Annotated in this window: 52 protein-coding genes and 1 tRNA gene (2 of these 53 only partly in view); 30 read left to right on the plus strand and 23 right to left on the minus strand. The window is 59.2% G+C overall.

What is annotated here, in order from left to right; genetic code table 11:
• Positions 1-814, minus strand: partial view of a right-handed parallel beta-helix repeat-containing protein gene (locus ACK3SC_RS11500; RefSeq protein ID WP_416840326.1) — the 5' portion only. The gene continues 164 nt to the left of window position 1, outside the view; the window shows 814 of its 978 coding nt (coding positions 1-814); it begins with the start codon at positions 812-814; its stop codon lies off the left edge, out of view.
• Between the two features lie 114 nt (positions 815-928).
• Positions 929-2818 (minus strand): ABC transporter ATP-binding protein, encoded by a 1890-nt coding sequence (locus ACK3SC_RS11505; RefSeq protein ID WP_416840327.1) that lies wholly within the window; start codon positions 2816-2818, stop codon positions 929-931.
• A 192-nt stretch (positions 2819-3010) separates the two neighbouring features.
• Between ACK3SC_RS11505 and ACK3SC_RS11510 the strand changes: the two genes are divergently transcribed.
• From ACK3SC_RS11510 to ACK3SC_RS11525, 4 genes are all read left to right on the plus strand, one after another.
• Complete coding sequence (locus tag ACK3SC_RS11510) at positions 3011-3463, plus strand: SRPBCC family protein (RefSeq protein WP_416840328.1); 453 nt, start codon at positions 3011-3013, stop codon at positions 3461-3463.
• Positions 3464-3558: 95 nt separating this feature from the next.
• Positions 3559-4155 carry a tRNA (pseudouridine(54)-N(1))-methyltransferase TrmY gene (gene trmY, locus ACK3SC_RS11515; protein ID WP_416840329.1) on the plus strand — a complete coding sequence of 199 codons (597 nt, stop codon included), beginning with the start codon at positions 3559-3561 and terminating at the stop codon, positions 4153-4155.
• A gap of 83 nt (positions 4156-4238) precedes the next feature.
• Positions 4239-4311: transfer RNA gene (locus tag ACK3SC_RS11520), tRNA-Pro, on the plus strand.
• 385 nt (positions 4312-4696) lie between these two features.
• On the plus strand, positions 4697-6841 hold the full coding sequence (locus ACK3SC_RS11525; RefSeq protein ID WP_416840330.1) for a hypothetical protein: 2145 nt from the start codon (positions 4697-4699) through the stop codon (positions 6839-6841).
• A 130-nt stretch (positions 6842-6971) separates the two neighbouring features.
• Here ACK3SC_RS11525 and ACK3SC_RS11530 read toward each other — a convergent pair whose 3' ends face one another.
• Positions 6972-7166, minus strand: a complete 195-nt coding sequence (locus ACK3SC_RS11530; RefSeq protein WP_004041873.1) for a cold-shock protein — start codon at positions 7164-7166, stop codon at positions 6972-6974.
• 253 nt (positions 7167-7419) lie between these two features.
• Here ACK3SC_RS11530 and ACK3SC_RS11535 point away from each other — a divergent pair, with 253 nt between their 5' ends.
• Positions 7420-8040 carry a class I SAM-dependent methyltransferase gene (locus tag ACK3SC_RS11535; RefSeq protein WP_416840332.1) on the plus strand — a complete coding sequence of 207 codons (621 nt, stop codon included), beginning with the start codon at positions 7420-7422 and terminating at the stop codon, positions 8038-8040.
• 68 nt (positions 8041-8108) lie between these two features.
• Here the strand turns inward: ACK3SC_RS11535 and ACK3SC_RS11540 are convergent, their stop codons facing one another.
• Complete coding sequence (locus ACK3SC_RS11540; RefSeq protein WP_416841218.1) at positions 8109-8825, minus strand: hypothetical protein; 717 nt, start codon at positions 8823-8825, stop codon at positions 8109-8111.
• Positions 8826-8942: 117 nt separating this feature from the next.
• Between ACK3SC_RS11540 and ACK3SC_RS11545 the strand changes: the two genes are divergently transcribed.
• From ACK3SC_RS11545 to ACK3SC_RS11560, 4 genes are all read left to right on the plus strand, one after another.
• Entirely contained in the window at positions 8943-9674 is a 732-nt protein-coding gene (locus tag ACK3SC_RS11545; protein ID WP_416840333.1) for a hypothetical protein, read from the plus strand.
• A gap of 124 nt (positions 9675-9798) precedes the next feature.
• Positions 9799-11088: an arylsulfotransferase family protein gene (locus ACK3SC_RS11550; protein WP_416840334.1), complete on the plus strand. Its 1290-nt coding sequence runs from the start codon at positions 9799-9801 to the stop codon at positions 11086-11088.
• Between the two features lie 49 nt (positions 11089-11137).
• Entirely contained in the window at positions 11138-11686 is a 549-nt protein-coding gene (locus ACK3SC_RS11555; protein ID WP_416840335.1) for an NUDIX hydrolase, read from the plus strand.
• A gap of 85 nt (positions 11687-11771) precedes the next feature.
• Positions 11772-12542, plus strand: a complete 771-nt coding sequence (locus ACK3SC_RS11560) for a CPBP family intramembrane glutamic endopeptidase (RefSeq protein WP_416840336.1) — start codon at positions 11772-11774, stop codon at positions 12540-12542.
• An 81-nt stretch (positions 12543-12623) separates the two neighbouring features.
• Here ACK3SC_RS11560 and ACK3SC_RS11565 read toward each other — a convergent pair whose 3' ends face one another.
• Positions 12624-13091 carry a cupin domain-containing protein gene (locus ACK3SC_RS11565; protein ID WP_416840337.1) on the minus strand — a complete coding sequence of 156 codons (468 nt, stop codon included), beginning with the start codon at positions 13089-13091 and terminating at the stop codon, positions 12624-12626.
• A 99-nt stretch (positions 13092-13190) separates the two neighbouring features.
• On the opposite strand from ACK3SC_RS11565, the gene tgtA reads away from it, so the two are divergent.
• The 3 genes from tgtA (at position 13191) to ACK3SC_RS11580 (ending at position 15458) form a co-directional block, all read left to right on the plus strand.
• On the plus strand, positions 13191-14732 hold the full coding sequence (tgtA, locus tag ACK3SC_RS11570) for a tRNA guanosine(15) transglycosylase TgtA (RefSeq protein WP_416840339.1): 1542 nt from the start codon (positions 13191-13193) through the stop codon (positions 14730-14732).
• An 89-nt stretch (positions 14733-14821) separates the two neighbouring features.
• Complete coding sequence (locus ACK3SC_RS11575; RefSeq protein WP_416841219.1) at positions 14822-15097, plus strand: winged helix-turn-helix domain-containing protein; 276 nt, start codon at positions 14822-14824, stop codon at positions 15095-15097.
• A 55-nt stretch (positions 15098-15152) separates the two neighbouring features.
• Positions 15153-15458, plus strand: a complete 306-nt coding sequence (locus ACK3SC_RS11580; RefSeq protein WP_416840340.1) for a hypothetical protein — start codon at positions 15153-15155, stop codon at positions 15456-15458.
• 9 nt (positions 15459-15467) lie between these two features.
• On the opposite strand, the gene epsC is transcribed toward ACK3SC_RS11580, so the two are convergent.
• The 3 genes from epsC to ACK3SC_RS11595 form a co-directional block, all read right to left on the minus strand.
• Positions 15468-16337 carry a serine O-acetyltransferase EpsC gene (epsC, locus tag ACK3SC_RS11585; protein ID WP_416840341.1) on the minus strand — a complete coding sequence of 290 codons (870 nt, stop codon included), beginning with the start codon at positions 16335-16337 and terminating at the stop codon, positions 15468-15470.
• A gap of 380 nt (positions 16338-16717) precedes the next feature.
• Positions 16718-17179 (minus strand): pyridoxamine 5'-phosphate oxidase family protein, encoded by a 462-nt coding sequence (locus ACK3SC_RS11590; RefSeq protein WP_416840342.1) that lies wholly within the window; start codon positions 17177-17179, stop codon positions 16718-16720.
• Between the two features lie 82 nt (positions 17180-17261).
• Positions 17262-18257, minus strand: a complete 996-nt coding sequence (locus ACK3SC_RS11595) for a hypothetical protein (RefSeq protein WP_416840344.1) — start codon at positions 18255-18257, stop codon at positions 17262-17264.
• A gap of 77 nt (positions 18258-18334) precedes the next feature.
• Between ACK3SC_RS11595 and arcS the strand changes: the two genes are divergently transcribed.
• From arcS to ACK3SC_RS11620, 5 genes are all read left to right on the plus strand, one after another.
• Positions 18335-20092: an archaeosine synthase subunit alpha gene (gene arcS / locus ACK3SC_RS11600; protein ID WP_416840345.1), complete on the plus strand. Its 1758-nt coding sequence runs from the start codon at positions 18335-18337 to the stop codon at positions 20090-20092.
• A 91-nt stretch (positions 20093-20183) separates the two neighbouring features.
• Positions 20184-20453 (plus strand): hypothetical protein, encoded by a 270-nt coding sequence (locus ACK3SC_RS11605; protein ID WP_416840346.1) that lies wholly within the window; start codon positions 20184-20186, stop codon positions 20451-20453.
• A gap of 102 nt (positions 20454-20555) precedes the next feature.
• Positions 20556-20867, plus strand: a complete 312-nt coding sequence (locus tag ACK3SC_RS11610; protein WP_416840347.1) for an ArsR family transcriptional regulator — start codon at positions 20556-20558, stop codon at positions 20865-20867.
• A 230-nt stretch (positions 20868-21097) separates the two neighbouring features.
• Positions 21098-21490, plus strand: a complete 393-nt coding sequence (locus tag ACK3SC_RS11615) for a hypothetical protein (protein WP_416840348.1) — start codon at positions 21098-21100, stop codon at positions 21488-21490.
• Positions 21491-21977: 487 nt separating this feature from the next.
• Complete coding sequence (locus ACK3SC_RS11620) at positions 21978-22892, plus strand: hypothetical protein (RefSeq protein ID WP_416840349.1); 915 nt, start codon at positions 21978-21980, stop codon at positions 22890-22892.
• Positions 22893-22907: 15 nt separating this feature from the next.
• Here ACK3SC_RS11620 and ACK3SC_RS11625 read toward each other — a convergent pair whose 3' ends face one another.
• Positions 22908-23930, minus strand: coding sequence for a hypothetical protein (locus ACK3SC_RS11625; protein ID WP_416840350.1), 1023 nt, complete (start codon positions 23928-23930; stop codon positions 22908-22910).
• Positions 23931-24047: 117 nt separating this feature from the next.
• Here ACK3SC_RS11625 and ACK3SC_RS11630 point away from each other — a divergent pair, with 117 nt between their 5' ends.
• Positions 24048-25070 carry a DUF5305 domain-containing protein gene (locus ACK3SC_RS11630; protein WP_416840351.1) on the plus strand — a complete coding sequence of 341 codons (1023 nt, stop codon included), beginning with the start codon at positions 24048-24050 and terminating at the stop codon, positions 25068-25070.
• Positions 25071-25141: 71 nt separating this feature from the next.
• Here ACK3SC_RS11630 and ACK3SC_RS11635 read toward each other — a convergent pair whose 3' ends face one another.
• The 4 genes from ACK3SC_RS11635 to ACK3SC_RS11650 all read right to left on the minus strand — a co-directional run bounded on the left by ACK3SC_RS11635 (position 25142) and on the right by ACK3SC_RS11650 (position 27712).
• Positions 25142-25714 carry a hypothetical protein gene (locus ACK3SC_RS11635; protein ID WP_416840352.1) on the minus strand — a complete coding sequence of 191 codons (573 nt, stop codon included), beginning with the start codon at positions 25712-25714 and terminating at the stop codon, positions 25142-25144.
• 72 nt (positions 25715-25786) lie between these two features.
• Positions 25787-26410, minus strand: a complete 624-nt coding sequence (locus ACK3SC_RS11640; protein ID WP_416840353.1) for a hypothetical protein — start codon at positions 26408-26410, stop codon at positions 25787-25789.
• 30 nt (positions 26411-26440) lie between these two features.
• Positions 26441-27097: a hypothetical protein gene (locus ACK3SC_RS11645; RefSeq protein WP_416840354.1), complete on the minus strand. Its 657-nt coding sequence runs from the start codon at positions 27095-27097 to the stop codon at positions 26441-26443.
• 12 nt (positions 27098-27109) lie between these two features.
• Entirely contained in the window at positions 27110-27712 is a 603-nt protein-coding gene (locus tag ACK3SC_RS11650; RefSeq protein ID WP_416840355.1) for a hypothetical protein, read from the minus strand.
• A gap of 353 nt (positions 27713-28065) precedes the next feature.
• Here ACK3SC_RS11650 and ACK3SC_RS11655 point away from each other — a divergent pair, with 353 nt between their 5' ends.
• Complete coding sequence (locus ACK3SC_RS11655) at positions 28066-29226, plus strand: signal peptidase I (protein ID WP_416840356.1); 1161 nt, start codon at positions 28066-28068, stop codon at positions 29224-29226.
• A 22-nt stretch (positions 29227-29248) separates the two neighbouring features.
• On the opposite strand, the gene ACK3SC_RS11660 is transcribed toward ACK3SC_RS11655, so the two are convergent.
• From ACK3SC_RS11660 to ACK3SC_RS11670, 3 genes are all read right to left on the minus strand, one after another.
• The gene (locus ACK3SC_RS11660) at positions 29249-29836 is read right to left on the minus strand and encodes a hypothetical protein (protein WP_416840357.1); all 588 of its coding nucleotides are present in this window, start codon (positions 29834-29836) and stop codon (positions 29249-29251) included.
• A 261-nt stretch (positions 29837-30097) separates the two neighbouring features.
• Entirely contained in the window at positions 30098-30493 is a 396-nt protein-coding gene (locus ACK3SC_RS11665) for a histidine kinase (RefSeq protein WP_416840358.1), read from the minus strand.
• Positions 30494-30565: 72 nt separating this feature from the next.
• On the minus strand, positions 30566-31954 hold the full coding sequence (locus ACK3SC_RS11670) for a hypothetical protein (RefSeq protein WP_416840359.1): 1389 nt from the start codon (positions 31952-31954) through the stop codon (positions 30566-30568).
• A gap of 362 nt (positions 31955-32316) precedes the next feature.
• Between ACK3SC_RS11670 and glmM the strand changes: the two genes are divergently transcribed.
• A complete protein-coding gene (gene glmM / locus ACK3SC_RS11675; protein WP_416840360.1) occupies positions 32317-33636 on the plus strand; it encodes a phosphoglucosamine mutase in 1320 nt (439 codons plus the stop codon).
• 1441 nt (positions 33637-35077) lie between these two features.
• Positions 35078-37603 (plus strand): CARDB domain-containing protein, encoded by a 2526-nt coding sequence (locus ACK3SC_RS11680; protein WP_416840361.1) that lies wholly within the window; start codon positions 35078-35080, stop codon positions 37601-37603.
• Between the two features lie 635 nt (positions 37604-38238).
• Here ACK3SC_RS11680 and ACK3SC_RS11685 read toward each other — a convergent pair.
• From ACK3SC_RS11685 to yicI, 3 genes are all read right to left on the minus strand, one after another.
• Complete coding sequence (locus ACK3SC_RS11685; protein ID WP_416840362.1) at positions 38239-39015, minus strand: IclR family transcriptional regulator; 777 nt, start codon at positions 39013-39015, stop codon at positions 38239-38241.
• A gap of 213 nt (positions 39016-39228) precedes the next feature.
• Positions 39229-40365, minus strand: a complete 1137-nt coding sequence (locus tag ACK3SC_RS11690; RefSeq protein ID WP_416840363.1) for an ABC transporter ATP-binding protein — start codon at positions 40363-40365, stop codon at positions 39229-39231.
• Between the two features lie 65 nt (positions 40366-40430).
• Positions 40431-42788 (minus strand): alpha-xylosidase, encoded by a 2358-nt coding sequence (gene yicI / locus ACK3SC_RS11695; RefSeq protein ID WP_416840364.1) that lies wholly within the window; start codon positions 42786-42788, stop codon positions 40431-40433.
• A gap of 83 nt (positions 42789-42871) precedes the next feature.
• Here yicI and ACK3SC_RS11700 point away from each other — a divergent pair, with 83 nt between their 5' ends.
• Together ACK3SC_RS11700 and ACK3SC_RS11705 are read left to right on the plus strand one after the other, a co-directional pair.
• On the plus strand, positions 42872-44137 hold the full coding sequence (locus tag ACK3SC_RS11700) for a mandelate racemase/muconate lactonizing enzyme family protein (RefSeq protein WP_416840365.1): 1266 nt from the start codon (positions 42872-42874) through the stop codon (positions 44135-44137).
• 43 nt (positions 44138-44180) lie between these two features.
• The gene (locus tag ACK3SC_RS11705) at positions 44181-45152 is read left to right on the plus strand and encodes a C-terminal binding protein (RefSeq protein WP_416840366.1); all 972 of its coding nucleotides are present in this window, start codon (positions 44181-44183) and stop codon (positions 45150-45152) included.
• 105 nt (positions 45153-45257) lie between these two features.
• On the opposite strand, the gene ACK3SC_RS11710 is transcribed toward ACK3SC_RS11705, so the two are convergent.
• The gene (locus ACK3SC_RS11710; RefSeq protein ID WP_416840367.1) at positions 45258-46121 is read right to left on the minus strand and encodes a carbohydrate ABC transporter permease; all 864 of its coding nucleotides are present in this window, start codon (positions 46119-46121) and stop codon (positions 45258-45260) included.
• A 1-nt stretch (position 46122) separates the two neighbouring features.
• Positions 46123-47091 (minus strand): carbohydrate ABC transporter permease, encoded by a 969-nt coding sequence (locus tag ACK3SC_RS11715; RefSeq protein ID WP_416840368.1) that lies wholly within the window; start codon positions 47089-47091, stop codon positions 46123-46125.
• 263 nt (positions 47092-47354) lie between these two features.
• Here ACK3SC_RS11715 and ACK3SC_RS11720 point away from each other — a divergent pair, with 263 nt between their 5' ends.
• From ACK3SC_RS11720 to ACK3SC_RS11740, 5 genes are all read left to right on the plus strand, one after another.
• Positions 47355-48347, plus strand: a complete 993-nt coding sequence (locus ACK3SC_RS11720; RefSeq protein ID WP_416840369.1) for a YeiH family protein — start codon at positions 47355-47357, stop codon at positions 48345-48347.
• Between the two features lie 46 nt (positions 48348-48393).
• Complete coding sequence (locus ACK3SC_RS11725) at positions 48394-48717, plus strand: UxaA family hydrolase (RefSeq protein ID WP_416840370.1); 324 nt, start codon at positions 48394-48396, stop codon at positions 48715-48717.
• Between the two features lie 28 nt (positions 48718-48745).
• Positions 48746-49909, plus strand: a complete 1164-nt coding sequence (locus ACK3SC_RS11730) for a UxaA family hydrolase (protein ID WP_416840371.1) — start codon at positions 48746-48748, stop codon at positions 49907-49909.
• A 4-nt stretch (positions 49910-49913) separates the two neighbouring features.
• A complete protein-coding gene (locus ACK3SC_RS11735; protein ID WP_416840372.1) occupies positions 49914-50921 on the plus strand; it encodes an Ldh family oxidoreductase in 1008 nt (335 codons plus the stop codon).
• 146 nt (positions 50922-51067) lie between these two features.
• The gene (locus ACK3SC_RS11740; protein WP_416840373.1) at positions 51068-52414 is read left to right on the plus strand and encodes an extracellular solute-binding protein; all 1347 of its coding nucleotides are present in this window, start codon (positions 51068-51070) and stop codon (positions 52412-52414) included.
• A gap of 210 nt (positions 52415-52624) precedes the next feature.
• Here ACK3SC_RS11740 and ACK3SC_RS11745 read toward each other — a convergent pair whose 3' ends face one another.
• Positions 52625-53527, minus strand: a complete 903-nt coding sequence (locus ACK3SC_RS11745; protein ID WP_416840374.1) for a dihydrodipicolinate synthase family protein — start codon at positions 53525-53527, stop codon at positions 52625-52627.
• Positions 53528-53659: 132 nt separating this feature from the next.
• Here ACK3SC_RS11745 and ACK3SC_RS11750 point away from each other — a divergent pair, with 132 nt between their 5' ends.
• Positions 53660-55123 (plus strand): aldehyde dehydrogenase family protein, encoded by a 1464-nt coding sequence (locus tag ACK3SC_RS11750; RefSeq protein WP_416840375.1) that lies wholly within the window; start codon positions 53660-53662, stop codon positions 55121-55123.
• Between the two features lie 30 nt (positions 55124-55153).
• Here ACK3SC_RS11750 and gfo6 read toward each other — a convergent pair whose 3' ends face one another.
• Positions 55154-56239: a D-xylose 1-dehydrogenase Gfo6 gene (gfo6, locus tag ACK3SC_RS11755; protein ID WP_416840376.1), complete on the minus strand. Its 1086-nt coding sequence runs from the start codon at positions 56237-56239 to the stop codon at positions 55154-55156.
• 1027 nt (positions 56240-57266) lie between these two features.
• On the opposite strand from gfo6, the gene ACK3SC_RS11760 reads away from it, so the two are divergent.
• Positions 57267-57671: the 5' portion of an acetyltransferase gene (locus ACK3SC_RS11760; RefSeq protein ID WP_416840377.1), read on the plus strand. Its footprint extends 183 nt past the window's final position; only the first 405 of its 588 coding nucleotides appear in the window; the start codon lies at positions 57267-57269; its stop codon lies off the right edge, out of view.

The raw sequence follows: 57671 nt of genomic DNA on the forward strand, positions 1-57671 counted from the left end.
GGTCTTCCGAACTGGACGGACCGTCGCTCGCACCCCAGTAGTTGCGTTCGGCGTGGATGCCGTCACCGTCTTCGTTGAAGACGCCGTGAGCCGAATTCGAACCGAGGTCGTTCTGATGGATTAAGACGAGTTCTGAACCCTCGTCACCGGGGATACACGCGTGGGGGACGTGGACGTGGACACCGTTTTTGTTCCCAGAGAGGTCGTTGTATTCGACGACAACCTCTTGGGTCGTGGCCGTCACGTCGACGGCGTCAGTGTTGTTGGTGATGTCGTTCTGGCGGATGTAGTTGGTCCCAGTGTCGAGTTTGTCGATAGTGACGACGAGGACACCGTCTTCAGTATTCGTGATGGTGTTGTTCTCGACGACGTTGTTCACCGCGTTTCGGGTGAGTTCGACGCCGGTCGTCGCGTTAGTAATCTCGACACGAGATATCGTCGAATTCTGCGTTTTGACGAGCGAGATGCCTTTCTCCCACGATTCGAGACGAACGTCACGGACTGTGACGTTCTGGTACGGTTCCTGTCTGAGTTCGTCGTCCGCACTCACGTCGATCGCCGTTCCATTTCCACTGCCGGCGACCGTGTGCCCTGCGCCGTCGATAGTGACGTTACCGGACGCTATCTGGAGACAACTTCCTTCGGTCGCGTTCGTCAGGTCCCCTCCGAGCGTATAGTGCCCCGGTTCCGAAATCGTGGTACAACTGGATATCGTTGTTCCACTCGACTCGTCAGCAGTGACGAGTGACGGTGCGACTGCACCGCCGGCGACTGCGACGCCGAAGGCGACGAGAACTGTGAGAATCTTTTGCATACGTCACTCGTGGGAACAGTAGGTCGACACTATATTATCGGGTGAATAAGTCGCCTGCAACTGACGAATTGCGTGAGTACGACCCAGTCGTCGAGTCCGTGCTGTCGTGCGATTTCACCGGTCGTCTGCGCCACCATCCGCTGTCGCACCGTCGACGAAGAGATCAGTTTTCCGACTTCGTTCGACGAGTCGGTCAAGAAGGGCCGGAGAGACACCCGAGACGTCGCCCGCTTGCACCCCCCAGAGCGTCGCGTACAGGCCCCCCTCTGCGACGAGTTCTTCGTGCGTGCCCGATTCGACGACCCGTCCTTCGTCGAGCACGACGATGGAATCTGCGTGTCGAATCGTCGAGAGGCGGTGCGCGATGACGAGTGTCGTCCGGCCCGACGTCAGTCGGTCGAGTGCACGCTGAATGAGGAGCTCTGTCTCGGTATCGACGGCGCTCGTCGCCTCGTCCAACACCAGTATCTGTGGGTCCTGGAGCATCGCGCGGGCGATAGAGAGTCGCTGGCGCTGGCCACCAGAGAGCTTCACACCGCGCTCACCGATTCGGGTGTCGTAGCCCTCAGGGAGGTTCGAGACGAACTCGTGGGCTTCGGCCGCGTTCGCAGCGGCCATCATCTCCGGTTCCGTTGCGTCGAACGCCCCGTACAGCAGATTCTCGCGAACTGTGCCGTCGAACAGATACACGTCCTGACTCACGTAGCCGATGGCCTCGCGGAGGCTCTGAACCGACACGTCGCGCACGTCGTGACCGTCGACGCGAACCGCGCCGTCAGTCGTATCGTAGAGACGCAAGAGGAGTTTCGCAGCGGTGGATTTCCCTGCACCCGTCGGACCCACGAGGGCGACTGTCTGGCCGGGTTCGCCAGCAAACGACACGTCGTGGAGCACCGACCGGCCCGTCGCGTAGGCGAACGAGACGTGGTCGAATTCGATGTGGCCGACGACAGGACCGAGGTCGATCGCATCGGCCGCATCCTGGACCGTCACGTCGCGGTCGGTCAGCCCGAAGATTCGCTCGCCAGACGCGCGGGCGTTCTCGTACGCGTTGACGATGCGGCCCGCTCCAGAAAGCGGGTCGATGAACCGCTGGGTCATGAACAGGAACGTGACGAACTCACCGACGAGGAGTTCGCCAGTAAAGGGCCCCGGCGGACCGAAGATGAGCCAGATGCCGCCGATGGCGAAGGTGGCCGCGAACGCGATGCCTGCGAGGAGTTCCATCGTCGGCTGGTAGAGGTAGTCCAGACGGACAACTGCGAGTGCACGCGTGTAGTAGTCCATCGACGCGTCGGCGACGCGTGTCGTCTCGTACGATTCTGTCGTCGAGGCTTTGATCACCTCCATGCCGGCGATGTTGTTCTCGATTCGTGTATTGAGTGCGCCGACGCTCGCTCGAAGCGCACGGTACATCGGCCGAATGGTCCGCATGAACCAGATGGTAAACACCGCAAGAAGTGGGACCGCCACGAGGGTGACGGCGGCGAGTTGCGCGTTCAGGTAGAAGAGAACGCCGGCGATACCGACGACGGAGACTACGAGTTGGAGGCCGCCGGAGAGCGTGCTGTCGAGGAAGGTCCTGAGATTTCGGACGTCGCTGTCGAGAATCGACAGCAGTTGCCCGGTCTGCTTGTCGTCGAAGAAGGTCATATCGAGGTGCTGGAGCACGTCGTAGGTGTCCACGCGGACGGCGTGCTGAACGCGGTTCGAGTAGACGGCCAGTCCGAGTCCCTGCACCCACGAGAGACCGACACCGGCGGCGAACGCCGCGATGACCAGCCAGAAACTCAGCCAGAACTGCCCCGAAATCGTCGCCGGAATCCACGCCGGCGGAACCAGTGGGAGGCGATAGGCGGTGTTCTGGAAGAAGACGGCGTCGATGGCGACACCGAGGACGAGCGCCGGGACGATTCCAACGAGTCGATTGAGCACGCTCGCTAGCAGGCCCACGACGAAGAACGCCAGATTCTCTCGCCCGTATTTGGTGAATAGACGGACCATCGGGTCACGTCTCGATTGGGTGCTCACTCACCTGAGGTAAGCGTCCAGCAGTATATGACGCGCGCGGTGGCGGCTCTCTGCGTCCCAGTACACAGTTGGTCCTCGCTGTTACACAGTTAGTCCTCGTGTCTGCCCTTCGCTCTCTTCGACCAGTTTTAGCCGTCAGAACTCCTAGTTTCTGGTGGTCGTATCATGGCAAAACAGGCGAGTAGTGGGGGCAAAGGCGTCCGAACCATCGAATTTTCTCAGGTAATCGGTCGGCCGGTGTCAGACGTATTTCACTTCGTCGCAGATCAACACGTGCAGAACCATCCACGCTGGGACCCGGACATCGAACTGGAACTCGAGACGCCAGGACCACTCGGTGTTGGGACGCTCATTCGACGACGGAACATTCGGTACGAGACGCCCGTCGAGGGGACGATGGAGATCGTGGAGTTCGAACCGAACGAATCCATGGGGACCGTAATCAAAGAAGGTGGCTTCGAGATGTCCGGTCGGGTCACATTCGAGGCACTGGGCCCATCGAAAACGAGGTTGACGCGGAGCGCGACGGTTCCTGAGTCAATCGACTCAGAGTTGATTCACCAGCAGATGGAACAGACCTCCTACCGAATCGAGGAACTGTTCGAATCGGCGCTGTAACTCGGTGCTCGCACCGCACAACTGTATCCCACCGAGATTCGTCGTCCCACCCGTGAGTGGACAGGGCTAAGGCCCTCTCGGGCGGAGTCGGCGATATGCGTCAATTCATCGTCCTCGGCCACGACGTGCCGACGACACCCGACTTCTCGCTCGACGACATCGCGGGCGGTGCTGGCCGTCTCGACGTGCTCTGCCGCTGTGTCAACTCTGCGTTCTTCCTCTCGCACGCGATCCGCGAGAACGTTCGCGTCCACCTCGTCCTTGGCGACGAGTACACCGTCCGGTTCGAAGGCTCCAAACTCCGCCGACTCAACCCCGACGAGCGCTCGACTGCCGCACTCGTTCGAAAGGCACTGGAGAAACGCGACGAGGCGATTGGCCACATGCCCGCCGAGTCGTCGCCCGGTGTCTCCATCCGTCGCATGGGATTCGAGACGACGCTGGAAGAGGCGGCACGCGATTCGACCGTCGTCGAACTCCACGAAGATGGCGACCCAGTGGTCGATGTGGAACCTCCTGAAAATCCCCTGTTCGTCCTCTCGGACCACAACGACTTCACCGACGAGGAAGCCGAGTTGTTGGCGACGGTTTCCGACGAGCGGGTTCGTCTGGGTCCGGAAATTCTCCACGCCGACCACTCGATTACGGTGGCGCACAACTACCTCGATACCGAGGGCTATTCGCAGTACTGAACGGCCGTGATTGTGTGTCATCGAGTCTGACGGTGCTCTCTAATCACAACTGTTAAACGCGATGGTGGCTTGCCTCAAAATGCGGGCCGGTGGGGTAGCTTGGTATCCTTCGGCCTTCGGGTGGCCGTAACCTCAGTTCGAATCTGAGCCGGCCCATTTCTACCCCGTTCAACAACCTACGAGCACCGCGTAGCGTGTGCGAGTGCTGCTAACGCGGTTGGATGGGCGACCGAAGATTCGAATCAGGGAGCGTCAGCGACCGTGGTTCGAATCTGAGCTGGGAATATCTACCTCACTCCCGTTCCACTCACGGACGCGGTCGCCAACGCGCTCAATCTATGCACCCGATTCAAACACGCTGACTCTGCGGCACACAGACTTCTGAGAGCGACGAGAACTGTCAGAGAGCCATCTTCGTGGCAAAAAGGCTATGTGTCGTCCTCGGTTGAACCCCGTATGGTATGCCCGTCTCGCGTCACGAGTCACGCACACAGCGGTGCTGGCAGCCGGCCAGTCGAACTGATTGGTCGGTGGTGATGCGATGAGAGACCCCTTCGTGAATCGGCGGACCCTCCTTGGGACGCTCGCAACCGCAGGACTCGGGGCGGTTGCTGGCTGTTCAACTTCCCAGAATGGGGAGGACAACGATACAGCGAGGGTCGAAGACGAATTCGCCCGCGGACTCGCGACGCGATTCGCGCCAACGCTGTACTTCGATGAGTACGAACAGTGGTTCCCGACCGACCCGCGACCGTACGAGCGCGAACGCGATGGCGAGACCATCGTCGACGGCTTCGACGCCGTCGATGGATACCACGAACGGAAGAAGTCGAGTGACACACCTCCGGACCCCACGGTGTTCTACAACGTCGTTCAGTACGAGAACTCCTCGCTGGCCGTGGTACAGTACTGGTTCTACTCTACGTTCGACCAGTTCACGACGAACTTCCACTGGCACGACTGGGAGGTGCTCCACGTCTTCGTCGATATCGACGACGGGGCCGACCCAGCGTCTGCCGTTCCGCAACTGTACGTCGCCAGTTCGCACTCTCGGAAGGTGCCGAACAACGAATTTCTCGACCCGGACCCCGAGCGTATCCCGCGTATCCTCGCCGAACTGGGGTCGCATTCGAGTGCGCTGTCGGTCAACGACAGTCTCGACCGGTTTCAGCGGTTGCCCGACGCAGGGACGTTCGCAGATATCACCAACAGCGCCATCGAACGCATCGAGGACATCGCAGAGATTCCAATCGCGTACGGGCTTCCACGCGACGAAGGCGGAACGTTGCCGTACGTCGTCCCCGAAGTAGACGGGGCGCCGATATACGACGACGAGCGTCTGCCGTCGGTCGAACGCACCGACCTCATCGACGAGTCGTTGACGATTCGGTCGTTCGACGCGCTGTCGTCGCCGCCGACCGACCTCCCACGACGAGCGACCGGACTGGTGTTCGACCACGAGACTCGCGAGACAGCCGCCGACGTCGAGTACACGCTCGTCCCGACGAGCGACGTCGAACACATCACGGCGTTCACCGGACCGCAACTGAGTTTCGAGTTCTCTATCCCGGAGTTCGCTGAAGACGCTATCGCCAGCCACATCACGACGGCGAGCACGCCGTGGACCCAACCACGGTACGAGAACCCCGCGGCGGATATCTCAGAGCCGAACCACCGACTCGCGTTAGCCGACCGATACGACGTCATCAGCGAGCCATCGACTGTCAACACTGTCATCGTCCGGGTCACAGAGGCAATCACGACCGACGATGCACCCGAGGGTGAGGGAGTGACCACACAGGATCCCACCGTCGAATCGGTGCTGTTGCTCGAGAGCGACCCCGAAGCAGTACCGACGTTCGCTGGCATCGGTGTCGTTCAGGACGTTCCGACTGGAGACCACCGTCTCACCGTCAACGGCGCGGGTCTCGCACCCCACAGCGAGCAGGTTTCAGTGGGCGCTGAAACGACCGAGGGGAGTGACGAAACGACGAACAGCGGCATCGTGACCGCCGGCGTCAGCGGTGAGATTCCACTCGTCGCCCGTGACTCAGCGACCAAACTGGAGGTCGATGCAGATGGTGCAGACAGTACTCTCTCCGGCCTCGGCGTCGAAGACGACTTCGGCGGCCGGTTGTACGACGCGCCACTCACCGGGCCCGACGCGGTGTACGTCCACCGCGGCGGCGCGTACACCGTCGAGGTTCGTGACACCGACGACGAGGTTGGGGCGTTCCGCGTGAACCCCGACCCGACTGGCGAGTCGGACGCGGGTGGTGTCCGCATCGACCGACCCAATACGGGAAAGACGTCGCTCGCTACCTTCCTCGCTGATATCGCAGCGGAGACACAAGCGCAGGTCGAAGCAGTGGCCGGCGAATCCGAAGACTCCGAGACCGACCAACCGACTGATAGTAGTGGGTCGTCGAACGCGATTCGAGGACTCGCACAGGCACTCGGTGCTGTCGCAGAAGCGGCCGAACGTGCCGCCGAACGTGCCGAAGCAGGGAATCGTGGGCGGGCGGACGAGAGCCTCGAAACCGTCTCGTCCCGACTCGACACGGTTGCCGAGCGGCTAGCAGACGCACGGGATGGGCTCCCTGCGGACCTCGCGCGGGCGACAGACCGCCGACTCGCACAGGCACGACGTCGGTCAGAGCAAGCACGCTCCGCAGAAAAACTCTGAATGCTCCGCTCTGCGGACAACGTAATGCGTGGAATTTCTCGATAGCGACGAAACGCAGTCGCTCAGTGTCTGATTTCGCCTAAAAGTGAAAGTTATCGTTCTGCCGCGAAACGCGGCGTACTAAATTAATTTAAAGTCGGGTGAGGTTCGTCGCGCGTGGGCCCTTGGGGGCCTGCTCGATGTCGAACTCCACGTCCGTGCCTTCTTCGAGGTCCGGGCCGCCGATGTCTTCCATGTGGAAGAACACGTCGTCGTCAGCATCGTCCGTCGAAATGAAACCGTAGCCGCCTGTGTCGTTGAAGAAATCAACGTTTCCTTTCGCCATTGCTTTTGGACAAACAGGCCCTTTGCGGATAAGGCTTGCGAGGGTTGTTGTGTCATGGGCATATTTTAGTTGACACATTATTTTGCATTGGGCGAAATAATAGACGCTTGTCCCAAATACACCAGTTATCCGCGGCCTCACCGAGTAGTCAGTCAGCGATTGGCGCAACTCTGTGGGAATCAGAACTTCTGCTGGCCGGATTCAGCCAATCCGAACAACGAGTGTTTACCCGTGTTCGGACCATTCGGTGAGTGTGGATGCCAACGATGTCCGTCGGAAGTGGGAAGACCGGTCGGGGGAGTTTTCGCCAGAGTACTACGCGTACTATGGACCGAACGAGACGAGCACTTCGGTTCGACGACTGTTCGAACGACGCCTCGAACCTGATGCGGCTATTCTCGAACTCGGGTGTGGGCCGGGCCGTCACCTCGCATCACTTCGCGACCACGGTTTCACGAACCTCCACGGCATCGACATCAACGTCGACTCGTTCGAGGTGATGGAAGAGACGTACCCCGCTCTCGCGGCGGCAGGGACGTTCTACGCCGACGCAATCGAAGACGTCGTCACCGGATTCGACGACGGTCAGTTCGACGCAATCTACTCTATCGAGACGCTTCAGCACATCCACCCTGACGACGAGTGGGTCTTCGAAGCAGTCGCACGCGCGACGAGTGACCTGTTGGTCACCGTCGAGAACGAAGGTGACGAGGAACTGCCACCGAGCGAGCGAGGCGTGAACGAACACGAGTACGATTTCCCGCTCTACTACCGCGACTGGCAGGATATCTTCACGGCATTCGGATTCACGCAGGTCGAAATCGAACGCGGTGCCAGAGACACGCTGCGCGTCTTCGAGCGACAACCGGAGTGAGTCGGCCAACGAGACGGCAGGAAATCGGTGATTTTGTGGTCCACTTGTGAGGCTCGGCCGGGAGTTCGTCAGAACCCACCGTATCGAAGATACACCATGTCGGCAATGAGGACGAGTTGGAACAGCCCTTGCACGCCGCCGAGTTTGGCGTTCTGTTGTCCGATTGCGGAGATGACACCGGGGTCGGGGTCGTCCGAAATCATCTCGAAGTACATTCGAATCTCACCCGGCATGAGGAACCCGAAGCCCTGAACCGAGAGGATAGTGACGATGGCGAGCGCGACGACGATTGCGGGCGTCGTCATCTGGAACTGGCCGATGGTCGTCGCGACCCACGCGAGCGACCCGACGGTGGCGACGGCGAAGACGAGTTGCCAGCGGCGGTCCGACCACGCGTTCAGCCGCCACCCGAGGAGCAGGAGAACCGGAATCAGATTCGCGGCCGTAAAGAGTGCCAGCCACGGTTCGGCGTGGGGGAACACGCCGAGGCGCTGGGCGAGTGTAATCCCGCCAGCAATCGTGACCAGCGCCATCGACGGCAGGAAGAAGGCCGTCTTCGGGGTGAGTCGCTCGAACACCGCCGCACTCTGTTCTTTCGAGAGGCCACCGATGACCGGGCCGAGAATCGCCCCGAGAAAGAGGTCGGTCCCGGTCCAGAGGAGCCCCGCCATCACGTGGACGAAGGTGTGTTGTTGCAGCGTTCCGACGGTGAGTGCATACGCGAGTGCGACCACCGAGATAGTCACGATACCGCCAGCGAACGCTGGATTCGCCCGCGATGCCATTCCGCCGATGGTCCCCCGAACTGTCCGTGTCTGTGTGCTCATGTCCCTCACTCATGTTGACTCAATGTCAAAATTTCGACGGACGTGCTTATCACCCCACGCGGAGACAACTCACCAATGACAGAGGCCCTCCCGTACGACGTGACGAGCGTCGACGACGTTGCTGCCAACCGTGACGAAGTCGTGTCAGCAGTGCAATCGCATGCGGGGACGATTGCACGCCAACTCGCTATCTTGCAGGGCGGCGATTACGGGCAGGAGACGTTCAAGACACGACGCGGGAAGTGGACGCTGAAGTACGAAGCAGGCGCGTTGCAGTACCTTCGCTTCAAGGGCAAGTCTGGCGGCGAGACGTACGTCGTCTCGACCAAGCAACCTCCCGAACCGAAACCGCTGGCGACGGCGATGCAGGACTACCCTGCGTTCGTCGAAGCGTACAACGACCACGTCGAGGGACTCGACGGCGTCCTCGACGACGTTCCCACCGAATTTCCGGACGTCGTCACGACGGAGACCATCGTCGCGGACCGTGACCGACTCGTCGAGACGATTCGCGAAGTCGGGAACACGATTGCGGGCGAACTCAACCGCTTCGACGGGGAATACGGAACGTTTACCCAGCGAGTGAATGGCACTCGCTGGGAGCTGAAGTGGGACGGACCGCAGGTTTCGTACCTCCGCGTCGGTGGCGAAGGGGGTGTCTACCTGCTCTCGCAGTACGAACCGCCGTCGGCACCCGACGTTCGCAAACTCGCTTCGGATTTCGCCGCGTTCGTCGAAGCGTACAACGACTACGTCGAGGAGTTAGAAGTGGACCTCGAACAGATCTCGTTCGACGTCACAACCTGAGTCTCAGTCTCACGTCAGCGAACTATTACATTCTCGTGTCTGTGAATCACCAACTATTGCGAAAGTCGCAGACGGCGGCGAGTTTTCCGAACGGTTTTTGCGTTTGTATCACCCACTCTACACGATGGTCCCCGCATCGAGAGGGAAGACTGGTGCACTCTTCGTACTGATTGGTGTTGGCGTCGTCGTCGCGACGTTCGTCGTCGGTGTGACGTTCGCCTCCGACATCGGTGTCGGTGCCGCCACGTCTCCCGATGACGGACAGGCGAACTTGACACTCGTGGGGTCGCAAGGCGGAGGGGCCGGCCTTCACAAATACGGGAGCGTCTACCTCCTTTCGGACGATAACGTCTCGTGGCGACTTGCCGATGCGGACAGCTATTTCGACGTGACGGCACTCGACGACGGGCGTGTTATCGCTGCATTCATGGATAGCGGATACACCGATTGTGGGCCGTACACCTCGCCCTGTGCCCGGACTGGATACCGAATCATCGACCCGAACGCCGAGGATGGCCCCGTCACCGTCGAAGAGTGGAGTTTCCCCATCCGAACGATGGTGAACAGCGAAATACACGACGTCGAACCGACCGAATCGGGTGAGATACTCGTTGCGGATATGGAATACGAACGGATTCTCGCCGTGAAGGACGGTGAGGTGACGTGGCAGTGGGAGGCGTCGTCGTACTACGACGCGCCCGCCGACCCGACGAAAGAAGATTGGCTTCACATCAACGACGTGGACGTAATCGGTGAAGACCGGTATCTCGTCTCGGTTCGCAACGCGAACCAGGTGCTCGTCATCGAGCGTGGCTCGGGCGTCGTCGATGTGATAAACGAAGACACCGATGGCGACGGCATGGGTGAGCCGACCCTCCTGCGACATCAGCACAATCCGCAGTGGTTGGGCGAGGGTGCGATTCTCGTCGCTGACAGCGAGAACCACCGTATCGTCGAACTCCACGAGAACGAATCGGGTGTCTGGGAAGTCGCGTGGACAGTCGAGAGCGCCGAAGGTGTAGACCTCTTTTGGCCACGTGATGCCGACCGTCTGCCGAACGGGAATACGCTCATCACCGACTCGGGAAATCAGCGCATCCTCGAAGTGAACAGAACCGGTAGCGTCGTCTGGAGTACGAAGACCGACTACATTCCCTACGAAGCAGACCGCCTCCCCGTTGGAGAGTTGGTGGGGGCTCCCCGGTCAGACGCGACGCTGACCGGCACTCCCGAAATCTCTGACGTCCCCGTCATCTCACCGCTTCTCGTCGCCGTCCGAGCGAGTTATCCGCTCCCATACTGGTTTACCGAGGGCTACTTCGTGAGTATCGCCTTCGGACTCGGCGCGATACTCACCGGCTTCGGACTGGCCACCCTCGACATCGTCAATCGGCTGCATCGTCGCCGACTGTGAGCGGGTTCTGACCGCGACGTTTTTTGAGTCGCCGTCGCCACGTCTGCCCATGAGCGACGACGACCTTGCGTGGGAGACGACCGATTCGCGAATCGACTACACGTGTCCCGGGTTCGATATCCGCATGGACGACGTGCGCCTCCCCGACGGAACGGAGACCGACTTCCACTACGTGGACGAACCCCCGGCCGTCGTCGTACTTCCATTTACTCCCGATGGCGACGTGGTCGTCATCGACGAGTGGCGACAGGCAGTCGGGCGGACGAATCGCGGACTCCCTGCTGGCGGAACCGAAGACGGTGACACCGACTACGCCGCCGCCGCACACCGAGAACTCACCGAAGAGACCGGGTACGAAGCGAAGACAGTCGACCCACTCGTGACCGTCGAACCCGCGAATGGGATCGCCAACTCGGTCCACCACTACTTCGTCGCGAACGAGTGCGAACCGAGCGCCGACCAGAATCTCGACTTCAACGAGAGTATCCGCCCGACGACAGTCGAATACGACGAGTTACGACAGTCGATACTCGCAGGCGAGGTTCGAGATGCGCGGACTGTGCTCGGTGTGCTGTATCACGAACTCGCTGGCGACTAACGGCACAACTCGCTGGTGACTACCGGCCCACATTCACCTCTCCGAGCGCGAAGGGTTTTGGCAGAGGCGTCCCTACGATTCGCCTGTGGCTACTACGACGCGACTCTCTGACTCGGTTCGGTCCCTCGTCGCCGCCCTCGTCCTCGGTGGGGGCGGCCTCCTCGTCGGGACGGTACTCGTCGTCATCACGCAGTTGGCGGCCTTGAGTGCCGGCATCGAACTGACGCCGCTCTCAGTCATCGTCACGTCACTCATCCTCCTTCAGGGAATTGCATTCGGTGGCGTCGCCCTTGGTTACGTGACGTTCCGCGGCCTCGACCGCGACTATTTCGGCCTCTCGCTCCCGTCGCTCCGCGACCTTGTGGCAGTCGTCCTCGGATACGTGGCTGCCCTCGGTGCGGCGTTTATGGGCGCACTCGTCATCCAGATGGTGGGTGTCGAAGCAGGGTCGAATCAGGTGAGCGAAATCGCAGCACAGGACCCAGAAGTGCTCTTACTTCTCATTCCGGCATCGTTCCTCCTCATCGGTCCCGGTGAGGAACTGTTGTTCCGCGGTGTCGTCCAGAACCGTATCCGCGAGTCGTTCGGGCCGGTTCCGGGAATCATCCTCGCCAGCGCGATCTTCGCCGCGATTCACTACGTCGCCCTCACTGGCGGCGCGAGTGCGCGACTCGTCACGATTGGGATTCTCTTCTTCCCGAGTCTCGTCTTCGGGACGACGTACGAACTCACGGACAACCTCGTCGTGCCTGCACTCATCCACGGGGCGTACAACGCGACGCTGTTTACGATCGCGTACATCGCGTTCAAGTTCGCAGAGATGCCGGGTGGACTGCCGACCGAGTTACTGTTCTGAAACCGGTTTTCGATGGTGGTCAGCGTTCAGTCAACGCTCAGTCAGCGTTCAGTTAGTGTGCAGTCAGCGTGCAGTCAGCGGTCACTCTCCGGTCGAGATGTCGATATCGAAGAATTCGGAGATGGTCCGCTCGTCGTTGCTCCCCGGTGGTGCGCCGACGAACACGCCCACTTTCTCGATGTCGGGGTGGACCGTCACGTCCGGTTCGCGCATCGTCGAGAACGCGAGATACCGGAGCGTCTCTTCGGAGTCGTTGACGAGACAGTGTGCGCCAGATTCGTCAGTTGGACAGGGCACGTAGTCGCCTGCGCGGATCGTGTACGTCTCGCCACCGAGGCGAAGTGTTCCAGTTCCAGAGAGGACGTACAGCGCCTCCTCGTTCGCCGCGTGGTAGTGATACGACCACGGCTGCGCACCCGGTGGGAGTTCGTAGAGGCTACACCCGAGTTTGTCGCTTCCTGCGGCGACGCCCAACTGCTTCTGTCTGAACGACCCTTCGACGCCCTCGTGTTCGTCCCAGTCGAGGTCTGACTCGTTGACCGGTTGCATAGCGAATACTGACGCGTTGTGCACATATTCTTCGGGGTGGCCGACTGGAGACTCGCACGCGAACGCAACCCTTACCGCTGCGCTCACGGAACGCCAACCATGCGCGACCACTTCGAAATCCGCGACGGGGACCTCGCCGGCCGAATCGGCCGCTTGACCGTCCCTCGAGCGGGGGTCACCGTCGAGACGCCGGCCCTCCTGCCGGTCGTCAACCCGAACATCGATACGATTCCACCAGAGCGACTCGAATCCGAGTTCGGCGCGGAGATTCTCATCACGAACTCCTACATCATCAAGAAGAACGACCATCTTCGCGAAGAGGCGCTCGACGTGGGCCTCCACGAGATGCTCGACTTCGGCGGCGCTATCATGACCGACTCGGGGTCGTTCCAACTCGCCGAATACGGCGAAATCGACACGACGACAGAGGAGATTCTCCAGTTCCAACACGACATCGGCACCGACATCGCCACGCCAGTCGACATCCCGACGCCACCGGACGTCGACCGCGAACAGGCCGAAGACGACCTCGAAATCACGAAGCGAGCGATTGCCGACGCGGAAGCGGTCGATACGGGTGAGATGCTCGTCAACGCGCCGGTTCAGGGGTCGACGTATCCTGACCTCCGCGAGGAGGCCGGTCGACACGCCTACGAATCCGACCTCGACGTGTTCCCCGTCGGTGCCGTCGTCCCGATGATGAACGCCTACCGCTACGGCGACATGGTCGATGCCGTCGCCGCCGCGAAACGTGGGCTGGGCGTCGACGCGCCAGTCCATCTGTTCGGTGCGGGCCACCCGATGATGCTCGCACTCGCTGTCGCACTCGGGTGTGACCTGTTCGACTCTGCCGCGTACGCTCTGTACGCCCGCGACGGCCGGTACTTGACGGTTCGCGGGACCGAACACCTCGAAGACCTCGAATATCTGCCGTGTACGTGCCCAATCTGTACTGAGTACTCGCCCGACGACCTGCGAGCGAAAGGCGAGAAGACACAGGAGAAACTGTTGGCCGAACACAACCTGCACGTCACGTTCGCGGAACTCCGCCGTATCAAGCAGGCCATCCGCGACGGTGACCTGATGGAACTCGTCGAAGAACGCGCTCGGTCGCATCCGGCGATGCTTGACGGCTACCGCGCACTCCTCGACCACACAGATCAACTCGAACGCGAAGACCCGGCGTCGAAAGGTGCGTTCTTCTACGTCTCGAACGAGAGCGCGTACCGGCCAGAAGTCGCTCGTCACCACGACCGGCTGGACCGCCTGACCGCCGAGGGGAACGTCCTCCTCACCGAAGGTGGCATCCCGTCTGGCGACGAGTTCGACGCGGCGTGGCGTGTCGTCCCGCCGTTCGGTCCCTTCCCACGTGCGCTCTCGGAGACGTATCCGCTGACCGCCGAAGTTCCGGAGCGACTCGATCGTGACGCCTACGAACAGGCTGCCCGAGGTGTCGCCCGATTGGTCGACGAGAATCCCGACGCGACGTTCACGCTCGCTCACGACGACTGGCCGGAGTCGGCACTCGGACTCGTCCCTGATGCTGTCGAAGTCGAGTCACTCAACGACGTTACCGAGATGTTAGCCGCCGCGGCGACATCGGACGACCCCACCTCGTCGTCCACTGATTCCAGCGAGTAGCCCGCCGAGGAACACCCGTTTCGCACCGTCTTCGACCCACATCTGTCGATGGTCTTAGGTTCCGGTGTGTCGATGTGTCATTCGAAAGGATGGAGGCTGTCCTCTGGTACGTACTCACTGGCACGCGCGGTGGTGAGAACCGTGTACGTATCCTCAAAACACTCGAGGAACAGCCACGAAACGCGAATCAACTGGCAGAGGCACTCGAACTCGACTACAAGACTGTCCGTCACCACCTCGACGTGCTGCTGGACAACGACGTCGTCCAGCGAAGTGGTGACGACTACGGTGCGGTCTATCTCCCCTCGGCACGATGCCGTGCAAACTGGGAGACAGTCGAGACGATTGTGGAGAAACTAGACTGAGTATGAACGGATTTGGAAACGTGCGTATGACGAAGACGCCGGATGGGGTGGACGAATGAGTATCTGGGTAGAGGTTGCGCGGGTGGCGGCCGCAGTCAACGTCCTAGTGTTGGCTGGTTTGACGGCCGTCTGGGGGTGGAACTACCTGCAGTTCAGGTCGAAGCACGCCCTCGGCCTCCTCGTCTTTGGCGTGTTCTTGCTCGCAGAGAACGCGCTGGCGCTCTACATGTACATCATCGACCCGCAACTGTCTGGGTGGTTCAGTACGGACGTGCCTGTCGTCGCGTGGCGTCTCATGATGCTCCTCCACGTCTTCGAGTCGCTCGGACTGGTGGTTCTCGCGTGGATTACGTTCGACTGAACAGCGACGTTACTTCTTGGGCTTTCGCTCGTGTGTCGGGTGGTCCGAGATGTACACGCTCGTGTGACTCGGAACGTCTTCTGTAACCCACGAGTTCGCACCGATACTCACGTGGTCTCCGATTGTGACTGCTCCGAGAACCTTGCTTCCCGCACCGATGACGACGCTGTCACCGATGTCGGGGTGGCGTTTGTAGCCTTTTTTCAGCGTGTGCTCGTCGTCTTCTTCCTCTTCGAAGTGGAGCGCACCGAGCGTTACATCCTGGTAAATCCTGGCCCACGAACCGATGTTCACCGTCTCGCCGATGACGACGCCCGTCCCGTGGTCGATGAAGAAGTAGTCGCCGATGTTTGCACCCGGGTGGATGTCGATACCGGTCTCTGTCTTCGCGTACTCGGTCAACTCTCGGGCGTACTCCGGCGCACCTTCTTCGTAAAAGGCGTGCGCGATACGTTGGACGACGATTGCTTGCAGTCCCGGATACGACCGGATTATCTCGATATAACTTCGTGCTGCAGGGTCACCTTTGTACGCCGCCTCGACGTCTTTCTTCAGTGCACGTCGAATGTCTGGGAGTTGCTGGAAGACGGACGTGACGATCTCTGTCGGGTCGGCGTCGGTGTACGGGGCGATGCCGTGATAACACAGTGACGCGAGTTGGTCGACAGTCTCGCGAAGCGTCGCGGCATCGTCGGTGAGTTCGCCCGCGTTCCAGCAGCGAGGAAAGATGAGGCGTTTGAACTGGTGGATGTCGTCTCGGAGATGGTCGCGTCGAGGGAAGTTCAACGAGGCGTCTGTTGGAAACGGCTCTTCGTCCTCACGGTACGACGCAAAGAGAGCAAGATGCACGTCACCGATCTCGGTTTCTGTGTGAGCCATGCAATACTACTACCTGAGGGTGGAGAGGTATTTATTATCAACCTCTTAGCGACGCCATCAGTCGCGTTCGATTCGATTTCGGGTAACCTAACTGAGCGGTATGGAGTCTCTTTCGCGTGCAGGGCCTCACGACTGGGGGTGCATCGGGAAGAGATTTGGGTGAGAGTTCGGAAAACCTTCTTTTAAGTATCGAACCTCCTCTCTCCTGTGCGACGCACACTCGCTGTGCTCCCACTCGTCGGTGCCAGCCGTCGCGAACCCCTGCTGACCGCTCCACGCTCGAATGCAACTGCCCTCGCATCGCGCTCCAAACCCCCGTTTCCATACGCCGTGCGGGCCAACAAGCCACCCCCGTACGGCACCTGCCCCTTCGTTGGGGGTTATTTTGACTGACTCATCCGACTCGCGTAGTCCCACGTGTGCAGTTTCGTGGGGTGAATCCGAATTCGCACTTCGTCGCGCTCGGGTGACAGCAGTTGCTGGGCGAGAGCGCTGTCGTCGTCACCGAGATACCGATGGATGAGTCTTCGGAGGACTCGCTTTTCGTCGTCGGGTTCGACTGTCGCGGTTCCCCTCCCTCTGACACCTCGGTACGGTGGGTCGTTCGTCGATATCTCGAAGGCCACGTCGTCGTGTGCGTTCAGAAACTCGACGACGTCGGCACTGGCGGACGTTGCACATCGCAGTTCGGACAGCTTCGGGTCCCATTCGTACCACAGCGAGAGCATCCAGAGGTCGTCTGTCGGCGTTCGACACGACACCCTCACGGGCACTGTCGTCGTCGTGAGAAACTCGTCGACCCGGTCGCGTGACCACGGACCAGATGGTAACGGGGCGTCCATAGCGGGTCTTGGGGATGGAGGGGCTAAATCGTGTGTGCCGTCTGAAAGACCTGCGTGACGGATTTTCTGTGTACCCGACCGCTCAGGCGACCCAGCCACCGAGTTCGAGGCGATATCGCTCCCCGTCGTACGCGACGTACCAGTCACCGTCACGAGGCGTCGGAAGCTCTGGCGCGACTGCGAGACGCCATTTCACGGCCCGGTAGCCCGCTGACGGTTCGTCACAGTCCTCGTACTGTCCGCCTGCCGCCTTCGCCGCGTCGAGCACCGACCGCGCCTCACTCGGCAGGATTGCGAGCGACGTGAGGTACGTCTCGGCGGCGAACGCTCGGAAGGCGGATGCTGAGTCAGCGACCCGGGTTGCGCTGTACTCGAACGTTCGTCGTGACAGTGACGACTCGTCTGTCGTGACAGTGACGTCGTAGACGCGGCCCTCCCACGAGACCCACGTCCTCCCTGCGCCGACGAGCATCGATTCGTCCGTGCCCTCCGGATACGGCGCTGGACTGTCTCGAACCGACATCCCTTCTCTCGGAAGCTCCTCTCGTGAGTACTCGGGACCGTGTACCAGCAGCGAGAGGGCTGATTGGTCGACCGCCGGAAGGGCAGCGTAGGCGACGACCGGTTCGTCTGCTGGTGCCTCCTGTCCGTCCGACCACGAGAGGTTGGCACGGCGGGCGGAAACCTCTTCGACTCCACCCTGTGTGAACTCGTCGCGGTAGTATGCGCCCTCGTGGTTGACGTACCGCTCGGACCGAATCGGGGCTTGGCCGTACGTCTGGAGTCGCACCCCGCCTTCGGCGAAGATTCGTTCGACGAGTCGACTCTGCGCTGGACGAAGCGGGAGGATGAGCTGTTCGGTGGGGGCGAACGGAGAGAGCGAGAGCGTATAGCCACGGGTGCACTCTGGCGTCGGCGAGTGGGCAGTCGTGGGGGAGGGTGGGCTGGGAGATTCGGACGACGAGGGTGCCGGCTGGTCTGTCGCCGGTGTGCCGGCGAGGCAGCCACCGACGAGGAGGGGACCCGCCGCCGCGAGCAGGGACCGTCTGGTTGGCATGGCGACACGTTCGACAGCCATCGGAAAACTCCTTGTGGTGGTGTCGGCCGTCGCCCGCAGAAGGCAAGTTAATTGCCCATCGGGGGCCGAAAGCGGGTATGACCGATTACTTCGAGGTTCACGCGCGCGACGGCGCGGCCAGAATCGGGGAGTTGCGCCTCACCGATTCGGTGACGACGCCCGCGCTCGTGGACGACGTTCTCGAGGACGCCGGCAGTCTCTGGGCGGCGGAACGCGAACTGCCCGAAGGGTCCGACGACGTACTGACCGTCCTCCCGCATCGTTCGCTCCCCGCAGGGAGTGCCGACGAGGTTCGCGAGTCGTTCTCCGTCGACTACCCAGCCGTGGAGTTTCCCTCCGTGGCTACCGTCACGGCCGACACCGCCGCTGATTACGGTGCTGACGCATACATCCTCTCTGACGCACAGGGATTCGTCGGCCACGCCCGGGGCTTCCGCGACCAGATTATCGAAGCGAAACAGAATCTCCCGTCCGACGCCGCGCTCATGCTCTCGGGCGTCGCGACACCGCGAAACGTCTCGACGCTCGTCTTTGCAGGCGTCGACCTCGTCGACGAGAAACGTGCCCGTGCACGGGGGCTCGAAGGGTTCTACCTCACGACCGACGACGAGTACTTCCTCGAAGACCTCGACGAGTTCCCGTGTGCGTGTTCGGCCTGTCAGCAACCGGCGTCCGAGTTCACCCGTGCCGACGCTGCCGACCACAACGTCAACGCTCTCCGCGCGGAACTCGCTCGCGTTCGGCGTCGCATCCGAGATGGTCGCCTCCGCGACTACATCGAAGGGCAGGCCCGCCACGACCAGTGGTTGACCGCGACGTTCCGCCAGTTCGACCAGCAGTACACGTACATGGAAGAGCGAGTTCCCGTCATCCGAGATACGGAACTCACGGCGGCCTCTGAGGAGTCTATCGACCGCGTCGAGATTCAGCGATTCGCCGACCGTGTGACGACGCGGTACAAAAACCGCTTCGACAACCCGCTCGTCTTGCTGCCATGTTCGGCCAAGAAGCCCTACAGCGAATCACAGAGTCACCGGCAGTTCCAGGAAGCGGTGCAGTACCGCGCACACATGGTGTCGATGACGTCACCAATCGGCGTGGTTCCACAGGAACTCGAACTGACGTATCCAGCCCAGCATTACGACTCGGTCGTCACCGGCGACTGGTCCGAAGACGAGAAATCGTTCGTCGCGGAGGTGCTTCGACGGTATCTCTCCCGCAACGAGTATCCCCGCATCATCGCGCACGTGCCGCCGGGAGCGTACACCGAAATCGTCGAGCGCGTCGAATCCGACCTCGGACTCGATATCGAGTACACCGTCTCCGAACACCCGACGACGACCGAATCCATCGGCAACCTCATGCGGACGCTCGACAGCGAACCCAAATTCACCCGCGAAGAACGCGAACACAACGTCGTGAAAGCCATCGCCGACTATCAACTCGGGCCTGCGGCGGGCGACGCACTCTTCGAGGACGTGGAACTGTCGATGACGAGCCGCTACCCCAAACTGCAGGTCTGGAACGACGACGGCGAGCAGTTGGCGACGATGGTGCCGCAGTACGGCGTCATTTCCTTCACGTTGGAGGGCGCGAAAGTCTGGCGTGACAGCGACGCACCCACGAAGACCGTCGAAATCGACGGATTCGTCCCGCACGGGTCGGTTCTCGCACCGGGTGTCGTCGACGCCGACGCCGACATCCGACCGGGAGACGAAGTCATCGTCGATGGCCCCAGAGCGTTCGCAATCGGCCGGGCCGAGATGAGTGGCGCGGAGATGGTCGACTCGACGCGCGGAATCGCTGTCGAGATTCGACACGTCGAAGAGACGTAAGCACGCAGCGGGCTCCCCTCCAGCGGCGTGCGCTCACAATGTCACAGCGAAGTACAATTTTAAATATCATTCCGAGCCAACATGTTATGCAATGGTACAAAATGAGGGGGACTCTGGGGAGTTTGAGGAACTTCCCGACAACGGGACGGTGGATTGGGCAATCACTCGGGCGCTGTTGGCCGCGAGTGATGCGACGTCGGCAGCACTCGAGATGCACCTCGTCCAGACCCAGTATCGTGGAACCTCCGACGCAGACCCGACTGCGATACGACGCCACATAGACGAGGCAATCCACCAGCACGAACAGATTATCGAAGATCTCAGATTTGCGCGCGAGGGGCTCGACCAGCGGGGAGTATAAAAACGCGACGGCAGTTCAAATTGTGTGGTTCCCCGTCGCTGTCTTCGAATACCTCCAATGAGTTAGGGGTGTTTATTTAACACATTAGACGAACAATGCAATATGAAGTTGGCCGTCCCGACTGACTTCGAGATACTCGAAGCCCTCTCCGATAGGAAGCGGAACACCGCTGTGAACCTCTCGTATATTCTCGATAAGAACCGGTCGTACATCAACACACGACTGCCGATTCTGGCAGATTACGGGCTCTTGGAGCGGGTCGGCCCGGCACCAAAATCCGGATTGTACGAGATTACCGAGAAAGGAATCGTCGTCGCCGATAACCGAGAGAAATACCGAACGAACGGCGTCGATTTCGACGGACTCGTCGAGTCCGAACTCAGGGCACGGACTCCCGCCGACGAAGACGAGTAGCCACCACAATCGCATCATTCCCGAAGGTCTGGGGCGGCCTTCGGAGGCCCACCGGCGCGCCCTCGTTTTCACCACGGTTCTTCGAAATCACACAGCAGCTTCTGGCACTCCGGCGAGACTCCCGCACCAGGGCGACATCGGACGTTCTCCCATTGCCACCGAGTGTTCTCTACGCCATCTGAAGACCCAACGTCGCCGCCTTTTTGCTATCTGGTCACTCAGTGCACAGTATGACTATCGAAGAACTCTCTCTCGGTGTTCCGAAACCGATTATCGACGCGTTGCCCGAGTCGGACGGGGCAGCCGCACAGGACATGCAGAAGGCAGTCGAGGGACTCGAAGCCCGCTTGAACAGAGCGATTACGAACGCCGACTCGGAGGCTGACGCGGCGGAGGTCGTCGTCGACGCCATCGAACGACTCGAAGACCACTACGAGAAGTACGACGAGTTCGTCCCAGAACTCCGTGCGTGGGGCCAGTCACCGATTTACGCCATTGCGTGGCGGAACCTCCAGGCGGACCTCATCTTACAACTGCAGGAGTACGAGTGGTTGAAACCGCACATCGACCGCGAGCGAAACCTCCGGATGGTCGAAGACGGGATTCGGTTCGGAAAACGCTGACTCGCGAACGGAAACATCCTATTTTGCGGAGTAACGCTCCGCCAGTTCTTCGTCCTGATTCGCGGGTATCTGCCGGAGTAGTATTTCGCTCTTAATGCAATAGTGGGTTGCAGAATATCTCGGCTAATTGTGGGCGATAAGGTTTAATAACCGCTGATTGATGGTGTATCTCGGATTATATTCATCAGATATGTGGTGCAGACATGAGTTTTCCATAGTTCACTAAAAATCCCCTAATTATGGGCATATGGGTTAGATATTGGGTGAATGAGACATTTGTTTTCTAATATCGTGATGAAACTCTCAATATGTTTATTTTCAAAATTGACTTAAAATTGCTTAAATTGAGCAATACTGATGTGGTGAATCCACTGCACAGAGGGGAAACCGTCCTCGCCTGCCGCAGTACAGTCTCGTCTGAACACCGTGTGCCTACAGACGTGTCGTCAAGCCAAGGTTTTAACTCCGTTCTCACACTCTACCTGCTATGGACGAACACGACGAGGAGGAGTCACAGGTATCGTCTGACTCCAACGAGGGGGACTCGTCGTCACTCGCAGAACTGGCTACGAAGATTTCGTCTACCACTCCTGCAACTGACCGGTCCCGCGAAGAAACGCTCACCGACCACGCTACCGACGCTGACGAGACGTCTCAGGAGCTGTCGCTGTCGGAGCTTGCGAAATCTGTCCGTGAGAAACGAGTCGATTCCGGCGACCACGCGGAGCGAGACCCTCCATCGACCACGTGGGAGTTCGCCGACGACAGCACCCCGTCTGAGGCCGAGGTCGAACTCGACGCAGAGGCAGTTGCAGTAATCGACCGTCTCGAAGACGAGACGAACGTCCTGGTCGTCGGCCCGAGTGAGAGTGCGATGGCGCGCGCGGTCTGTAAACGGTTGATGTTGCCGACCTCACCGTCGGCACCGACTCGCCAACTGGTGGTGTCTGTCGATACCTCATCCGACAAACAGCGCCAACAGCTTCAGACGATTCGGAATTCGTCGGTCGAATCGCAAGTGCTCATCGACGCACAGTCGTACTCGGCTTCGAACAGTGTCGAGGAGTACGACGAACTGGTGTCGGTGCAGACCGTCACGACGCCAGGAGACCTTCGTCGAATCGGGATTCTGACGACGAAAGTCCTCACGGAGTGGGCCGACGACGCGATTCCAAGCGCCGTCTGTGTACACACGCTCTCGGCGCTCCTCGATGCCGTCGACGACCCCGAACGCGTCTTCCGATTCGTGCACATTCTCCACGGCAGAATTCGGTCTGCCGACGCTCGTGGGTTCTTCTATCTCGACCCGACGCGGCAGGACCAACAGACTGTGCGGACGTTCTTTTCGCTGTTCGATACGATACTCGAGTTCGACTCGGATGGGACCGTCACGCTGTTGTGAGCCTGTACGAGCCGACTAGGTGAGCCACTGAAACTCGGTTTCGTCTGGCGACGTTCCGGGCGTCGTTTCTGTCGAGTCGTCTCCTTCCGACTGTGACTCGCTCGGCGTCGACTGCGCTGCTTCTGCGGTGGGTTCTGTGCCGTCTGCGGTCTCGGGTGTTGTCGCCTCGGTACTGTGGGCTTCCGTCTCGCGAGAGTGCTCTCGCTCGCCTTCTCGGGGTGGCGAATCTGTCGCGTGTGTTTGTGTGGTCGCAGTGTACGACGTGAGAACGAGCCAGTTTGTTTCCGCTTCGACACCCGTCAATGCCCGCTCGCAGTTCGGGCAGTCCGGTTCTGTGAGAAGTGCAAGGTCGATAGCCGTGCCACACTGTTCGCAGCCGGCGGTGTACGTGCCGAGTTCCCGTGCGTCTTCTGTGATGTGACGGAGTCGGTCACGTGCTGCCCGCAGTTCCCGAATCTCTGCTCGAAACTGGATCTGCGTTTGCGTGATTTTTGCGTCGAGGTTGTCTCCCGTCTTGACGAGATAGTCGAGAATCGTCTGCAGGTTGTCGAACTCGTCGTCGATCCGGTCGTCGAGACGCGCCTGTTCGGATTCGAGGGAGGTCTGGATTTCGCGAACCGTCTCAGCGAGTTCGTCGACTGACTCCTGTGTTGCTTCGACCTCGTCGAGTCTGCCCGCAAGTGACTGGACCTCGTCGACGAGTTCGGCTCGGTGCCGTGACGCCGTTTCGAGGTTTTCCTGGAGTGTCTCGATGCTGTCGCGGAGTTCACTGTTCGTGAATTCGGTCACGGCCCCATCCGTCTGTTCGCTGTCAGCGTCACGTGTCGTGTTCGCCGGTCGTTCGACGGGAAACGGGACTGATGCATCACGTCCACCTACCATCTGCGTGATTTGTTCCATCGTCCAGTACGAATCGAGTAACTGTTCGAGCACGCGCTCCCGTGAACTGTCTCGTTCCGCCGCTTTTTGTGCGACCCAGTCTTCGAACGTCGACGTGGCTACCTCTCGGTCACGTCGCTCTGACGGCTCGTTTGACATCCTCTCACACTCTCTATATGTTGACATACCCGGTTCTAGGACAAAAGTTTTTAGGACTGTTGACAATATGCCGGGTAATGGTTTTGGCTTGGGTAGAACATCTTTGGCTCTCGCACGATGGCGCTTGAAGACCGCATCGAGCTGTTCGTCACACGGCAGGCACGGCCGCTCGTCGCACTCTTTGCAGTTGTCGGTCTCCTCTGTCTCGTCGGTGCTGGATACGTCTTTTTCACGCCGTCGACGCAGACCGTCACCGACGAGGTCAACGTCCAGACCATCGAGTCGTCGGTCGAGACGAGTGCCGTCGCAACGGGCGAGTCGTCGCTGTACGACCAGGGTGAGACGCTCGAAAACAAGTCTGCGTACTTCACTCAGATTGCACCTGTCGTCTCGTTTCACGTCAACACGACCGTTCCGTCAGACCAGCCCGTCCTCGTCACCCAGCGACTCACGATGGAGACAGTCGGGGTTCGAGACGGAGACCCGTTTTACCGGTCGACGCGAACGCTCATCGAGGACCAACAGCGCGTGTCAGACGGCCGCGTTGCTGCGGCCCAATCCATAAACGTCACTGCGATGCGCGATGAACTCGAAACGAAGCGGTCTGAAACTGATGGGCTCGGTCGATTCCAGGTCACACTCACACTGGACGTCACTTACCAGACTGACTCGTACGAAGGCACGATTACGACGAGTGCGCCGTTCGTCATCTCCGGGCAGGCATACTATCTCGACGGCGCAGTCTCTGACTCCAAGACTCACTCGACGACGGTCACCCGGAGGGTCCAGGAACCGTCCGACCCACTCGAATACAGTGGGTTGGCTTTCCTTGGGTTCGTGTTGCTCGGACTCTGCGGGCTCATCATCCGGACAGAAGACAACAGCGACCCCGAAGTACTTCGGACAGAGATTTCGCACAGCAGACACGACGAGTGGATCTCTCGCGGTGAGTTCCCGACCGAATCCGAAAAGCAGTACATCTCGATTCGGACGTTAGAAGACCTCGTCGACGTGGCTATCGACACGAATCGTCGCGTCATCTACGACCCCGATATCGACATCTACGCCGTCATCGATGGCACCGAGATTTACTATTACTCGACCGACGACCTGCACGCGCACACGTGGTTGAATCTCTGAACAGACCGAACTTCGCACGCACACGCTGAAAAGGCCACATTCGTACACGACCGACAACTCCCGACCGACGCTTACGGTGGATGGTCGAGGTTTTCGAAGCGATACCTCCGATTTGTGAGGGTGTGGTAAGCCGCCGAGATGGTAAACGCGACGACGATTGCGGTCGGATAGGCGAGCGTCGGTATCACGTCAGTCGGAAGGACGCCCGCCCAGAGCGCAGCGACGACCACACAGGACAGTCCAGACAGTCCGAGATAGTAGACGCCCCACGGAATCGAGTTCTCCGGGACGATGTCGAGGTAGATATCGAGTCGCTCGGTCTGGTTGGTCAGTTCGACTTCGCCATCGTCGTAGGTGACGATTCCCGCACGTTCGAGTCGGGGCAGGTGCGTCTGCTGGAGTGACGTGTACACCGTCTTTCGCTCTGCCGACTCGAGCTCGGCTATCGATTTGTCTTTTTCCCACGCTGCGACCTGTTCGGCAAGGTCAGACAGCGAAATCGGATCTTGTTCCTGCTTGCAGTGATGGATAATGTACCGCCGTCGGTGGTTGCTCATGAGGTCGAACATTTCGTCTTTCGTCAACCCTCCCTCGTCGTCCGGAGGAACCCGCTTGAACAACCCCCCCACTCCGATCTTACTCATCTATCAACAGACTGTACTGTGTGTGCGTATATATTTTCTCTCCCATTGACACGCGACCACCACGCTGTCTGCTCACGCGTCGGGCCACTCGGTGTGAACTCGGAGTGTCAACTCGTAGTCTTCACTGGGTGGCAGGTCGTCGAAACTCCCCGGTTCCGACGACGAAACGAGATTCACTTGCAGTCCGAACGCGACCGATTCACTCGGCCCGAGTACGCCATCGGAGACGGAAGTCTCCGAACTGACAGCCAACAGATTGTCACCGCTGGGTCCAGAAGAGTCGAGGGTGTTGGCCCCCGCAGTCGCTTGCAGTGTGTTCTCTACGTCGTCGAGCGTCTCCGCCGAGAGGACGGAACTCGTGGCTTCGAACGAGAAGTAGATGCCCTGGAGTGGGTCCGTACTGGTGTTCGTTATCTCGACGATGTCTTCGAATCGAGTGATTGCCCGTTTGCTGAGACCGGCGCTGTCGTCATCGAGGTCGATTCCACTCACGTCGCCGTCGTCGTCGGTCTGGACGTAAATCGGTGGGTCGTTCGCCGGCGTCAACTCGATCGAGTTGTCTCCGGTGGTGTCGTCGACGACACGAAACGACGCGTTCGAGGACGACCCGACTACTGCGGATGCCCCCGACTGCGCTGCTCCGCCAAGAACGAAGAGATTGCCCAGTGTGAAGAGTGTCTGTCTGCGTGTGGGCATGCGGAATCTGTGTTGATTACTGTCGAGTGGTTACTGTTGGGTCGCCATCGCGGTTACTTCGTTGATGAGTTCGGTACTGTCGCTGTCGCCAGTGAACGACCCGGAGGTCACACCGTTCGCGATGCTACTCGACTGGGTGACGGACAGGCTGACAGTCTCTGGCGTCCCGGGTGACACGGTCACAGCGTTCGTCGGGTCGTACTCAGTATCGAGGGGATCCGACGAGATGACTGTTCCATCCGCCCGCTGGAACTCGAACGCACCAACGACGTCTGCTTTCGGGATGCTTCCGTCTTCGACTGCGGACCCGAATTCGGTGTAGTCGAACGAGATTGTATAATCCGTCCCATCGGTGTTGTTGTTGGTTATCTTCAGGATGTTACCGAAGTCGACATCCTGATCTCCCGTGATCGCGACCTGTATCGTGACCATCTGCCCGTTGTTTTCGCTGACAGTCGCCACCGGAAGGTCGTCTGGTTCGAGAGAGTCGAAGTCGATCGTGCCGTTCTTGACGACGTTCGACCCAACCGAATCCGCCGGGTCGATGCGGATATCCGCTCCCGGTGATACGACTCGGAAACCACCCTGGTTGTTACTCGAGACGACATCCGCTGCGCCTGTTCCGAGGGCGATTCCTGTCCCGAAGGTGAGCGTTCCGAGCGCCGTGATGACGGTTCGTCGGTTCATGTTCTGTGCGTCTTATTGGGTCGCGACGATAACCAGATTTCCAGTGTCGCCGTTGATGGTCGCATCGGCAGATGGCGACCCGCTGAGGGTACTATCTCTCGTGTCGATTTCGATGTCGAGATAGGCTGATTCGCCCGAGGCAAGCGTTTGGACACTGCCACCGTTTGCGATGCTGTCTGTGCTCGCTGGGCCGAGGTACAAGCTCACGACTGCGTGGTTTACTGACCCATCAGCGTTCGTAAACAGCAGTGTGAGTTCACCAGACGAACTCGTTACCGCACCTCCACTGAGGTCGCCAGTAGCGATGCCAACGTCTGCCGAGCTATTGGTGTCTGGTTCGTTGTTCGTAATCGTCAGGACGTCGCTGAGCTTCGTAATCGCGTTTTTATTGAACCCCGCGTTCGCGTCGAGGTCCAGATTCACCGTGTCGTCGGCGTTCGTGGTCGTGTACTCGCTTCCGGTGAGCGTCAGCAACGCACTCGCATCACCAGCGGTACTCACAGACACCGACCGTGCTGCACTGACGTTACTGAACGCGCCCGTCCCCACGAGTGCGCCACCGCCTCCAACAATCGCTCCAAGCCCGAGTAGTACGTTACGTCGATTGATTGCCATATTGTGTAGTTCCTCGACACAGCCTTGTGTGTCGTTGTCCGGGCCAATACACCCTACCCTCTTTGTATTCAGGTGCTTGAACGAGTACTCACGCTGCTATCTGTGTTTCAAGCCAAGCTTTCCGCCCAGACAGATGCATCGCAGTCACTCGGTTTCTCTCGAGAGATGAACACTGAACTCCGACCGGCCGACCTGAGTGAAGATACATACCGATAGAACACACGCTCGTCCTGACGCATTCCAGAGAGTGTCTGTCTCGCGAATCGGGATACCAGGTCGAGGCGGTTCGCGAATCAGGATACCAGGTCGAGGCAGTATTTTATGCCCACGAGCGATATATCTCTCAGTATCTCGTGAAGCTCTCGGAGGTTGTCGAATACGCGGTGGTTGGTGCCATCCTCGTAGCCGTCGTTATCCTCCTGTTTGGCCAAGCACTCGGCCAACCCATCCTCTTCGGCTACGTCGAAACCGGCAGTATGGCACCAACGCTGGAATCAGGCGACGGATTCGTCGCCATCCCGTCGGTGTTGACCGGGCCACCAGAACCCGGCGACGTCGTCGTCTTCCGCGCTGAGGCACTCCACGATGGCGGGTTGACGACGCATCGAATCGTGAGACAGACCGATGCGGGGTATATCACACGCGGCGATGCCAACCCGTTTACCGACCAGGATAGCGTCGAACCGCCGGTCGAAGAGTCCCAGATCGTCGCGGAGGCGCTCCAGCTAAACGGAGCAGTCGTCAGAATTCCTGCACTCGGGACCGGTGTTTCGGCTCTTCACGGTGCTGTCGCCTCAGTCGGTGGCCTCTTCTCAGCAGGCTCCGGACCCCAGTCGGTGTTCAGCGGCGGGTTCTCGCCGATGGTGCTCGTCGGTATCGGTGGCGGACTCATCGCGCTGAGCGTCCTCGTCGATGTCTTCGGCACCGCCAGAGAGCCTGCGACGCGGAGTCGTCGTCGACCGAACTATCTCTCGGTCGGCGTCGTGTTGGTCGTCTTCGTGGTCTTTCTCGTGGCACCTGCAACGGTGAGTATGATGCTCAGTTCGGGGACGACGACGGTCGAGATCGTCAGTTCGGACACTCCGACCGACAACCCGCTCATCGTCGGCGCTGGCGAGTCGACGACAGTCGACTATCGCTCGACCAACAGTGGGCTCATCCCGATGTTGACCGTCGTAGAGTCACCCGACGCCGGCGTTACGTTCGACCAGTCGGTGCTGTATCTCTCTGGACGAGCGAATGCGACGACTGCGCTCACGATTCGTGCACCACCTGAGAATGGGGTGTACACCCGGACGATAACCGAACATCGCTACGTCCCGATTCTTCCTCGGCAGGTCATCCTTGGACTCCACGATATCCATCCGATGGTCGCGATCGCTGCTATCGATGCAGTTCTCGCGGTGATGACGCTCGTCGTTGGTCTCGCGACGCTCGGGGTGAGCCCTGTCCGGGTCCGAACGGCCGCTCGAAAGCTCTCGCTCGTCGACCGACTCAAACGACGATTCTTCTGAGTTCGGACGGGCGGTACGTGCTCTAACCGGTTGCGTTTCCGCTGTTCCCGGGTGAGCTCACATTGCTGTTCCCGCTTCCGCTTCCGTTCCCGCTCCCGCTCCCGTTTCCGTTTCCGTTTCCAGTGCCAATTGCCCCACCAGTCGTGCAGTCGAACGAGAGTGTCGTCTCCAGCGTTGCATCGGAGACCGTCGCCGTCTCGTCTGTGGCCGTCGAATTGACCGCGACAGAGACGGTTGCTGTATCGTTGATTCCCGACAGGGGTTTCGTACAACTGACAGAGACTTCTTGGAACGCCCCGGGGTCGAGGCCCACGCTGTCGGTTGCTGGGTCGGCCGCCAACGAACTGACTGAACCTGACCCGAACGCAACGTCGAACTCGACTGTCGCCCGGGAATTCATGTTGTTCACGAGACGGAGCGTCGCTGGAGTAGTCATCGTCACCGCCGTCGTCGACCCCTCGAGTGCGACCAGTGCGCTGTCGTCCTGGGCGACTGACACAGCAACTGGGCGTTCCCCAGCGATGGTGCTGTAGCTTCCTGTCGGAACGATGGCGAACATCATCCCAAGAACAACGAGTGCGAGTCCGGCGTGCCACAGCGTTCGGTTCATCGATTCCTCGTCGAAGTTGCCTAGCGTTTGGTGTCAACCATCTTGTACACTTCGGGTGGGTCACGCGCTGTTCGTCGCCAAAAAGTGGGGTGACCGAACCTTTTCGAGAGGGGATGTGGGGAAACGCTCGGTCTGCGGACTCACTCGTTTCTGATGCGAATCCGCAGATGTGAGACGATTCGGTGCGGTGTTAATAGTTTGCATCACGGAACGTTCGTGCGTCGATTATCCTGCCTTCTGCCGACGGAGTTCAGACGTTCGTCACCGAACTGTGTTCTCGAGCCACTCACTGGCGTCCGTCACGACGTCGAAGAGTCCGTCTTCGATGGGTCGTCCTGTGGGTACTTCGACACTCCACGTCACTTTCGTCTGTACCGCTTGCAGGTTGACCATCGTCGACTGCAGTTGCGTCGCCAGAACGACGGGCACTGCAGCATCGAATCGTCGAATGGCCTTCACCGCGGCGATCCCATCGAATCGTGGTGGTGCGTGGAGGCAGATGAGTAACTGTGGGACCTGCGCTGTCAGCGACTCGACGAGCTCGCGACTCGAACTGAAATACCGAACAGAAACGTCGCTGTCGAGGTTCGCGGAGTCAGCAGGAGGCGGCCCGTATGCGAGAATCTGTGGAGTTCGCTCTCCAGTGGTCTCTGACACGTTCCTATCGTTCGAGACTGCGTCGTTTGGTTCTTTCCCTCGCACACGGTCGTGGCGCGTACAGCGTTCGGACTACACCGACGGAGAGTCGATCGATTCGACGGACAAATCGTACGTTGCGACGTCACCTTCGAGCGTTGCCTCGGTGAGCGACGGTTCGCTCGCGAATCTGGCGCTCGTGAAGCGAGCGGCCCCTCTGACGACCGTCTCGGTGAATCCCGCGCTCTGGGCGACGTACGTGTACGCAAAGTCGAGTCCGCCATCGATTTCGACACCGAACTCGAGGGCCGTCATCGTGCAGTCCGACATGTCGACGTTGCCGTGAACTCGCGACCCGGTCCAGTACACTTCGCTTCCAAACGAGGCGTGCGAACAGGAGACCGCTCCACCGACCGTGGTTTCGACCAGTCTGAACGGAGCGTTCGGCGTGAATCTCGCTCCCGTGAGTATGAACCCTCCAGCGATCGCGGTTCGGACGAACGAGACGGTTCCGCCGTCGAACTGGGCGTGCTGCATCGAGAGTGTCCCGTCGATGGTCACCGCATCGACGTAGACCGCTGCCTCGAACGTCGCGTACGAAAAGTCGACGCGTCCGCCAGTCGCAGTGAGTTCGGTCATATCGACACCCGTCTCGAACTGACTGCTCCGTGCGTCCACGCCGCCAGTGACGTGGAGGTGTGTCGCGTCGAACTCGCCACCCACGCGAAGGTGTTCGAAGCGGAGTCCGCCTTCGACCGTCGCATCGTGAAGCGTCACGTCGCCATCGACGGAACAGTGTGAGAGCGACAGTTGGTCGGTGCACACAGTCCCTCCGATGTCGAGACGGCCACCGATACGAGTGTGTGTCAGTTGAACCGTTCCGTCGAACCGTGCCTGAGAGAGGCCGACCTGGTCGTCGGCCGTTCCCTTTCTGAACAGTGCGTCACCTTCGATACGAACGCCTGTCGCGACGAATGAGTCCACGTTGAACCCAGAGGCATCCAGTCGGCCGTCGAGTGTCGCATCGGTGAGTATCCAGTCTTCTCCTGTCTGGAAGTTCAGACAGGAGACGGTCGAATTCGCGTCCAGTCGGTGCATGAGGAGTTCACCACCCGCCGACGCTGAATCGAGTCTGAGCGCTGGCTCGACCGTTGCTTCACTGAGGTCGATGTCGCGCCGGACGATGAGTTCTCGCATGTCGATGGTGTCGCCGCCGGCGAGCGTCGCTCCAGAGAGGTCGAGTGAGTCGAACTGTGCCCCGACGAACGTCGACGGACGGTCGGGGTCGTTTATCGTCTCTACGAGCGCTGCCGTCGTCGCGTCGGGGTTCTTCTCTTCGATTGGGGCGTGAAACTGGCAGTGCTCTCGCTCGGGGGCTGCTGGATGAGGACACTCCCAGACGGCGTGGCCGTCACCCGAACCAGCGTCGCTTCCGCTGATACTGGATACGTGTTCGTATGCACAGCGAGGCGCTTGCTCCACGTCGTTCCCATTCGTATCGTGTTACAAATATGTTGTTGTGTGGACACGGACTCGTACTCGGTATAGCGATTGTTATAACAGACATACGAGTGTTACACAATGGCCTTCACCTGCTGTGTGAAATGTCACCACTCACCGAATATTGCCGGCGTCCCAACAAAATACAATACTGTAGTCGAATTGGACGGTGGAAGCCGTCCCGTGCAAGCCCATTGATACGATATCACGATTCGCACGGGCGCTTCCAACGTGACGCTGAGTATCTCTGTATTGCCGCCAGTGGACGCTCCCATTCCCTTTCTGGTAGTACCGCCGATTCGTCGATGCGAAGCGTTGAATAACGGCTGCCGTAATCGTCGCACATGTTCGGAACCAGCGGTGTACGAGGCCCATTCGGTGGCCTGATTACGCCCGAGTTGGCGATGTCGCTCGGGCATGCGCTTGCAGCCACCGGTCTCGACCGCGTCGTCGTCGGCCACGACGCACGAACGACGAGTCCACTTCTCGCTGATTCTGCGTCTTCGGCCCTCCGGAGTGCAGGTGTCGATACCGTTCGTGCTGGTCAGGTGTCGACACCAGCGCTCGCTCGTGGCGTCGAGTTTACCGACTCGGATGCCGGTCTCATGATTACCGCGTCGCACAATCCGCCAGAAGATAACGGATTCAAACTGTGGGAGCCATCGGGACAGGCGTTTGGCGAAGCACGTCGGGCGGAGGTCGAGGCTGCACTGAACGCACTCGAGCCAGCGTACGCGTCCTGGGACGCTATCGGTGCGGAAGAATCGGCCGAACAGTTGACTGCACAGCACGTCGACGCGCTGTGCGACGCCGTCGATATCGACGGTTCGTGTTCGGTCGTCGTCGACCTCGGAAACGGAATGGGGAACGCAACGGTCGAAGCCCTCCTCCGACTGGGGTGTGAGGTCCAAACACTGAACGCGACGCCCGATGGTCGCTTCCCCGGCCGACCAAGTGAGCCGACTGCAGCGACGTGTGCGACCCTGTGTTCGGTCGTCGCGAATACGGACGCCGACCTCGGGATTGCCCACGATGGTGATGCCGACCGGATGATGGCCGTCGACGAGACTGGGTCGTTCGTCGGTGGCGACGAACTGTTGGCCTTGTTCGCCAGGGAGGTCGTCTCCGACGGTGAGCGTGCCGCGGCCCCCCTGAACACGAGTCTGGTCGTCGACGATGTCCTCGAAGCACAGGGTGGCTCGCTCACCCGGACGAAGGTGGGTGACGTGTACGTCGCCGAAGCGGCTCTCGACGACGACGTCGTCTTCGGTGGCGAACCGAGTGGCGCGTGGATTTGGCCGGATGAGGCGCTCTGCCCAGACGGCCCACTCGCAGCGTGCAAACTCGTCGAACTCGTCGAACAGCGTGGCTCGTTGGCCGCGCAGCGTGCAACGTTGGCGTCCTACCCACTTCGCCGAACGACTGTCGAGACCGACCAGAAAGCAGAAATCATGGCCCGGGTCCGAGATGCAGTGCGCCAGACGTACGACTCTGAACGAATTTCGACGCTCGACGGGGTTCGTATCGAATACGACGATGGTTGGGCTCTCGTTCGGGCCAGTGGGACGCAACCGCTCGTTCGGCTTACTGCCGAAGCACGTGACGAGCGTCGCGTAGACGAGTTAGTCGAAGAGGTTCGCCAGTTGGTCGACGACGCTCGATAGAGAGCGGGCGTTTGGTCCGTTGCTGGGTGCGTACACCCATAGAATCTCCCGGAAGAAGTGGCTATTTCGCCCAGGTATCCCAGCATCTATCGCCATGCCACACCCGGGAGCTATCGAACAGCCACGTTCGGACAGCCATCGAACCCCCAGTTCAAGTCGAGCGAACACCAGCGAGAGGGACGCTCGCGTCGAATCTCCCACGTGCGGAACTCGTCGTCAGTGGGGTGTGGGGATGCGACGAACGGGTGGAAATCCCGGTTAAATCCAGATTCGAAATCGGTGGATACATCCCACCAACGTTGGGGTGTACCGGGAAATTGGGGGTTTCTCAGACGCTCGTTTCGGGCCACGTTTCGGTCGGATCGATGTTTTGTGTGTATACTCGAACGTGCGAGAGACGGCATGTCGTGCTCTCTGTGGCGATTTCCGCAGATTCACCGATGGTCGAAAACGTGGTGTGAGCGGGGTCAACTCGACGTTCGATACACCCCTGATCGGCGACAGACGAGTACACCCTTGCGGGGAATCGGCGTGGGTGTACACCCCTACAAACCAGGGGTGTAGCGTCCGAAAGACGAATTGACCCCGCTCAGAAGGGTGTAGAAATCCGGCCATTTTCGCCATGGGTGTACTGACAGAAAGACGGCGAGGCTGGGTTTGGTGGGGTGAACAGAGAGCGTCGAATTCAGTGAGTTGGGCAGACTCGTGAGTGGGCTGAAGTGATTCTCGTCAGTCTCGACAGGAAACCCACCGCTGGTGGTATCGTCGATCCCGGTCGTTGGGCATCGTCTAACTACATTAATCCGATTTTGAATGAACACGATTTGGATGACGTTTGGGAGCCCATCTCGACGGGTCGGTAGACTTTCAGATTGACGACAGTATCGTCGCACGCCGGACTGCGTGCCCGGCGTGAGTCTCTCAGTTAGGAATTTCCGAACCGGGAGTGTGTCGTTCTGATGGTCGCGCTATCTCTCAAATCGGGAGCCGACATTCAGTTCATCGTGAACATCACGAGCACGTGGTGGTCACGAAACAGTGTACTACCACCGTGTCGGACACAAGGTCTCGTTTTATCGACCGATGTGTTGGACGCGCACCGAGAGACAGTCGGAGCGAGCGACGCAGATGGGGCCGTCGAGATGACTGAATGTCCTGTGGTTCGAAACGCCCGAATCGGGGTGGAACGGAGGAAAACCGGGGACAGTGGAGCGTGTAATCGATAGACAGAAACGAGGTGGTCTCCGACCACCCGTCTCGTCTGTGATAGGTGTCCGGTGGTATCTCGTGTATAACGAATGTCTCCGAACGCGTCAATCGAGCATATCGATATGTCCTCCTCCACGACCGGTTACATTCCACTCTACGGGTCGACTCATCGCAGCACGTGGGAGCGAACGCGAACCCGGTCTGTTCGCGTGTCGAACGCAGAGGTGAACTGATGGGGACGCTGAATCGCGTCCTCGTCGTCATCGTCGCGCTCTCGGTCATCCTCCCGACGATGACGATTGGTGGTGTCGTCGCGCAGTCGGGTGAGACACCGGTCTTTTCCGTGACCCAGGGCGGTGTGTGTTACACCGTCGAAGCACTGGGTGACGGGTCGACGAGGGTGGAAAATTTCTACGACTACCGAAACAACGAGACGTCCCCGAGAGGGACGTTCTCGTCGTACGGAACGACGTACCTCCAGTCGAACCAGGTGAGCAACATCTTCTTCTATCACGGCTCACAGGGTGTCAGCCTGGTCTTCCTCCACGACAAACTCGGTGACGAACCGTACGCGAGCACGGTGACGATGGACATCCGAGGGTTGCCTCCCGGTGAGTGGGCCGTCCAGGACGACTACTACGGTGGCGGGACGCAGGACGACGACTGGGTGGTCAGTGGGTCGCGGGCGACGATCGACTGGAAGTGGGCACAGAACCGAACAGACGGTGGGGCGTACCGTGGGTTCGAGAACCTCCAGTCGGGAGACACGGTGACCATCACGCCCGGGTTCAACGAGAATGCGGCCCACTGGGGTGACTGGGGATGGTCCAGGGGCAACAACCGAATCTCCCAGTTCAGGCTCGTCAACGGTGACGAGAGCACGACGACACTCGACATGAACTCGCAGCTCACGATCGAGTCCGGGCCGTGTGAGGTTCCGACGCCAACGCCAACGCCAACGCCAACACCAACGCCAACGCCAACACCAACGCCAACGCCAACGCCAACCCCAACTCCAACTCCAACGCCGACACCGACCCCAACGCCGACGCCGACGCCAACAGCGACGCCAACTCCAACGCCGACGCCAACGCCAACTCCAACTCCAACACCGACACCGACCCCAACGCCGACGCCGACGCCAACAGCGACGCCAACGCCGACACCCGAGCCAACCCCAACTCCAACGCCGACACCAACCCCAACGCCAACAGCCACTCCAACGCCAACGCCGACACCAACCCCAACGCCGACACCCGAGCCAACCCCAACTCCAACGCCGACACCAACCCCAACGCCAACACCGACACCCGAGCCAACCCCGACGCCAACGCCGACAGCCACACCAACACCAACACCAACGCCAACGCCAACACCGACACCGACGCCAACTCCAACCCCAACACCAACAGCCACACCAACCCCCACTCCGACACCAACGCCAACCCCAACACCTGAACCAACGCCAGAACAGAAGCCACGTAGCTCAGGCGGTGGCGGGTCGAGCGGCGGCAGTTCGAGCGGTGGAAGCTCCGGCGGTGGCGGAAGCTACATCGAGCCATCGACCCGAATCGAGTCGACAGACCTGACGACTTCGCACGTTCAGTACGCCGTGACGAGCGCCAAAGCTGGCGACTCACTCGAGTTCGCCCTGCCGTCGTCGGCCACTGAAGGCTCCGGCGTCGAACAGGCGTCAGTTTCGGTCACTGTCTCCCGCTCCACGTCGTACTCACTGGACGTGCAGTCGTTCACGGAGATTCCGGCAGGCGTCGACCCGATTGCCGACGCTGACGACGTCCCGCTCTATCTGGACATCACCGGTGACGAACCGATGAACGACTCGCTCGAATCGGTCCAGGTCACGCTCACCCTGTCGAAAGCCGATATCGATGCTCGCGGGACGGCGGCCGAGAACATCGCCGTCTACCGGTACCACGACGGCTCGTGGGACCGACTCGACTCGACCGTGACCGAACGCGACGGGACGTACGTGGTGACAGCGACGGCACCGGGAACGTCGTACTTCGCACTCGGAATCCGCCAGCCAGTCGCACGTGTGTCGAACGTCGACGTCGGGTCGGATGTGACGGTTGCAGCGCCGACGACGATGACCGCCGACGTGACAAACGTCGGCCACGCGAACGGCACCGTCACCGTCCCGATGCGTATCGATGGCGAGGAGGTGTCGACGCAATCGGTGACGCTCGAGAGCGGCGAGACGAACTCTCTCGCGTTCGAGTACTGGTTCGATACCCCCGGAACCTACACGGTCGAAGTCGGTTCCGAGCGTGTGACCGTGACCGTCCCCGGTCCGAATAGTGTCGAACTCACGGACGTGACTGCCGACGCCGCGATTATCGGCCCGGGCGAGAGCGTCACGCTCATCGCGACGCTCCGAAACACTGGCGACACTGACGCAGAGATGACCGTCACCTTTGGCGTGGTCGGTGGCGACACAGTGACGCGGACCGTCTCCGTCCCCGCTGGCGAGCGCGAAGTCGTGACCTACGAGCACCGACTCGACGCTCCCGGTGAGTACACGCTCACCGTCAACGACCGGACGTTCGACGTGACGGTCAAAGAGGGTGCGTCGAAGTTCGGCACAGATGCGCCTGGTGGCGGCGACCAACCCAACACTGAGTCGACGCCTGGGCAGTCGTCGGGTCACCGGTACGGCCTCGAAGTTGTGATTTTCCTCTCCGTAGCCGTGATTGTCACTGCCCTTGCAGCCCGCTGGCTGATCGGCAAGGAAGAGTAGTCGTCGACCGGACTCTGTCTCTTCGTTTTATGTCAGTTTCCCTGCTCAGCAGATTTATACTGACATCGAATACGACCACCCGTGTTCAGTGAATACTGTCGTGATGGGTATCCAGGTTGCGTTGGAACTCTGACCCACGATGTCTGCGTGGTGTACTGTTGCATGTTGAAGATGGTGGCAGTTATATCAGTAAAATATGATATATGGAATGCTGTCAAGAAATATTGTGTCTATCTTCTCAAATCAAACTTCACTGATATATCTACAGAAAGCACAGTAACATCTGTTCTAATTGATTGGTTATATACTTATTGGGAAAAATGTGGGAAATATACAATTTGAAATTATACAATAATAATGTGGGATATTACAGTTCTATGTAAAACTATATTAATTGACATACTTTTGGAGGCCGTCGCACGCATCCACAGTACTGTCCGGCGCGTCCTGTGCAAGTGTGACGCTCGTTGTAGTCCGGGATGGTTGGGCGGGCTATTACACCTGTACGACTGTAACAAATAGGGCTGAACCTTCTTCACAAACTTGCGGCGATGTACAATGAAACGAGTCGCTTGTTTACGTAGCGTAAACAGAACTCAGATTCTGCATCTCGAAAACAGCACGTGCACTACCGGTCAGAGCTGAGTTGCGTTCACCTGAATAACGTTCGCTGCTCCGCGAACGACCTCCGGAATCTCTTCAGTGAATCGTTCGTCTTTCATTCGAGCGACGGGGCCAGATACACTGATCGCACCGTGGAGCGTCCCATCGTGGCTAGTCACCGGTGCAGCAACACATCGCAATCCCTGGAGAATCTCTTCGTCGTCGAAGGCAACCCCACGCTCTCGGACCGTTTGGAGTTCTTCTTTTAGCTCCGCTCGAGTCGTAATCGTCTCTTCTGTCTGTTGTGGAAGCCCGTGTCTCTCGACAATTTCGTCGACCCGTTCGTCGGGGAGGTGCGCGAGTATCGCTTTCCCGAGGGCCGTACAGTGGAGATACATTCTGTCTCCCATCGACGACCGAGTCATGATTGCCCGTTCGCCGATCGATTTGTGAAGATACACACCGCGACCGTGTTCTTCCACCATGAGTTGTGCAACCTCTCCCGTTCGGTCTGCGAGCGCGTCTATCTCCTGTCGTGCAATCTCGTAGATTGGGACGCTGTTTTTCGCATACTCTCCGAACCGAACGAACCGAAGGCTGATCCGATAGGTATCCCCGTCTTTGACGACGAACTCGTTGCGAGCAAGTGTCGAGAGATGGCCGTGGATGGTTGCTTTCGAGAAGTCGAGGTGATTCGAGAGTTCAGTCACTCCTGCTCCGTTGAGTTCTTGGAGCGCGTCGAGAATGTCGCAGGAAATCTGCACTGCTTGCACTTGTCGACCACCTGTCTGAGAGTTGTCGCCTGACATACGATGACATATGATGGTTCCCCGCTTAATTGTTTGGCCTTCGTAAACGTAACTGGTCAGCGGCCGGGGTAAATGACTGGATACAACTGCTCACTGTTTCGGTTTCCCTGTAATTGCTCCCGACGAAACGCACACGCCCGCCAAATCCGTTCGCGAGAAGTAAACACCAAATCCGTTCGCCCGATTCACAACTGCCCTGTTCGTCGTGGTGGCCTACGAGGACGCAGACTGCGTCTGTTCCGTCTGGTTTTCGTCGCCATCAGACAGAATCGTCTCGCCGGTCGTCCGATCGAAGAGGTGGAGCTTCGTTTCGGGGAAGACAACTGAAACACGGTCGCCTGCACCGATTTCTCGGTCTGCATCGATACTCGCGGTGTGGGTTTTGTCGCCAATCTCGAGGTAGACGTATGAGAGTTCACCCATCGGCTCGACGACTTTCACCGTTGCGTCGACACTATTTCGAGCGTCTCCGGTTGCCACTTCGATGTGCTCAGGACGGATGCCGAGCGTCAGTGCCTCGGTTTCGCCGGTGAGTATGTCCCGGGTTTGTTCTGAGATGTGGTAGACGAAACTGTCGTGTTGAAGTGCGTTACCAGACAGATTGACGTCCATAAAGTTCATGCCCGGACTGCCAATGAAGCCTGCGACGAAGCGATTTGCAGGTTGATGATAGCACTCCAGCGGCGTCCCAACCTGTTGGAGCTCCCCATCGTTCAGGACCGCGATTCGGTCACCCATCGTCATCGCCTCGGTCTGGTCGTGGGTGACGTAGATTGTGGTGACTCCGAGGTCCTGCTGGAGTTCTTGAATCTCGGTTCGCATCGTCGTTCGAAGCTTGGCGTCGAGATTCGAGAGGGGTTCGTCCATGAGGAACACCTCTGGCTCGCGGATGATCGCTCGGCCAAGTGCGACGCGCTGTTGTTGCCCGCCGGAGAGCTCTTTTGGTTTCTTTTCGAGGAGATCAGGAATCTCCAGCATGGTTGCAATCTCTTCGACGCGTTTGTCGATTTCGTCACTCGAAAGGTCGGTCGTAATCTTCAGACCGTACCCCAAATTCTTGTGTACGGTCATGTGCGGATACAGCGCGTAGTTCTGGAACACCATCGCCATATCTCGCTCTTTTGGCTTTGCGTACGTGATCTCGCGGTCGTTCAGGAGTATCTGGCCGGACGATGCGTGTTCGAGGCCTGCGATACACCGAAGCGTTGTGGACTTCCCGCACCCTGACGGGCCGACGAGGACGAGAAACTCACCATCGTTGATGGTGAGATCAAGGTCGTTGATAGCCACGATATCGTTCCCATTATTGTCGAAGACCTTCCGCAGAGTGTTGAGTTCTAATTCACCCATGATTATTCAGTGCTAACTGTCTGTTTCTGATTCGCACTAATAAAACCATTCCCCGTGGTCACTATTCACATAGTTTGCAACGTGCCGTCGTGGACGTCCCAGTCTTGCGACGCCAGCTCGGCACCATCGACAACCACGGTGTCTGGTTCGTCTCGAACGCCGGACACGACGAGTTCGAACGAGTCAACAGCTGACTCGTCAACCGTGAGTTCGTAGTTCGATGCCGTTGCGTCGAAGGTCACCGTGACAACCTCGTCGCGGTCTTCGTCGTACAACGGGAACGTCGAGTGGCACTGCCCACCTGCAGGCAGTTCGACCTCGACCGTGAGGGTCGAAGGCGTACCCGACTGGACTGTCTGCGTCGCCGCTCGCTTTGGCACGATTCCACCCGCAGCGACGAAAATCGGCATCGTGTCCAGTGGCGTGTCGACGGTGACGGTTTGCCCGCCATCGAATCGCTCACCGGTCCAGTGGTCGACCCACTCGCCTGCTGGGAGGTAGACGTCTGTCGTCCCGCGTTCGTCGAACACAGGCGCGACCAACAGTTCGTTCCCGAGGAGGAACTGGGTGTCGAGTTCGTGCGTCCGCGGGTCGTCTTCGTACTCGAGGACGAGTGGTCGAACGACGGGCATCCCCGTCCGTGCAGCCTGTTCTGCATACGAGTAGAGGTACGGCATGAGTTGGTACCGAAGCCGAGCGTACCGTTTGAAGATCTCGACGGCTTCGTCGCCGAACGCCCATGGCTCCCGGGGCGTCGTCCCGTGACAGCGTGCGTGACTCGATAGCAGGCCGAACTGGGCCCACCGAATGTAGACTTCTCGCTTGGGTTCGCCTTTGAAGCCCCCGATGTCGTGACTCCAGAACCCGAAGCCCGAGATTGAGGCCGCGAGGCCACCACGGAGTGCGGCAGCCATGCCATTGATCGTCGTCTGCGGGTCGCCACCCCAGTGAACTGGGTAGCGTTGGCTCCCCGTCCACGCTGCACGCCCCCAGAGGAACGCGTCGTCTGCTCCGTTGACGTCTTCGATCGCTTCGTAGACTGCCTGGTTGTACAGATACGGATAGACGTTGTGCATCGCTTTCCCAGACCGACCGTTCGAGAACACGGCATCTTCGGGGATGTACTCACCGTAGTCGGTTTTGAACGTGTCGACGCCCATCTCGAGGAGGTCGTAATGTTTCTGTTTCCACCAGGAGACTGCGTCGGGGTTCGTGAAGTCGACAATTCCACCCCGATAATCCCCCTGACAGGTTCGGTCCATCACGTACGGTTTGCCCGTCCCGTCTCCGATGAGATAGCCCGAATCACGTGCCTCGCGGAACGCCTCGGTGCCAACGGGAACGTGTGGGTGTTCCCACAGTGAGATGTGGAAGTCGTTTTCGTGCAACTCTGCAATCATCTCTTCTGGGTCGGGGAACTGGTCGGTGTCCCACACGAGGTCTGTCGATTTCTGTTCTCTCATCCAGAAGGGGTCGAGGTGGACGACGTCGCTGGGTATCTCTTCCTCACGGAGTCGTGCAGTGATCGATTCGAGTTGCTCGCGGGATTCGTATCCCAGTCGCGACATCCACACACCGAACGACCACTTTGGAGGTCGCGGCGGGCGGCCAACGAACGCGGTGTAGGTCTCCAGAACCGCCTTCAGTGATGGACCATGGAAGTACACCCCTGCGAAGGAGTCGTCGTCGACGGCAATCGTCCCGCTCGCTGCGGTCGACGAACCGATATCGTACGACACGCGATTCGTCGTATCGACGAGCAGTCCGTATCCCGCAGTCGACAGGTGGAATGGAATGTTCTTGTATGCTCGTTCGGTTTCGGTTCCAAGCGGTTCGACGTGCCACGACTCGAATTCGTTGCCGACACGGTTGAGTCGCCCAAACTTCTCTCCGAGTCCGTAGATGCGCTCGGTCGGGCGGAGTTTGAACGACGCGCCCGTCTGCTCGATGCGGTGAGGGCCGTGATTTATCTCCTGTTCGTCGAACCAGAGTGGGTCGACACGGGGATTTCCACGGACGTCGATATCGTGGGTTTGCATCGCGTAGGTCTCGGTCCCGTCGTGGTCTTCGACACGGAACGACCACGCGTCGAGCCCAATCAGCAGTCTGAGGGCGTCGGTTTCGACGACGAGTTCTCCGTCGGCTTCGTCGACAGAGAGTGCAACGTCGTCGACGACGTCGTCGGTCTTGTACTCAGGGAGGTCAGTTGGCCGCACCACCTCTGGATTCGCACTGAGTTCGAAACGGAAGGTTTCGGGGTTGTAGAAGTCGACTGTCACCACGACGGGGCCACGTTCGGTGAGTCGCTCCTGTGTACTCTCCGTCTCGCAGTCGAGGGTGATGGTCCGCCCGTCGACGTCGTACGTCCTGACATTGGTTATCGTCGTCCGTGACATCTGTCTGCTTGCATCGAGAGTGAACATCTTAATAAACCTACCTCAGGTCGTGGTCGCAGAAATCCAGACGACCACAACTCTTATTGACCTGTTTGAAGACGATTCATGCGATGGCATCACACGACGAGCCGGACTACCGTATCCCACAAGGAGGCGGTGTTCCGTGGCGTGACCTCGGACGCGAGGAGACACACCGACCGGAAGAACGTGACATCCGAATCACCGACATAAAGACGATGGCAATCGCGGGGAACTTCACCTGGGGCATCGTCAAGGTCGAGACGGATGCTGGCGTCTACGGTCTCGGTGAGACGTTCCGAGCGGAAGCGGCACTCGATATGGCCGGGCGCATGGGAATCGACCTCGAAGGTGAGAACCCTCTCGATATCGACCGCATCACAGAACTACTGAACCAACGGTACACCGGCTGTGGACGCATCGGCCAGGCAGCGTTCACCGCTATCGAGACCGCGTGTTGGGATATCAAAGGCAAGATTCTCGACGCCCCTGTCTACGAACTCCTCGGCGGAAAATATCGTGACGAGATCAAGATCTACTGCGATACACACGCCGGCGAGTCACTCGGCGAAGCCGGGTCGCACGACCCCAAGGAGATCTACACGCCTGAATCGTACGCGCGAGCCGCCCGCGAGGTCGTCGACGAAGGATTCGACGCACTGAAATTCGACCTCGACGTTCCAACCCACGCCGACACAGACACCGCAAATCGCCGGATGGACAACGAGGCGATCACACACAAGGTCTCACTCGTCGAAGCCGTCCGCGACGAGATCGGCTACGATATCGACCTCGGGATGGACCTCCACTGGAACTTCACGAGCGAAACCGCAGTTCGACTGGGGAAGAAACTCGAGCCGTTCGACCTTGCGTGGCTCGAAGACCCAGTCCCACCGGAGCGGTTCGAATCACAACAGTACGTCCGTGAAAAACTTAATCTCCCAGTCCTCGGCGGCGAGAACCTCGTCACGGCAGCCGAGTTCAACAAGGCAGCAAGCCAGGGAATCATGGATATCGCCGCCCCAGATATCAACAAGTGTGGCGGCCTGTGGGAGTTCAGAAAGATTGCGATGATTTGCGACCTCTACGGCATCCCAATCGCGTCGCACAACATCTCGAGCCCACTCGGAACGATTGCCGGTGCCCATATCTCTGCGGCGATTCCGAACTTCATCGCGATGGAATGGCACTCGCGTGACGTTCCGTGGTGGAACGACCTCGCGATTCGGACCCACGGAAGCGGCCCGATTCTCGAAGACGGATACATCGACGTTCCCGAAGGCCCCGGTCTCGGCGTCGAACTCGACCCCGACATCGCAGAACGCTACCTCACCGACGACTCGGAACTCATTATCTGACACCGTCGGAGCTTTTTTGGTCGTAATTGTAGTTCGGTAGCGTATGGCAAGCTACACCGTAGTGGTAACTGACCATGACTTCGAGAACCTGGACATCGAACGCGAGGTACTCGGTGATATCGCAGACCTCGTCACGCTGACCGACGACGTCGGCCAAGAGCGAAACGACGCAGCTGACGTTCTCGCTGCGGCCGACGGTGTACTCAATCTCCGGTACGATATCGGTGCAGACCTCGTTTCGTCGATGGAGTCGTGTCGGATTATCGCTCGCTATGGAATCGGCGTCGATAACGTTGCGACCGACACTGCTCGAGAACTGTCGATTCCCGTGACGAACGTCCCTGATTACTGTCTCGAAGAAGTCTCAACGCACGCTCTCTCACTCCTGTTGTCGTTGAACCGCGGCGTCACCACGTACGATGCCTCGGTCGAAACAGGTGCATGGGACCGCGATGTTGCTGCACCGCTCTCGCGACTGTCTTCACAGACTGTCGGGATCGTCGGCTTCGGTGCAATCGGCCGTGCAGTGGCCGAACGCCTCGCTGGATTCGGCGTCGATATCATCACGAGTGACCCGTTCCTCTCCGCAGAAGACCTCGAGGGACACGACGCAGAACTCGTCTCGTTCGAACAACTCCTCGGTCGCGCCGACTACATCACGATTCACTCGCCGTTGACCGACGGGACTCGCGGCCTGTTCGGGCCGTCCGAGTTCGAACAGATGAAAGAGACGGCTGCACTCATCAACGTCGCACGTGGGCCAATCGTGCAGGGAGATGCGCTTCGAGACGCCCTCGACGCTGGAGAGATTGCCGGCGCGGGACTCGACGTGTTCCCCACTGAGCCTCCGGCGCCAGACGATGCCCTCCGTACCCACGACAACGTCGTCACCACGCCACACGTCGCCTGGTATTCAGAAGAAGCAAATGCAGAACGTCGCCGCGCTGCCGCCCAGAACGTCCGGGCCGCACTCGAAGGCGAAGCACCTGAAAACGTCGTGAACGGCGTCGAATAGTCCGTCGTCGGAATCGGCGTCGAGCAGTACTGCGTCGAACACTCACTGACGACTCCCAGTTGTCAAACAGAACCTGACGAAAACGTAAGTGCGGCCGACTGGTGGTCAGGCTTTTCCGAAGCCAGCGGTCAGGCCTTCGACGACCTTCCGCTGGAAGAAGACCATGAACACGATGAGTGGCACGACGGACATGAACACTGCTGCAGAGATCGTCCCCCACGGGAACGTGTACTCACCGCCGTACAGTGCGATGCCGACCGTGATGGTTCGCATGCTCTCTTCTGTCATGAACGTGAGCGCGAAGAGGAATTCGTTCCACGCGTAGATGAACACGATAATCCCCGTCGTGGCCATCGCAGGCGCGGAGACGGGGAGGATGATGCGGAACAGAATCCCAATGCGCGAGAGGCCGTCCATCAGCCCGGCTTCTTCGAGTGAGTCGGGGAGTTCCTTGAAGTACGCCTGCATAATCCAGACCGCAAACGGCAGTTGGAACGCCGCGTAGGGGAGGATGAGCCCAAGGTAGTTGTTGAGCAGGCTGAGGTCACGTGCCAGTTTGAACAGCGGAATGAGCCGTGACATGAACGGCAGCATCGAGGAGAACAGGATGATGAGCAGGACGTGGACTTTGTACTTGAATCGCAGTCGCGACAGCGCGTAGCCTGCCAGCGCACCGAGGAACACGTCGATAATCGCCGTTCCCGAGGCGACGATGAACGAGTTCAGGAGGTACCGGAGGAATGGCTCCTGGTCGAGTGCAGTTCGGTAGTTCTCCAAGGTAATCGTCTGTGGGATGTACGTGACGGGGAACTGGATCGCCTCTGCCGAGGGCTTCAGCGAGGTGATGAAGATCCAGATGATTGGGAAGAACGAGATGATGACGAGCGCGGCGATTGAGCCGTAAAAGCCCAGTGTCTTCCCGACTTCTTGCAGGTCGAATTCATTTGCACGGTGGGTTTCAGTGCTCATGTTAGCGCACCTCCGGTTCGTAGAGAGTGGCAACGTAGGTTATCGAGATTCCTAACGCGATGAGCGTGATGACAGTTGCAGTGGCAGACCCCATCCCGAAGTTCAAGCGGGTGAACGTCAGGTTGTGGTCGAACAGGACGAGTGTCGTCGTCGCTTCACCCGGGCCACCGTTCGTCAATCCGTATGGAAGCCCGAACGCCTGGAACGCCGGCAGCGTCCGGAAGATGAGCGCGACGAGAATCGTTGGCTTGAGCAGTGGAAGGGTGATGTCGCGGAACTGCTCGAACTTCGATGCACCGTCCATTCGCGCGGCCTCGTAGAGATGCGACGGAATGCCCGTCAACCCGGCGAGAAGGATGAGCGCCATGAACGAGCTGGTCTTCCAGATCGTGACGAACGTCATCGCCGCGAGCGCAGCGGTAGGCTTCGCGAGGAAGGGGAAGGCTGCGTCGATAATGCCGACTCTGATGAGTATGTCGTTGATAACGCCGTACTCACCGTGGAATAGCCACGCCCAGATCTTTGCGTTAATCACCGTCGGCAGCGCCCAGGGGAAGAGAATCGCTGCCTGTGCGAGATACTTTCCTTTGAACTCACGGTTGAGCAACAGCGCGATGCCAAGCCCGATGACGAGTTCGACTGGCACGCTCACGAAGGTGTAGATGAGACTCACCTTGAGCGAATTCCAGAAGCTCCCGTTCGAGAGCAACGACTCGTAGTGTTCGAGGCCGACAAACGTGAGTGGTTCAGTCGGGAGGATGTATCCCGTGTGGAGACTCGCCCAGAGCGTGTCTACGATGGGGTAAAACGAGATTATCCCGAGATACAACAACACTGGTGTCAACAAGACAGTCGCTAACTCTTCTTCGGTCAGCCTGAGTTCTTTGTATCGCTCGAGGCGGCTCCCTGTCCCGGGTCTCGACGAACCCGAAGGAACCGCCTGATCCTGTGATTGATTGGCACTACCCATGTTATGAACACGGTCATGATACGCCCACATAAATCTACGGCATGTCATCACTATTCACGGCCAATGATTTATGTGGACGCTGTTTATTCAACAGAGTATCCGCTCAGCCATGACAGCCGACGAACTAGCCTCGCAGTCACCGAGTAGGACACTGGAACGACTCCTTCGCGACCGTTGGTCACATCTCGACCGTGGGTGGAAAGCCACGATTCTTGGGAGTGTGTGCACGATGGTCCTGCTTTTCTCCCCGGGTCTGTAGTCGCATGCCCACCGATCGCGCACACGGGTTACTCCCCGGTTTTGCACTGCTCGGACTCTTCGCGCTTGGAGCGACAGTCGTTGCGCCCGTGGTGCCCGGTTTCAACGCACTCCTCATCGCTGTGGGGATGGGTGCAGTCATCTCGAATACGATGGGTGTGCCGTCGTGGGCCGAATCGGGTATCGGCCGTCACAAGCTCATTCTCGAAGTAGGTATCGTCCTCCTGGGCGCGCGACTGACGCTCGCACAACTCGTGGATGCAGGCCCGACGATTATCGCACTCGCGACGGTCGTGGTCTTCTGTGGAATCGTCCTCATCGAGGCGTTCTCACACGTCGCCGACCTCGGCAAGCGAACTGGGTCGCTCCTCGCTGCTGGGTCAAGTGTCTGTGGTGTCTCTGCTGTGGTTGCCGTTGCAGGTGGGATCGACGCCGACGAATCCGATATTGCCTACGCTGTTGCGACGGTTCTGTTGTTCGACGCAGTGACGCTCGTTGCGTTCCCACTCGTCGGAGAGACACTCCAGTTGTCGAGTCAGGTGTTCGGCGTCTGGGCTGGGCTGAGTATGTTCAGTACGGGGCCGGTGACGGCGGCTGGATTCGCACACTCTACAACGGCAGGTGAGTGGGCGACGGTGACCAAACTCGTTCGTAACTCGCTCATCGGCGTGGTCGTCGTCGGCTACTCACTGTACTACACCCGATCGAGCACGTCGAAGGTTTCGATTGCGACGGTGTGGCGGCAGTTTCCCAAATTCATCATCGGGTTCGTCGCCGTTGCCGTCCTCGTCAATCTCGCTGGCGCGCCCGCCGATACGATTGGAATGCTCGATTCGCTCTCTGAATGGCTCTTTACCCTCGCGTTCGTCGGCCTCGGCTTCGAGATGCAACTCGACGAATTCCGAAATGCAGGGTTGACGCCCGTACTCGTCGTTCTGGCGTATCTCGTCGTGATGAGCATCGTCTCACTCGTCGCTGTCTCGGCACTGTTGTCATGACGGTGAACCAAAGAGTTAAGAGACGAGCATAAGTGTGGGATTGTGTATGCCAGACCGATATCTGAAGGTCGTAGAGAACAGTGACAACGTTGCGACTGTCCTTCGTGACGTCGAAGCGAACGAGACAGTCGATGTCGCGGTTGGTGACGAGGTACGGACGATTACCATCAACGGCGATATCGGATTCGGACACAAGGTTGCAATCGAGGACATCCCAGAGGGCGAGACGATCTACAAGTACGGCGTGAGTATCGGCTACGCCAGTACGGATATCGAAACGGGTGACCGCGTCCACGTCCACAACGTCGACAGTAACTACGGCCGCGGCGACCTCGCCGGCGACGGCCAAGCAGAAGCGATTCACGAATAACCCGCACACGAACACAGATCCAGACACAATGACAGAATTCCTTGGCTACGAACGTCCAGATGGAAGTGTCGGCATTCGCAATCACGTCGTCGTCGTCTCGACGGCCCCATACGCGAACGACACGGTGAAACGCACGGCAGATATCGTCGAAAACGCAATCCCGATCACGCATCCGCTCGGTCGGTGTCAGACCAAGCCGGACGTCTTCCAGACGTACCGAACCCTGCTTGGCTACGCAACGCATCCGAACGTCTACGGAGCAGTCGTCGTCGCACACGCAGGCGAGATTGTCGACGGTGACGAACTCGCAGACGACATTGCAGAGACGGGTCGTCCGAGTGCTTCGATCAACATTCACGACGAGAAAGGCGTGATGAACGCACTCGATGCAGCCGTCGATGCCACCCAAGAGATGGTCCAGGACGCGAGTGCGATGAACCGAGCCCCGCACGACGCTTCGAAGCTCACCTTCGGAATCAACTGCGCAACGTCGGACACGACGAGTGGACTCTGTCAGCACCACGCGACTGCTGGTGCGGTCTGGCGACTCATCGAACAGGGCGGCCGTGGTGTCTTCGCGGAGACCCCCGAGTTCTTCGGAGGTGAAGAGGAACTCGCCGAGCGCGCAGTGAGCGACGAAGTCAAACAGAAGATTCTCGACCGCGTCGAATACTGGAACCAGCGCCTGCAAGCGACTGGGTACGACGTTCGCGGTGCACAGCCCACCCCGGACAACATGGACGGCGGACTCACGACGATCGAAGAGAAGTCGCTGGGCGCGCTCGTAAAATCCGGTGACGGGCCGATTCAGGATCTCATCGATTACGGTGAGAAGATTCCGGACGAGTCTGGGATGTACATCATGGACACCCCCGGACACGGTGCAGAGTCGGTCACTGGTATCGGTGCCGGTGGGGCACACTTCATGGTCATCTCGACCGGACAGGGCCACACTCTGTCGAACGCGGTCATGCCAACGCTCAAGATCACGGGCAATCCCGGCAGTGCAGAACGCGTCCCTGAACAGACGGACGTCGACGTCAGCGAAGCACTCGTTGGCGACCAGTCGCTCGACTGGGCGACTGACCAACTGTGGGACGAGATTCAGGATGTGGTCAACGGCAAACTGACGCTCTCGGAGACGATGGGTGAGAGTCAGTTCGCCATCCACCGCATCGGGCCGTCGACGTAAACTCATGGTTGACGTCGACCGAGCGCGGGCGGAAGCGGTTGCGACACGAGCCTTCGAAGCAGCGGGTGTCGACCATGCTGATGCCCGGCTCACGGCAGAGATGCTCGTCGATGCGGATGCTCGAGGGAAGCACTCACACGGCCTGATTCGCCTGCCTCGATACATTCGTGGTGTTGACCACGGCAACGTCGACCCAGCAGGAGAGATGACTGTCGTCCGCGACCGGGGTGCAACAGCGACGCTGGATGGTGGCTCTCGACTCGGGCCGGTCGTCGCACTCGAAGCGCTGGCAGAGGCAACGAGCCGCGCAGACGACTACGGCGTCGGTGTCGTCGGCGTCCACAACTCGAATCATCTCGGGATGTTGGGCTACTACACCGACAAGGCACGTGCTGAGGGCTACGTCGCGATCGGGATGACCAACACCGAGCCAGCGATGCCACCGTACGGTGGCGCGGAATCGATTCTCGGGACGAACCCACTCGCGATTGGGATTCCGACCGACCCGCCGTTCAATCTCGACATGTCTACGTCGAGCATCTCCCGTGGAGAAGTCTTCAAGATGAGCCAACAGGGTGGCACCCTGCCCGAGGGTGTTGCACTGGACGCTGATGGCGAACCGACGACCGACCCGGATGCTGCACTGGACGGTGTCATCCTCCCGTTCGGCGGCACCAAAGGGTCGGGCCTCGCAATCGCCATCGAAATCCTCGCTGGCGGTCTCGTGGGAGCGGCGATGGGAGACGACGTCACTGGGACGTATCACACTGAAAATGAGTGTACCAAAGGCGATCTGTTCATCGTCATCGACCCTGCTGCACTCGGTGGCGACGGATTCACTGAGCGAGCAGATGCGTTCGTCGAATCGTTGAAATCGCTCTCCCGTGCGAGCGGTGTCGACGAGATTCGCCTCCCCGGTGAGGCGTCTGCCCAGCGAGCAACTGCGGAGACGATCACCGTTGATGACGAGCTCTGGGAAGAGATCCAGACTCGTGCGGAAGTCAGTCAGTAAGGCTCGCGTCTCACTGACCTCCCTCCGGTTTTCACGGGCAAAATTTCTCTTCTAGCAGTCTGCCGGCTGCTGTTAATAAAATTCAGAACATGGAACATTGTTATCAACAATAACATTATTATATGGTTGATTATATGTGATAGTGTATGGCTCGCAAGAGCAGCTCAGCTAGGAGACGACAGTTTCTAAAATCGCTCGGTGTGGGGGGCGCTGCCCTTCTCGCCGGTTGTACAGGTAATGGAGGCGGCTCGGATAACAGCGGTGGCGACTCCGGTGGTGGCTCCGGTGGCGACTCCGGTGGCGATTCCGGTGGTTCGACTCAATCCATCAAGTTCGTCCACACGTCGTCGTTCAGTGGGGCAATCGGCGAGCTCGGTCCGCAGTTCGACGACCAGGCAGAGAACATCGAGTTCTCTGCAAGCGGCACGCCATCCGAGTCGACGACGACGCGGAAGTACTACGTCAACCAGTTCATCTCGCAGTCGTCGGACTTCGACCTCGGGATGATGGACGTCATCTGGCCAGGTGAGTTCGTCAACAACCAGTGGGCAGGCAAAGTCAACGACCCGGACGGTTACACCGACAAGATGCTGGACACGCCCGTCGAGACGGTGACGGTCGACGACCAGCTGTACGGTATGCCGGTGTTCACCGACGCAAACGCACTGTACTACCGAAAGGACCTGCTCGACAAACACGGTCACGAGCCACCGGAAACCTACATGGAACTCGTCGAGATTGCACAGGACGTCCTCGAAAAAGAAGACGAGATCGACAACGGCTACATCTGGCAAGGTGGTGCCAACGAAGGGCTGACCATCATGTGGCTCAACTGGCTGTGGGGCTACGGCGGCTCGGTCAGACAGGACGGCAAGCTCAAAGTCAACACCGAAGAAGGTGTGAAAGCGCTGCAACACGCAGTCGACCTCATCCACGAGTACGGTGTCACGCCAGAGTCAGTGCCAGCGAGTGGGACTGACGGCAACCGCCAGACCTTCCAGCAAGGTGGCACGGTGTTCATGCGCAACTGGCCATACGCAGTGTCGCTCATGAACGCCGACGACTCACCCATCCAGGGTAAGTTCGACGTGGCGAAGATGCCGAAGGCAGAAGGCAACCCCGACGCCAACAACTCCTGTCTCGGCGGCTGGAACATCTTCATCAACGCCTACTCCGACACACCAGATGCGGCACAGCGTTTCGCGTCGTACATGGCCACGAAAGAAGTCCAGGAGACGCTTGCAGTCGACTTCAGCTACCTCCCGGTTCGTGAGGACCTCTACACGGACGAATACTTCGAGAAGGCACCACACCTCGAAACCTTCTCCGAGGTGCTCCAGCAGACGAGTGCTCGTCCATCGACGCCGAAGTACTCCACCTTCTCCGAAATCCTCTACACAGAGTGTAACAAAGCGCTCGTCCAGAGCAAGTCGCCACAGCAGGCACTCGACGACGCACAAGAACAGATCGATAGCGAAGTCAACAACGCCTGAACTCACGGCTTTCAGCCCGACGCATCAACCGTCTTTCTTCCGTTTTCCACGTCTTCTGTGACTGTCGAGTCAGCGCTGAGCAACTAGCCTGTCTCAGTACTCAACGCGCTGGGGCACACGTCGCAGTGGCTGTCACTCACGAGAGACACATCGATATCTCACAACAAGCAAAACGTGTCTGTGGCCGCAGTCTCTGTCTGCGCCCTCGAATTAGACCTGAGAGGCGACTCCGAAACCGTCAGTGGCGCGTTGGTAGCTCTGCCGAAGCGCTGCCCGCTCACTTTCGTCGAGTTGTGGGAGTGGTGGTAACGGCGACCCAGTTTCGAGTTCGGTGAGCGTCAGGAGGTATTTGAGTCCGGCTGCAGTGGGCACTTCACTGGTCGCAGTCAAAATTGGATTGACGACGTGATTCATGAGCTCCACCGCACGGTCGCGATTGCCTGCCGCGTGTTCGTTATAGACGTCGGCGAGGACGCCGGGGAAGACGTTGGCAGGCCCGGCAATGATTCCATCCGCGCCAGTATCGAGTGAGCTCACCGCAAGTTCGGTCGACCCCTGAAGGACGCTGAACTCGTCGGGGGTTTCGTTGATCAGTCGCCGGTGGTAGGTGGAGTCGCCGGAGGTATCTTTGATCCCCACGATGGTCTCGTGCTGGCTAAGTTCGATCACGGTCTCGATATCGAGTTTTTCCCCAGTGAGCGCGGGGATGTTGTAGAGAATAAGCGGGATATCCGTGGTGGCTGCAATGTCATGGTAAAAGTCTACGAGCCCACGTTGTGTCGTCGAGAGATAGTACGGTGTGACGACGACAGCCGCATCTGCACCAGCGTCGGCAGCAGTTTTGACGTGCTCCTGGACGGCACCGACGCTCGTGTCTCCACACCCCGCGAGGACAGGTGTGTCACCTGCGGCGTCGACGACAGTTTCGATAACACGGCGGCGCTGTGCAGCTGTCAAACTCGAAAACTCACCGATCGACCCACAGGGAAACAGCCCGTGGACGCCGTTTTTGACGAGATGCTCGGTGTAATGAGTAAGCGCACGCTCATCGATAGTCCCATCGCGACCCGTCGTAGGAGTCACCATAGGGACTACTGTCCCAGTGATTAGCATATACCATGGCTTGCAGACAAGTTGTAAATATCTTTCCCGACATATATTCAAATTGATACCACTGGCGATAATTGGGTCTGGCTACGCTGGCACAAACTTTAACAAGAATTAGTTTGACAGCTAGTTACCCGCATGAGCCTAGAGCCGATTAGCCAGTACGATGTCGATATGCTCATCGACGGACAATGGGTTGGCGCTGACGAGCGGATCTCAGTACGCAACCCCTACGATGGGAGCACGGTCGGGTCGATTCCAGCCGCATCAACAGCACAGGTGAACGAGGCGATCGACGCAGCCAATCGAGCATACGAGGAGAGCACGCTGTCTGCGTACGAACGCTACGAACTGCTGTCTGAGACAGCTGCTCGACTCGAAGCAAACGCCGACGAGATGGCACGTCTCATCACGAGCGAGCAAGGAAAGCCCATCTCCGAGTCTCGAGGCGAGGTCGACCGAGCAATCCAGACGCTCCGTCTCTCCGGCGAAGAAGCCAAACGACAGTTCGGTGAGTACGTCCCGATGGACGCACAGAAAGGGTTCGATCGGACGCACGCATTCACACAACGCGAACCGCTCGGCGTCGTCGCGGCGATTACGCCGTTCAACTTCCCGCTGAATCTGATGGTCCACAAGGTCGGACCCGCACTTGCCGCAGGAAACGCCGTGGTTGGAAAGCCAGCGTCGAACACGCCACTGTGTGCGCTCAAACTCTTCGAGTACCTCAACGAAGCCTGCGAAGCAGTCGGAGCGCCTGCAGGGCTCGTGAACATCGTCACTGGCAGTGGGAGTACCGTCGGTGACGCATTCCTCTCGCACGACGCTGTCGAAGCCATCTCCTTTACTGGGAGTACGGCCGTCGGAAAGTACATCGCCGAGAATAGCGGCATGCGCGAGATTACGCTCGAACTCGGGGGGAACGACCCGACGATCATCTGGGACGACACCGATATCGACCAGGCCGCAGCACAGGTCGTCGGTGGTGCGTGTTCCAACGCCGGACAGGTGTGTAACAGCGTCGAGCGCGTTATCGTCCCCAAACACATCGAAGACGAGGTCGTCGACTCGCTCGTCGAGCATGCGACGAACCTCACGATGGGCGACCCCTTCGACGAGGAGACGTCTATCGCGTCGATGGTCGACGACGACCAGGCGGAGTCGGTCATCGACCTGTTCGAAGCGACTGTCGATGCAGGTGCGACCGTCGAGTGTGGTGGCTCGTACGATGGCCGCATGTTCGAACCCACTGTCCTCTCGGGCGTGACACCGGACATGCCGGCCGCACAGGAAGAAGTGTTCGGCCCACTCGTTCCCGTCATCGCCGTCGACGACTTCGACGAAGCTATCGAAGAGGCGAACAACACGAACTACGGGCTCGAAGCAGGCCTGTTCACGCAAGATATCGACCGCGCAAAACGCGCTGCCGACGAAATTGACGCAGGTGGCGTCAACATCAACACGGTCAGCGGCTTCCGCACGGACCACATGCCATACGGTGGCTTCAAAGACAGCGGCGTCGGAAAAGAAGGCATCAAATACGCGGTCAAGCACTTCTCCCGCGAGAAACTCGTTGGATTCCACGCGGGATTCACGCAGTAACTACCGGGTCTTCATGAGCCCCTTTTTACGTTACTCGAGAGAGACCCAGCCGTCGGCCTGCTCTGATTCGTAGACTGCTTCCATGGCGTACATGTCGACGAGGCCGTGTTCGCCGTCAGCGTAGATTTCGCCGTCTGTTCGGACTTGATGCGCGAAATGGTCGAACTCTTCGAGCATCTGGTCGACGATGTCGAACTCGATTTCGGCGCGCGCAGCACCACGTGACACGTGGAGTGACCGTGCTTGGTCTTGGAAGAACGCCGGTCGAATCGCGACCTGCCCTTCGGTTCCAGTGACGACGAGTTCGCTCTCCTGGCGAGCATTGTGACTCACGAAGCAAGTTGCATAGACGTCGTTCGGGAACTCGACAGTGAACGTCGCCGTCTCGTCGACTTCGTCGAAGGCGTCGTGACTGCGTTTCGTCCGCCCACAGACGGCAACCGGGTCAGCATCGAGGAGGAATCGTGCAGTGTTCAACGGATAGACACCGAGGTCGAACAGGGCACCACCACCGGCGAGTGCTTCGTTCAGTCGCCATTGGTCTGGGTCGTCGTTGATTCGGTCGAGCAATCGCTGACTCATACTGCCGCGGACCGTCTGTGGCTCTCCGATGAGGCCGGCCTGAATAATCTCGCGTGCGCGACGCACCGCAGGCTCAGTGTGCATGCGATAGGCGACCATCAGCGGGACATCGTGGTTCTCGGCCGTCTCGATGAGTCGCTCAGTTCGCTCACTCGACCGTTCAGCAGGCTTCTCACACAGGATTGCCTTGCCCAACTCGGCAGCGGTTTCGACGTAGTCGAGATGGAGCGCATTCGGAGTGACGATGTAGACTGCGTCGTACTCGTCTGCCCCGACGCCATCGTGGAACTCGTCGTACGTGATTCCCCTCGCAGGGCTGTCTGACTCCTTGGCTATCCGGTTGGCTTTCTCTTTTGACCCGCTGACGAGGAGTGTCGCTTCGCAGAACTCACTGTCTTCGAGAGCAGGGAGGGCACGCCCACGTGTGAACCACCCGAGGCCGATAATCGCGAACCTGAGTGTCTCGACATCGGCCGGGTCGGTAGCCTGCCAGTCGCGGTCGATGCCTCGCTCGAATATCTCGTCTAACTCCATCGTTGCGTGATAACACGAGTCCCAGACTTAAACCCTCAGGCTGTGTGGTCGAGCGTCGCTCACCACGGCCTCTCAGCCAGATACGTGGGCTGTATGTTTACGAGACGCTAACAAAACGGGCGACTTCCGGTCCGTCCAGATCGGGATAGTGCTGGGCTTTGCCAGCCAGAGACTCAGATAGAACGTTGATAGATACGCAGTTGAGGCTCTGTTCCGTGCTCTCCCAGTCGAAGGGTGGTGGTCGACGATAGCCTCGTACCTACCAGAGTGTTTACTCTTCGTAAACAGAACTACGGAGTGTTGTGGACTGAGATCCAGCTATCTGTCGTGTATCCGACCGAATCGAAGTCTGTCTAGTGAGTCCTCACGAGCCGTGTTCGCGAGTCGCAAACAAATACGTCGTAGTGGCTAACCGTTACAGCAGTACAGACGTAATACTGGTCGATAAATTAACCATGGCTCAGTGATACGTCCAGTATATTAGTACTTGGAAGATGACTTGTACGTAGATATGATTTTTCGTATATCATTTTCTGGAGAAAATATCAACTCATCTCGATTTCTTTGATTGCATCAAATATGGTCCGTTGAACGACTCGAGAGCTGATATTGCATATTTGGCTGGTGGGCTGGGATCGTGCCCACTGATTGCATCGATATCGGGTTAGTCCCGTACTTTCGAGCTAATGAGCCGATATACTGGCGTCCTGCGAGCGAGTACTGCTAACTAGTTATATATCTTTTCTGAGTATACTATTTTTTATATGGTTTCTGGCCAAACTCTGCGGTAGGAGACTGCCAGTTCCATAGGTGAACAGTGATGCGACCAACGGAGATTCTGTGTACTGGAAGGGCAGAGTTTTAGATGGCAGTCACCCGAGACTCGTACTCGTCGGTCCATATCGGGGCTGATAATCTGTGGAGTCAACTTGCGGTATCACCGGACATGAGCAGTCAGACACCCGTTTCCTCCCTTCTCGTCCATTCGTGTCAAAGACTTATCTGTGTGGATGTCTACCATGGGTCTATGAACGAATCACACGCCGTCGACGATGCAAGCTTCTATCTCGACTACGAGATGCAGGTCGACGCGACTCGCGATGCCGTGTCGAAACTCGCTCGCGAAGTCCTCCAGTACGAGTGGGCCGACTACCTTCGTGCCTCCCCACCCGACGGCCCCCAGACGTGGGAACACCTCGACTCAGGGAAGCCCTGGGGTCGCGTGATGCCACAGGTGTGGGAAGTCGGGCGGAGTCAGGGGTTCGACCTCCACTTCGAACACTATCCTGATGCGCGGGCGCTCGAACGGGGTCACCTTCGGCTAGAGTTACATCTCGAAGATGGCGTCAATGGTGACGCGGACTTTTCGGGTGGTTCGAAGTATGCAGTGCTTCGAGAGCGGATTGTCGATGGGCTCGTGGACTTTCTGCGT

Source organism: Haloferax sp. DFSO52 (assembly GCF_048158745.1).
Lineage (GTDB): Archaea > Halobacteriota > Halobacteria > Halobacteriales > Haloferacaceae > Haloferax.

What these genes read in the sequence shown, in the direction of transcription:
- ACK3SC_RS11690 (WP_416840363.1), bottom strand. Translation starts at nt 40,365, where the DNA reads ATGGGTGAATTAGAACTCAACACTCTGCGGAAGGTCTTCGACAATAAT.
- ACK3SC_RS11685 (WP_416840362.1), bottom strand. Translation starts at nt 39,015, where the DNA reads ATGTCAGGCGACAACTCTCAGACAGGTGGTCGACAAGTGCAAGCAGTG.
- ACK3SC_RS11565 (WP_416840337.1), bottom strand. Translation starts at nt 13,091, where the DNA reads ATGCAACCGGTCAACGAGTCAGACCTCGACTGGGACGAACACGAGGGC.
- ACK3SC_RS11575 (WP_416841219.1), top strand. Translation starts at nt 14,822, where the DNA reads ATGGAGGCTGTCCTCTGGTACGTACTCACTGGCACGCGCGGTGGTGAG.
- ACK3SC_RS11580 (WP_416840340.1), top strand. Translation starts at nt 15,153, where the DNA reads ATGAGTATCTGGGTAGAGGTTGCGCGGGTGGCGGCCGCAGTCAACGTC.
- ACK3SC_RS11595 (WP_416840344.1), bottom strand. Translation starts at nt 18,257, where the DNA reads ATGGCTGTCGAACGTGTCGCCATGCCAACCAGACGGTCCCTGCTCGCG.
- ACK3SC_RS11550 (WP_416840334.1), top strand. Translation starts at nt 9,799, where the DNA reads ATGGTCCCCGCATCGAGAGGGAAGACTGGTGCACTCTTCGTACTGATT.
- arcS (WP_416840345.1), top strand. Translation starts at nt 18,335, where the DNA reads ATGACCGATTACTTCGAGGTTCACGCGCGCGACGGCGCGGCCAGAATC.
- glmM (WP_416840360.1), top strand. Translation starts at nt 32,317, where the DNA reads ATGTTCGGAACCAGCGGTGTACGAGGCCCATTCGGTGGCCTGATTACG.
- ACK3SC_RS11525 (WP_416840330.1), top strand. Translation starts at nt 4,697, where the DNA reads ATGAGAGACCCCTTCGTGAATCGGCGGACCCTCCTTGGGACGCTCGCA.
- ACK3SC_RS11680 (WP_416840361.1), top strand. Translation starts at nt 35,078, where the DNA reads ATGGGGACGCTGAATCGCGTCCTCGTCGTCATCGTCGCGCTCTCGGTC.
- ACK3SC_RS11645 (WP_416840354.1), bottom strand. Translation starts at nt 27,097, where the DNA reads ATGAACCGACGAACCGTCATCACGGCGCTCGGAACGCTCACCTTCGGG.
- ACK3SC_RS11705 (WP_416840366.1), top strand. Translation starts at nt 44,181, where the DNA reads ATGGCAAGCTACACCGTAGTGGTAACTGACCATGACTTCGAGAACCTG.
- ACK3SC_RS11510 (WP_416840328.1), top strand. Translation starts at nt 3,011, where the DNA reads ATGGCAAAACAGGCGAGTAGTGGGGGCAAAGGCGTCCGAACCATCGAA.
- trmY (WP_416840329.1), top strand. Translation starts at nt 3,559, where the DNA reads ATGCGTCAATTCATCGTCCTCGGCCACGACGTGCCGACGACACCCGAC.
- ACK3SC_RS11555 (WP_416840335.1), top strand. Translation starts at nt 11,138, where the DNA reads ATGAGCGACGACGACCTTGCGTGGGAGACGACCGATTCGCGAATCGAC.
- yicI (WP_416840364.1), bottom strand. Translation starts at nt 42,788, where the DNA reads ATGTTCACTCTCGATGCAAGCAGACAGATGTCACGGACGACGATAACC.
- ACK3SC_RS11625 (WP_416840350.1), bottom strand. Translation starts at nt 23,930, where the DNA reads ATGTCAAACGAGCCGTCAGAGCGACGTGACCGAGAGGTAGCCACGTCG.
- ACK3SC_RS11650 (WP_416840355.1), bottom strand. Translation starts at nt 27,712, where the DNA reads ATGGCAATCAATCGACGTAACGTACTACTCGGGCTTGGAGCGATTGTT.
- ACK3SC_RS11730 (WP_416840371.1), top strand. Translation starts at nt 48,746, where the DNA reads ATGACAGAATTCCTTGGCTACGAACGTCCAGATGGAAGTGTCGGCATT.
- ACK3SC_RS11710 (WP_416840367.1), bottom strand. Translation starts at nt 46,121, where the DNA reads ATGAGCACTGAAACCCACCGTGCAAATGAATTCGACCTGCAAGAAGTC.
- ACK3SC_RS11700 (WP_416840365.1), top strand. Translation starts at nt 42,872, where the DNA reads ATGGCATCACACGACGAGCCGGACTACCGTATCCCACAAGGAGGCGGT.
- ACK3SC_RS11610 (WP_416840347.1), top strand. Translation starts at nt 20,556, where the DNA reads ATGAAGTTGGCCGTCCCGACTGACTTCGAGATACTCGAAGCCCTCTCC.
- ACK3SC_RS11715 (WP_416840368.1), bottom strand. Translation starts at nt 47,091, where the DNA reads ATGGGTAGTGCCAATCAATCACAGGATCAGGCGGTTCCTTCGGGTTCG.
- ACK3SC_RS11750 (WP_416840375.1), top strand. Translation starts at nt 53,660, where the DNA reads ATGAGCCTAGAGCCGATTAGCCAGTACGATGTCGATATGCTCATCGAC.
- ACK3SC_RS11635 (WP_416840352.1), bottom strand. Translation starts at nt 25,714, where the DNA reads ATGAGTAAGATCGGAGTGGGGGGGTTGTTCAAGCGGGTTCCTCCGGAC.
- epsC (WP_416840341.1), bottom strand. Translation starts at nt 16,337, where the DNA reads ATGGCTCACACAGAAACCGAGATCGGTGACGTGCATCTTGCTCTCTTT.
- ACK3SC_RS11530 (WP_004041873.1), bottom strand. Translation starts at nt 7,166, where the DNA reads ATGGCGAAAGGAAACGTTGATTTCTTCAACGACACAGGCGGCTACGGT.
- ACK3SC_RS11505 (WP_416840327.1), bottom strand. Translation starts at nt 2,818, where the DNA reads ATGGTCCGTCTATTCACCAAATACGGGCGAGAGAATCTGGCGTTCTTC.
- ACK3SC_RS11660 (WP_416840357.1), bottom strand. Translation starts at nt 29,836, where the DNA reads ATGAACCGAACGCTGTGGCACGCCGGACTCGCACTCGTTGTTCTTGGG.
- ACK3SC_RS11740 (WP_416840373.1), top strand. Translation starts at nt 51,068, where the DNA reads ATGGCTCGCAAGAGCAGCTCAGCTAGGAGACGACAGTTTCTAAAATCG.
- ACK3SC_RS11615 (WP_416840348.1), top strand. Translation starts at nt 21,098, where the DNA reads ATGACTATCGAAGAACTCTCTCTCGGTGTTCCGAAACCGATTATCGAC.
- ACK3SC_RS11540 (WP_416841218.1), bottom strand. Translation starts at nt 8,825, where the DNA reads ATGGCATCGCGGGCGAATCCAGCGTTCGCTGGCGGTATCGTGACTATC.
- ACK3SC_RS11590 (WP_416840342.1), bottom strand. Translation starts at nt 17,179, where the DNA reads ATGGACGCCCCGTTACCATCTGGTCCGTGGTCACGCGACCGGGTCGAC.
- gfo6 (WP_416840376.1), bottom strand. Translation starts at nt 56,239, where the DNA reads ATGGAGTTAGACGAGATATTCGAGCGAGGCATCGACCGCGACTGGCAG.
- ACK3SC_RS11620 (WP_416840349.1), top strand. Translation starts at nt 21,978, where the DNA reads ATGGACGAACACGACGAGGAGGAGTCACAGGTATCGTCTGACTCCAAC.
- tgtA (WP_416840339.1), top strand. Translation starts at nt 13,191, where the DNA reads ATGCGCGACCACTTCGAAATCCGCGACGGGGACCTCGCCGGCCGAATC.
- ACK3SC_RS11735 (WP_416840372.1), top strand. Translation starts at nt 49,914, where the DNA reads ATGGTTGACGTCGACCGAGCGCGGGCGGAAGCGGTTGCGACACGAGCC.
- ACK3SC_RS11605 (WP_416840346.1), top strand. Translation starts at nt 20,184, where the DNA reads ATGGTACAAAATGAGGGGGACTCTGGGGAGTTTGAGGAACTTCCCGAC.
- ACK3SC_RS11630 (WP_416840351.1), top strand. Translation starts at nt 24,048, where the DNA reads ATGGCGCTTGAAGACCGCATCGAGCTGTTCGTCACACGGCAGGCACGG.
- ACK3SC_RS11640 (WP_416840353.1), bottom strand. Translation starts at nt 26,410, where the DNA reads ATGCCCACACGCAGACAGACACTCTTCACACTGGGCAATCTCTTCGTT.
- ACK3SC_RS11725 (WP_416840370.1), top strand. Translation starts at nt 48,394, where the DNA reads ATGCCAGACCGATATCTGAAGGTCGTAGAGAACAGTGACAACGTTGCG.
- ACK3SC_RS11745 (WP_416840374.1), bottom strand. Translation starts at nt 53,527, where the DNA reads ATGCTAATCACTGGGACAGTAGTCCCTATGGTGACTCCTACGACGGGT.
- ACK3SC_RS11720 (WP_416840369.1), top strand. Translation starts at nt 47,355, where the DNA reads ATGCCCACCGATCGCGCACACGGGTTACTCCCCGGTTTTGCACTGCTC.
- ACK3SC_RS11545 (WP_416840333.1), top strand. Translation starts at nt 8,943, where the DNA reads ATGACAGAGGCCCTCCCGTACGACGTGACGAGCGTCGACGACGTTGCT.